Below are 57,671 nucleotides of genomic sequence, written 5' to 3'. Positions count from 1 at the left end.
CAGAACAGGGTACTAAAAAGATCAATCAGATTGAAAAACCATCATTTTTATCATTAAAAGAAAGTATTTTTGTTTTAGCGGTTACATGCGCAAGTATTTTTATAGCTCACTTTGCCGAAGTTCTCTTAGGTATTGAAGACTTTTCTGTCATTTTCATTATTTCAGTTTTAATTGTAGCGACGAAAACTAGAATGCTCGCTGCTGTAGTCGCAGCTTTAATCTGTTTCTTGGCCTATAATTTTTTCTTTATTGCACCACGTTTTACCTTACAAATTTCAGCACACCAAGGCGTGGTCACTGTTGTTGCTTTTTTTGCGGCAGCTTTAATTGCTGGACGGTTGGCCTCTCAATTACGTCAGCAGGTTTTATCCTTAAAAGCTGCAAATGCTTACACTATGGTAATGCAAGACTTAGCACGTAAACTTTCTAGTGCAGTAAATCTTGACGAAGTTATGCAAACAGGACGAATGACTTTAGAAACCCAACTTCAAACTAAGGTGTGGATTTCTATTCAAGATAGAGTCATTTCATCTGATATAGAGTTAAACGATAAAGAAAAAGTCGCGGCAGATTGGTGCTTAAAACATCAACAACCGTGCGGACGTTTTACCGATACTCTGAGTCAGTCCAACTGGTGGTTTTTACCACTTTTAGAACAAAAAAATAGCTTAGGTATAGTGGGAATTTACTTTAATGATGAAGTGGTTTCCTTAAATTTTGAGCAAAAGAAATTGACTGAAAGTGTAATTGAGTACATTGCACAGGCAGTACTTCGTACCCACTTGGTGAATGAGCTTGAACAAGCAAAAGTCACCAGTGAAACAGAGCGCTTACGTTCTGCTTTATTATCTTCGGTATCGCATGATTTGCGCTCGCCACTCGCTTCTATTATTGGGTCAGCAGACACACTTGCGAATTTTAAAGCTGATATGTCCGAACAAGACCAGCAAGATTTACTTGAAACAATTCATTTAGAAGGTGAGCGCTTAGACCGTTATATTCAAAACTTGCTTGATATGACCCGTTTGGGACATGAAGGTCTAACTTTAAAAAGAGATTGGATTGGTGTAGATGAATTAATTGGTTCGGCAACCCGCCGGTTAAAGCGTTATAAACCAGATACGCAAGTGGTAATTCAGTTACCTGAGCAACAGATTAGTTTGTATGTCCACCCAGCACTGGTAGAACAAGCTATTTTTAATGTTTTAGAAAATGCTGCAAACTTTTCACCTCCCGATGAGCCAGTCATGATTCGTGCTCAACTTTTGTCAGAAGATGAAGTAAAAATTGAAATTGAAGATAGAGGTGCGGGAATCCCTGAAGACGAAAGACACCGCATTTTCGATATGTTTTATACTATGGAGCGTGGAGACCGTGGAAAATTCGGTACAGGTTTAGGGCTAACAATTGTAAAAGCGATTATTGGTGCTCATATGGGTACAATAGAAGCATTTTCAGGGCGCCAAAATAAAGGTACTTTAATTCAAATCAAATTACCCATTCATCCAGTAAAAGAATAAGTTGTAAATTCATGATAAGTTCAGAAACATCACCTGTAGAAACACGTATTGTGATTATTGATGATGAGCCTCAAATCCGTAAATTTTTAGGCATTGCTTTAAGAACTCAAAAATACAAAACCACGCTCTGTGAAACGGGTTACAAAGGCCTAGAGGCATTGGCAACCCAAGGGGCTGATTTGGTTATTTTAGATTTAGGTTTACCCGATTTAGACGGAAAAGAAGTGCTTCAAGAATTACGTAGCTGGTCGAATGTTCCCGTTATTGTGTTATCTGTACGTGCTGATGAATATGAAAAAGTTGCCTTGCTAGACGCAGGTGCAAATGACTACATGACCAAACCTTTTAGTGTGCAAGAGCTTTTGGCGCGCATACGTGTCATTTTAAGAAATCAACCGATTCAGCAAGAAGCACATGTATATGACGATGGTTATCTCAAAGTTGATGTTACGCAACGTTTGGTTTGGGTCGAGCAACAGCCAATTACGTTAACTCGAAAAGAGTTTCAACTTTTGACGCTATTAATGCGCTATCAAGGACAGCTTTTAACACAGCCACAGCTCTTAAAAGAACTATGGGGGCCAACCCATCAGGAAGATACGCACTATTTACGTATTTTGGTGGGCAAGTTACGCAGTAAACTGGGAGATAACGCGATTCAGCCACGTTATATTGCTACTGAACCTGGTGTTGGATTGCGTTTTTTAGCTAAGCAGAAAAATCATTAATTAGATACAAAAAAAACCTTAGGGTATTTCTCCCTAAGGTTTTGCAAAGTGGTTTATAGTTTTTTTGCTTTTTTTATCTATATATCCCAATGTTGTTCTGCTTCAGTCATTTGGCTGTAAATATTTTGATATTCAGCCTGCTTAACTGTGTACCAATGTTCGACAAAGTCGGCCCCTAAATATCCTTTTAAAATAAGACTTCCTTTAAATATTTTTAAGGCTTCTGGTTGGTTGTTGGCTAATAAAATATGCTCGTCTTGAAATTTTAAAAGATGTGCAGGTTTTGGTAGCGGTAACTTATGAGATAAGCCATAAGACGCGCCCGCTAAAATAGTCGCTGTTACCAAATAGGGATTACAGTCCGCTCCAGCAACACGATATTCTAAGCGTTGATTTTGTACGTCTGAGCATGGAATTCGGATTGCAACATTTCGGTTGTTAGTATCCCAATTGGCTTCTAATGGCACGTGATGACCAATTTTAAAACGTCTATAAGAATTAATATTAGGCGCTAAAATCGCCATAGATGCAGGCATTAACTCAATGAGTCCGCTAATCGCGCTCAATAATTTGGCTGCAAGCTCACCTTTTTCTTCTTCTGAGCTAAATATATTTTGATGGTATTGATTCAGCATACTCATATGAAAATGCATACCACTACCAGCCTTTGCCAAGTTTGGTTTCGCCATGAAACAAGCGGTTAAGTCATGCTTTCTTGCAACTTGTTTAACAATTCTTTTTAAGGCATTAATTTGATCGCAGAGTTTTAAAATGTCATGGCTGTGTTGAAGGTTTAATTCATATTGTCCAGGGGATGACTCTGCAACAATAGCGGTAATTTCAATTGATTGTAGTAGGGCAGCTTTTTCAACTTCATCCAGAACTTGCTGATAATTATTTGGCGCATCTATATCAAAACATTGGTTTTCTGAACATATCTCGGATTGATGCTGAGGTGAGAAAAGGTAAAACTCTAGCTCGGCAGCCATGACAGGGAAATAATTATTAGCATGTAACTGATTTAATAATTTTTTTAATATATTACGTGGTTCATAGCGACAGTCTGAACCATCTTCTTCTTGCATTGATAGGTAAAGCTGAGCATTTAATTCTGGGGATAAGGCACTGGGTTGCAAGCTGTCTAAAATGGGCAGGCAAAGTCTATCTGGTTCACCAATATATTTTCCCAGACCTGTTTCTTCAATCACTTTTCCATCAAGGCTCATGGCATAAACAGAAAGAGGAAAATAACATCCATTCGATAGAATTTTTAGACTCTTAACGTCAATACGTTTGCCACGAATATGCCCGTTTAAGTCATGTAGACAAATATCAATGTGCTGAGTGTGAGGATATAAACTTAAATATTCATCAACTTCTTTCAAAAAAAGCTCTGAGTTGAACGTATGAATTTGCGTTTGTGGAATAAAATCATCTGATATTTTAAATGCCTTAAAGTGAGGATCTTTTAAGTTTAAATTTGGGTAAATATGAGTACTCATTATAAAAACCTTGGTGGTTATTTAGCTCAAATCCTACCGTAGCCTTTGGCGTTAATCCCGTAAAAAAATAGTAAAATAATAAATAGTTTATTTATAAGTGGATTTAGTTTTTTATATTAATAATCAATAAGTTAATTGTTATTTTTGTGGTAAGGTTTTAAAGTAAAATTAACGTATAAAGGCCATCAAAGAGTTGTCTGATCGTTCATGATTTCGCTTTTAAAATTAAACATAATTAGGAATTGTGATCCTTAAATTTGGTGAGATGGTCAAACTGCTTTAAACTTAAAATCTTATCCAGTTAAACATTTATGTATAAATCTTGAATTGAGCAAGACTTATATAGTGTATGTACTGGAATTTTATTTTTTGCGTTTTTTTTATTTTTATTTTTGAGTTCTCTTAATATGAAAAATATCGGTTTAGCCATTTTAGCAATCAGCCTCTCGGGTTGTGCTGCAATGAGCGTAGAAGAATGTAAGACTGCGAATTGGTCATTAGTGGGTGAGAAAGATGGTTCGAAAGGTTCTTCGCCACGTTTAGATCAATATTACAAAGCATGTGGAAAAGCCAATATTGTTCCAGATCAAAAGTCATATGAACGTGGGTATAAAGAAGGCCTAGGTTATTATTGCCAGCCAGCAAATATTTTTTATAACGCTTTAGAGGGTAACGGTAATATTAATGTATGCCCAGTTGAGCAGCGTAATCGTTTAAGACCTTATTATCGAGCTGCCTCAGATTACTACAATGCAAAAGCTGAATATGAGCGTTATGACGAAAAGTTTAAGCAATATTCTGACAGTGCTTATAACGAAAAATTAAAGCCAGAAGAGCGTGAACGTTATCGTAAGCTTTTAAGAGAATTACAAATTGATCGTGACCGTATTAACAGAAACTATTGGAACTCAATTCGAGATATCGAACGCTTCAAATATGATCATGGATTAAAATAATATTTTAAAAAAGGATTGATCCGAATGGGATCAATCCTTTGTTTTTTTTAAAGATAATAACTCGTTTTTGTCATTAACTTTGAAATAGCAGTCATTGTGATTTTTACTGCATATGGTAATTCAACACCACCTGCTTCAAGTGCAGTATGACGGTGATGCAATTCATCTTCATTCATTTGCTCTAGAATTTTGCGCGAGCGTTCATCTTGAGCTGGTAACTGGTTTAAGTGATCTTGCAAATGTAGACTAACTTGACGTTCAGTTTCAGCAACAAAACCTAAGCTATATTTATCACCTGCAATACCGGCAAGAGCACCCATACCATATGAAAGGCCATACCAAATCGGGTTCAATAAGCTTGTATGACTATTTAGCTCTTTTAAACGGTCTTCACACCAAGCTAAATGGTCTTGTTCTTCAATCGCTGCCTGTTGCATTTCGCGGCGTACATTTGGCAATTTCGCTGTCAATGCTTGCCCATGATAAAGTGCTTGAGCACACACTTCACCACTATGGTTAACACGCATTAAACCTGCAACATGGCGAGCATCTTCTACACCAAGTTTTGCTTCTACTGTTTCAGCTGGATTTTGGCGCTGTGCTGCTGTTGCACCCGGAACAAGACTACGTAATGCTTGATCAAAAGAGTTAATAAGTTGATCAATTCCAGTATAGTGGCGCATAAATTAGTCCTCCAAAGAAAGATGTGCTGTGGCAAGCATTGGTTTTAGTCGGGCAAGAAGCAATATACTAAAGATTGCACTAAGTACAGCTGTAATAATAAATAGTATTTTAATATCAATTTTTAAAACACTTAAGATTAAGATTGAAAAAATTGCAGAAGAAACCATAAAAACGGCATTTAGGATGTTATTCGCTGCAACAACACGTGCACGATGTGAACGTGGTGAATAAGCCTGCATCATGGCATATAGGGGAACAATATAAAAACCGCCACTAATACCCAATAAAGTCACAGCAATCATGACATGGTAGTAAACCCAGCCTTGGGTAAAAACGTCTTTTAAGGTAAGTAATGTCCCGGTTCTTTCTGGTACAAAAGCTAAACTGGCAGCAAGGTAGAGCGCAAAAACAGTAAGGCCAACTGCACCAATCGGCACCATTTTAATGTTGATTTCCGAACCACCAATTTTACGGCAAAGAAGAGAACCCACACCAATACCGACTGAAAAGAAAGTCAGTAACAGGCTAACGACATTTTCTGATGCATGAAGGTTTTGCTGGGTAAGCTGCGGAATTTGAGTTAAATAAGTCGCGCCATAAAACCAGTACCATGAGTTGCCTAGCAAAATTGTGAATACTAACGGTAAGCTTTTAGCATATCTAATGGTCTGGAAACTTGTACGGATAAAATTCCAGTCAATCTTTAAGTCAGGTGCAGCAACTTTTTGTGGCAAAATGAAGCGACTAAATAAATAGCCTATGCAAGCAATAGCCACTACGGTAATACTAATCCACAATAAATTTCCATCTGATGAGGCAATTACGGCACCACCTAAGATCATTCCGAATAAGATCGCCATGGATGTGCCAGATTGAAATAGCGCATTACCCGACATTAATTCGTTCGGTTTTAAGATTTCAGGCAAAATTGCGTATTTAATCGGGCCGAAGAACGTCGAATGCGTACCCATCAAAAATAAAGCAAAAAGAAGTAGCCATAAGTTTCCTAACAGGAAACCCGCGGTACCGATGAGCATAATGATGATTTCTAAAATTTTAATACCACGGACGAGTTGAGATCGTTCGTATTTGTCGGCGATTTGTCCAGCTGTGGCTGAAAAAAAGAAATATGGCAGAATAAATAAGAGAGCTGCCAAATTATTAAGAGTGCTTACAGGAGCAGATTGTTGCTGAATCCATCCATAAGTAATCACTAATAATAAAGCTTGCTTAAAAACATTATCATTTAATGCGCCAAAAAACTGGGTAAAAAACATCGGTACAAACCGACGTGATGTCATCAGGTGCTCATCTTGTTTCATCATGTGCAAACTTCATTGTGTTTTATAAAAAAATGTGACCGAGTGTTAATTTGCATTGAAAACCATGTATGATATTTTTAACGCTTGATTAAATGAAAAATCAATGGTTTTGAGTGAGTTTTACACTCACATTGGTGCGTTTTATTAAAAAATAAGTCTAGAGTTTTCTATGCCTTCTAAAATTAAGTTTAAACAGTCAACTCTCTCTCATTCTATGCATTTAATTTTAAAAATGCAGGGCATTCCTAAACTTATTTGTAGCAGCTTGTTGTTAAGCGTCTGTGTAACGCCAAGTTTTGCTCAAACTTCTGTTGAGAACAGTTCGTCAACTACTTTAAACCAGACAGTATCTGAGGAGTCAACTGAACAGTCAGCTCAGGTTAATGAGCAATATACTGCTCCAGTTATAGATATCGCTACACTTGTAACCCAAGCTCAGCAGCAACAAGATAGCTTGGCTATATTGCAACAACAAGAACAATTTCCAAATCAAATTGATGAATTTAAGCCAATTACTCTTGATAACCTTGAAGATTTACCCGATATGCCTGTTGATCAAAACATGGCAAATGAAATTTATAGGGTAGCGGAAGAAGCAAAGAATGAAGCACAGAACTTTCAAAATGGGACTCAGAAACTCCCCGAAGTTACTGTAAGCGATGCAACTCAATCTGAATTAAATCAAATTAATCAGGCACCTGTAAATATTGATCAGCTTATGCAAGAGATTAAGTCTGACAGTAAGATTGTAGTTGAAGCCAATGAGACTGGGAAAACACTGCCTGAATTGACACCAGAGGTTGAAGAACCACCTGAGCAAGCTGGTTTCTTTAAGCGTATTTTAAATAAGGTACGTCCGCCGCGTGCAATTCCGATGGAACAAGTTCCGCGTATTAGTGCAGAGGTAGTAGGCGCTTCAGATGTGTTGGCTAAAAATATTAAAGGTAAGCTTTCAACATTTACCCAAGAGTCATTTGAAGATTTCAATGCTGCTTTACCTCAACTTAGAACATTAAGTAATCAGGCTGCTCAAGCGGTTGGTTATTATAATGCTGAGTTCCGATTTGAAAAATTAAGTCCGAGTCGCGTTCGTGTTCGAGTGACACCAAATGAACCAGTACGAATTAATGAGCAAAATATTGAGTTTACAGGGCCTGGTGAAAAGCAGCCGCAATTTCAGGTTATTCGTTTAGTTCCCGATCAAGATGTAGGTGATATCTTTAACCACGGTTTATATGAAACTACTAAAACCCGTATTGTTGATGCAGCATCTAATAATGGTTATTTTGATGCTTATTGGCGATTGCATGATGTAAAAGTAAGTCAGCCAGAAAATAAGGCCGATATCAATTTACGCTACGAGACTGGTGAGCGCTATAAATTAGACAAGGTCGAGTTTCGTATGAGTGATCCTTCGAAACCTTTGCCATTAAACCAAAATATCTTAGAAAGTATGGCGCCTTGGAAAGAAGGTGATGACTATGCCTTCTGGCGTGTAAACGTGCTCGCAAATAACCTAACCAACTCACGTTATTTCAATTACACTTTGGTTGATAGCATTAAACCAGACCCAATTGAAAAGCCACTTGAGCTACCACCAGATTTACAAGCTTTGGTGGATGAACAAAATATTGATGTTGATGAGTCTAATTTACTTTCACCAGAACAACGACAACTTGCGAAAGCACGTCAATTAGCGACATCAAATAAAGAAGTTACGCAAAACGTAGTCGATGAAAAACAGTTTGCCGGAACACAAAATGCAAAACAGGCAGAGCCTCAAACTGCGATGTTGCAAAGCGCCGCAGCTCAGCATGATGAACAGGAAACTGAACAGGATCATTTACAAGCTCAAGCACGTGAAACAAAAAGAATTCCAGTTATTGTGACTTTAAATGCTGACAAGCTAAATAGTTTGGAAACTGGTATTGGTTATGGAACCGATACGGGTGCACGTTTACGTAGTCAATATCGCCGTTCTATCGTAAATAAATATGGTCATTCATTTGATGCCAACTTGGAAGTTTCTGAAATTCGTCAATCGATTGATGGTCGATATAGTATTCCCTATAAACATCCGTTAAATGACTATTTCAATATTGTGGGCGGTTATGAGCGTGAAACACGGGATGATATTGGTCCAGATGTAAGCCTGTTAACCGAATCTGCTGTTGTGGGTGGGGAGCGCGTAATCAAACGTCCATTAGGAAATTGGCAGCATACTATTGGTGTTCGTTATCGTTTAGATCGTTTGACCCAAAAAGGTAATGTTGATATTTCTGAATTACCAGATGCGTTTAAAACAGCTGCATCTGAGCAAGAAGCATTATTGTTTAGTTATGAAACATCTAAAACCTCAAGTAATACACGTTTAAACCCAACTAAAGCTTTTAAACAAACTTATAAATTAGAATTAGGCAGCGAGAGTTTACTCTCAGATGCCAATATGGCAATTGCGAGTGCAGGCTGGAGATTTATTTATTCTCTAGGTAAAAATGATGATCACCAATTCGTCGGAAGATCTGACCTCAGCTATATCTTTACAGATGACTTTGACAAAGTTCCATACAATCTTAGATTCTTTACGGGTGGTGACCAAACGATTCGTGGATTTGACTATAAAAGTCTTTCTCCAGAAGTAGATGGATATAAAATTGGGGGTCAGGCTTTAGCTGTAGGCTCTTTAGAATATAACTATCAGTTCAAAGATGGATGGCGAGCAGCCGTTTTCTCTGACTTTGGTAATGCTTACGATAAAGACTTTAATAATCCAGCAGCTTATAGTGTTGGGGTCGGAATTCGCTGGAAATCTCCAATTGGGCCAATCCGTTTAGATGTCGCTTCGGGTATTTCAGATGAGAACCATCCGATTCGTTTACATTTCTTTATAGGCCCACAACTTTAAAAATAAAATTTTATTAGGTTTATTTTATGGCGGAAGTAGAACAGCAGCCCACTTCGGCACCAAGCTCTCCTAAGAAGAAGCGTCGCATTTTGCGTAGCTTCTTACTGACGATATTGATCATATTGTTATTATTGGCTTCTTCGTTAGTCATCATGATGTCAACGGATCGTGGAAGCCGTTTTTTATTAGATCGAGTTTTAGAAGCTCAGAAAATAATTAAATATGAATATGAAGGTGGCAACTTATTGCGGGGCATTATTCTCAAAAATGTGTTGGTGCAATTAAAAGATGTGGATGTTTCATTAGATCGAGCTGATGTAGGCTTAGGATGGCGCTCTTTATTATTAGAAAAAGAAGTGCATTTGAGCCATGCTGATGTACGCAACTTACGTATTATTAATAAAACTCCGCCTTCTGGTAAACCGTTTGAATTTAAACCAATCAAATTACCGTTTGTTCTACGTGTAGATGAAGGTGATGTTGACCATTTAGAGCTTAAATTGTCGAGCTCAGATGTAAGTTTCTATAATGTCCATTTGCAAGATGCGCTCTGGTCAGAGACAAAACTAGAATTTGAAAAATCCAGTATGGATATGGGCTATCTTTCAGTTCACAACGCAACTGGTAAAATGGATTTCAGTGGTAAATATCCATTAGATGCCACAGCAGATTTAAGAATCCCATCTTTAAAAAGTTTAAATATTCAAAATATTAAAGTTGCTGCTCGCGGAAGTTTAGATACTTTAAAAGCTGGAGTTGCAACAACTACTCCTGATTTATTAACAGGTTGGGTAATCTTACATCCTGTTCGTGATGAAGTTCCAATGCAAGGTGAATTATTATTAAAAAACTATCATTTACCTTTGCTACAAGAACAAAAACTCTTTGCAAAAAATGGTGTGATCAAGTTTCAAGGTGATATTAAACAACTTAATTTAGCACTTGATACAGATTTAAAGGGTGAAAACTTACCTGAAGGCCAGTACAACGCTTTAATGAGTACTGATTTAGTTCATCAGCTTAATATTACAGATTTCAACGGCCAAGTTATGAAAGGTGCCGTTAATCTTAAAGGTTTGGTAAATTGGAAAGATAATGTTACTTGGGACATTAAAGGCCGTTTAGATCGTATTAATCCTAAAGACAAAGCAATTCCTCAGGTGGTTCAAGACTTTTTACCACCAAGTTTAGATGCTGCTATTGCTTCAACTGGTTCTTTGGAAAAAGGTACAGAAGTATTTGCTAATGTTGATTTTGACCGTTATGAGTCTTGGAAACTCAAGCTTAATCAAGCACCTGAAAAAAATAACAAACCTCAGCCAATGCTCATGAATGTGGCGTGGGCGAATATAGACCGTGCAATGCCTTATATTGGATGGTTAAGTAGTGACAATGGTCAAGTCGATTTAACATTACGTGATGGTCAACAAGATATTAAGGTTGCTACAAAAGTATATCAGCATGAAAAAACTTTATTGCCAGCAGGACAATATCTAGCCAACCTGAATGTTAAAGATAATATCTTAAATGTTCCTAATTTTAGTTTTGCTGCTGAAAAAGGTAACCTAACAGGTCAGGCCAAAGTTTTATTACCTACTGAAAAACGTCAGCTCGCTTGGAATGCTTTATTAAATGCAAAAGATTTTAATCCGCAAAGTATTCATGCAGCAGCGCCAGTCAATCTACTAAATGGTTCGATTAAGGCAAATGGTTTTGCTAAACCAAACCAGCAAATTATTCAGTTTGAGAAAATTGACTTAACTGGCCGATTAGCTCAAGCAGGTCAAGAAACTGTAAGTTTAGGCGGGAAAAGTACAGCAGCATTATTATTTCATGACGTGAAAGCTGGTGGTGGCTTTAAAGGCTTTGCGGTTAATTATGATGGATCTTTAAAAGCCTTAAAACAGGCAAATGGTTTGTTGAAGTTTTCTATAGCGGGCACGCCAGATTTTATTCGAATTAGCCAGTTACAACACGATGGGGTGGCTGGAAAAATCTATGCTACTGGTTCTGTAAATTTAAAAGACCGTATCGCATGGGATATTAATAGTTCATTAGTGCGCTTTAAACCTCAATATTTTGCCTCAACTGTTAAAGGTGAAATTTCAGGGAATCTGAAAACCCAAGGGGTTTGGTCTGATCACTTGAAGCGAATTAATATCCAGCAATTGAATCTTGCAGGCTTTTTAAATAATAAACCTGTTCGAGGTAAAGGTAATCTATCTCTATTGATGGATTCCAATCAAAATGGCTTTTTACCACAACAGTTTGAAGCAAATAACTTATTTTTAGTGTACGGGCAGAACCAGCTACAGGCTACTGGCAACGCACAAAATCTAAAAATTAAGCTGAATGCACCAGCCCTATACGAGTTATATCCTGGACTGCGTGGTCGAGCTTATGGTGATTTGAATGTTCAATCGCAACCGCGTTTAAAAGCAACAGCAAATATTGCAGTAGATAATTTTGCTTTTAACACATTAGTAAGTGTGAAGAGATTGAGTATTCAGGGTGAACTTCCAACATCGGAAACAACACCAACTCAATTAACCGCAAAATTAGATAATTTGCGTAGTGGAAATAGACAAATTCAATCGGCTGAAGTGAATTTGACAGGAACAAGAAAAGCCCATTTATTGAAAGTGCTCGGCAATAATAGTATTTCCAAGTTCTATGTTCAGCTGGCAGGCGGGTTTAACCAAAATAATGATTGGTTAGGACAAATCCAGAAAGGAAGTTTTGATTCACGACGAATCCGTCTGGCACAAAATCAAAATGCTCCGGTAATTTTTTCTTCGGCGAAATCTGAGCTATATGTGGGTCAACATTGCTGGCAAAGTACCAACAGTCAGCTCTGTTTTGATCAGCCTGTACGGGTGAGTAAAGCGCGAGGTAATATTTCCTTTGTAACTCAAAACATGGATTTAAGCGACTTTGCGGCATTTATGCCAGAAGGTTTGGCAATGACCGGACAATTAAATGGTTACGCTAAGGCATCGTGGGTAAATGGAGGCAATCCAAAACTTGATGCACGTTTAATTACACGTAAAGGTGAAATTGGTTTAGCTGCTGAGGATCCACAAGATCCTGCAACTACTCTGGCTTATGATGAGTTAGGGGTGGTTGCAAAAAGTGTATCAGAGGGTCTGCTATTCCGTGTAGATGTTAAAACACCAGATATTGGTACGGGTTATGCGAACGTTATTATCAACCCATTCCAGCCTTCAATGCCAATGCATGGTGAAGTGGCCTTTAATGATGTCCAATTAAAAGTCTTGAAACCATTTATTCAAGATGTTCGCTCAATGAGTGGGACGTTAGCTTTGGCTGGTAAAGTCAACGGTACATTAACTCAACCTCAGTTTACTGGTGAAATGCGTCTGAAAAATGGTGCAATCAGCATGATTTCTCTGCCAGTAAATTTAACTAATGTTCAGGTGTATTCATCAATTCGTCAGGATATGGCAACAATTGATGGGGCATTTAACAGTGGGCAAGGTGTAGGCTTGCTTAAAGGTAGTTTTGAATGGAAAGATGCGCCGCGCCTTCAATTAAATCTTAAAGGTGATAATTTACTAGTACGCCAAGCGCCATTAATTACTGCAATTGCCAATCCGAATCTGACACTTGATATGTATCCTTTTGATAAGCGTTTAAGCTTAAAAGGATCAGTAGATGTTCCTCGTGCACGTATATCAATGCCAGAAACAACTGCTCCAATCATTAATACGTCATCAGATGTTCGTATCGTACGCCAAGGTCAAGACCCACTTGCAATTTTACGGGCAGCTAAACCTTGGGATATTCGAGCTGACATTGCTGTTAATATTGGAAAACAAGTCATCTTCCAAGGCTTTAATAGTAATATTCCTTTAGTTGGTCGTCTCAACTTAAGCCAACGTGGTTATGAAACTGCGATGAGAGCTAATGGGGCAATTGGTGTCAGCCAAAAAGTGAAAATTGAAGCCTATGGACAAAGTCTAGACTTGAACCGAGCAATTGCCCGTTTTAATGGACCATTGGCTAACCCGACTTTAGATATCGATGCGAACAAAAATGTTCAGGGCAGTATGGTTGGGGTACGTGTTACAGGTACTGCGACATCACCAAACATTCAGGTCTATAACGATGCAGGCTTATCTGAGCAAGAAGCATTAAATGCGCTTGTTACTGGTCGTATTAATGAAGGTTCGAGTGGCTTGAGTAATGCAGAAGGTTTTAAATCTGATGTAAACAACACCATTGCAGCTGCAGGTATTAGTATGGGCTTGGGTGGTACACGTGCTTTAACTAACCAGATTGGACGTACGTTTGGTTTGAGCGGTTTAGCTTTAGATGCACAAGGTACAGGTGATGATACGCAAGTGAGTTTAACGGGTTATATCACACCAGATCTGTTTATTCGCTATGGTGTTGGGGTGTTTACTCCTGTAAATAAACTCACTTTACGTTATCAAATGAATCGACGTTTATACCTAGAAGCAAGTCAGTCTTTAGAAAGAGCGATCGACTTATTCTACAATTGGCGCTTTTAGTTGATTGAAACCAATAATGAATGAATTAAAAGCTCACTATTGTGGGCTTTTAATTTAATAACACCTTCATAACATTTAAAAAAGGTGAGCATTTATCATCTAAAGTATCGTTTATCTTAAATGTAAAGAAACCTTGGATAGGTATTGATTAAAGAAAATTCACTTGAAAATTGTTGTTTTATAAATTAGTTTTCAGAAACATTAAATGAAATTAGATTGATATACCTTGTTGATAAGTGCAAATAAGGTGGGTTTTTTCAAGGATATACTAGTGAATATAGATACTTATGTTGAAATTAAAAATGGCAAGGAAAACGATATAAACGTTAAATATCGTGGCCTAATTCAAAAATTAACAGCAACATTGTCATTGACGCTTTTGTCATTTGGATGGTGCTCCACCGTAAATGCTGCACAACAACAAATTGCTTTAGTAGGAACATGGACATCAATTCCTAATGCACCGCTTGTGCAAAAACCAAAACAAGCTAGTGAAGGCTTATACCAGCTTCAAGTGAATAAAGATGGAACTTTAACTCCTGTTAAAGTGTTGAAAATGAAAAGTCCTTCTTGGATTGTGAAATCGAAAGATAGCCGTTTTGCATATACCACAAATGAAGAAAACGAAGGTGCGGTGACTGCATTATCTATTCAAAACGGAAAGGTGGAAGTGTTGAACACAGTAGATAGTCATGGTGGACATCCAACACATGCAACAATCAGTTTAGATGGTAAATTCCTGTTTGTGTCGAACTATTCAGCGTTCGATAAAGGGCGAGGTGGTGTGGCTGTTTTACCAATTTTGTCAAACGGTCATTTAGGTGAAAAAGTACAAAATATTGTTTTTGAGGAAGGTTCTGGTCACGTCAAGGGCCGCCAAGAAAGTGGACATGCTCATTCCACAACTTTTAGTCCAGATGGTAAGTATTTATATGCCAGCGATCTCGGTAATGACAAAATCTATGCATTTCGTTATAACCCGAACAAGGCTCAGCCACTCGAAGCGGATACCAAGCGCGATGTGACTTTTACTCATGGTTCTGGCCCGCGTCATATGGTCTTTTCACCAAATGGCAAACATGCGTATGTTACCGCAGAAATGCGAAGTGAAATTGTGACATTTAACGTGCAAGATGGTCATTTGAAAAAAGTGGCTGAGCTAAAACTGATCCATGAGGACAAAACACCTGAGTTTAAGAGTGCGAGTGGAATTATCCTTAGCCCAAATGGTAAATATGTGATTGCTGCCAATCGAGGCGCAGACAACAAACTCTTAGTATTTAAAATCAAACAGAATGGATTGCTAGGTAAGCCAGTTGTTTATAAAGCGAATGGTATTGAACCACGTGCTTTCTCATTCGATGCATCTGGTAAATATCTATATGTAACCAATGTTTATAGTAATAATATAAGTTTATTCCGTTTTGATGAAAAAAATGGGACCTTAAAACCAGCTGGTGATGCAGCAAAAATATCAACACCTACGGATATCAAATTCTTTAATTAATCCAAATCATGAAACTGGCATTTCTAATGCTTAATATAAAAGACCGAGATTTTGTTATCTCGGTTTTTTATAGCAGTTTTGGCAAAAACGATGATTTTCCGTATGATATGGACAGCAATAATTAGTGTAGTGAAATGATGAAAAAGATTTTATTGATTGCAATGAGTTTGCTCTTTGTTGGTTGTTCAGAAAAGAAACCATTAACACCAGAAGAGCAGTGGCATGGCTTTTGTACTAGCGTAGGAAATGCTGCAAGAAGTATTGTTTTTGATCGTCAGCAAGCAATTGAAAAAACACAGGCAGTTGAGCATGCAAATAAAATTGAAGATGAGATAACTAAAAAATTCATTCTTAATATTATTGAAAAAGTTTATGCGATTCCAAAAGAAGAACTGACAAAAGATCCTCAAGCAATTCAAGAAAAAGTTAGAAAGCAAATGACGGATGAATGTTTGGCAACACCTCATGACAAAATGCCAAAATATAAATCGTTCTAATTGCGGTTGCGATTATTGAATTTTCATCTAGCAGAAGCTCTTTTTGTTCAAAAAAAGCTCAATTTAGCCCAATATGCTCATTATTTAGACACAGGTATTTAGATACAAAATAATGGGCATCACGGAGAAACACCCCGCGCTCATTAACTTTTACCTTGAACTCTAGTAAACTTTTGTAGTCCATATTACTTGTGAAGCTTTTAAGAAAGCTGGAATTTGCAAGTAATTTTTCAAAAAAAGAGGAATGAACACCGTGCTAGAAGCTTACCGCCAACACGTTGAAGAACGTGCCGCACTCGGAGTCCCACCGAAGCCACTTGATGACGCTCAAACAGCTCAGCTTGTTGAACTATTAAAAAATCCACCAGCAGGCGAAGAAGCGTTCTTGGTAGATTTGCTTGAAAACCGTGTTCCTGCAGGTGTTGACCAAGCAGCTTACGTAAAGGCAGCATTCTTGGCAGCGATTGCAAAAGGCGAAGCAACTTCACCACTCGTTTCTAAAGAACGTGCAGTTTACTTACTTGGCACTATGCTGGGTGGTTATAACGTAGCACCACTTGTTGAACTTCTTGATAATGCCGAACTTGCAGGTTTAGCTGCTGAAGCATTAAAGAAAACACTTCTTGTATTTGATGCATTCCATGACGTAGCAGATAAAGCAAAAGCTGGTAATGAAGCCGCTAAAGCTGTTTTACAATCTTGGGCTGAAGCAGAATGGTTCACCAGCCGTCCTGACGTTCCAGAAGAAATCAAAATCACTGTGTTCAAAGTAACTGGTGAAACAAACACTGATGACTTGTCTCCAGCTCAAGATGCTTGGAGCCGTCCAGACATTCCATTACATGCAAACGCAATGTTGAAAAATGAGCGTGATGGTATCAACCCTGAAAAACCAGGTGAAGTTGGTCCATTAAGCCAAATTAAAGAACTTATCGCGAAAGGCAATCAAGTTGCTTACGTTGGTGACGTTGTTGGTACAGGTTCAAGCCGTAAGTCTGCAACTAACTCTGTACTTTGGTTCTTTGGTGATGAACTTCCACACATTCCTAACAAAAAAGACGGTGGTGTGTGCTTAGGTTCTAAGATTGCTCCAATTTTCTTCAATACAATGGAAGATGCAGGTGCATTACCTGTAGAAATCGACGTTGCTAACATGAACATGGGCGACGAAGTAGTATTGAAAATTGACCATGCTGCTGCAAAAGTAACTGCTTTTAAAGATGGTGCTCAAATCGCAGAAGCTGACCTTAAAACTCCAGTACTTTTAGACGAAGTACGTGCGGGTGGTCGTATTAACTTGATCATTGGTCGTGGTTTAACTGCTAAAGCACGTGAAGAATTAGGTCTTGCACCTTCTACATTATTCCGTACTCCAGTACAACCTGCTGACACTGGCAAAGGCTTTACACAAGCTCAAAAAATGGTTGGCCGCGCATGTGGTTTACCAGAAGGCCAAGGTATCCGTCCAGGAACTTACTGTGAACCTAAGATGACAACTGTTGGTTCTCAAGATACAACAGGTCCAATGACTCGTGACGAGTTAAAAGACTTAGCATGCTTGGGCTTCTCATCTGACTTAGTAATGCAGTCTTTCTGTCACACTGCTGCGTATCCAAAACCAGTTGACGTAACAACTCACCATACATTACCTGACTTCATCATGAACCGTGGTGGTGTATCTTTACGTCCAGGTGACGGTATTATCCACTCTTGGTTAAACCGTATGTTACTTCCAGATACAGTAGGTACTGGTGGTGACTCACATACTCGTTTCCCAATCGGTATTTCATTCCCAGCGGGTTCTGGTCTTGTTGCGTTCGCAGCAGCAACTGGTGTTATGCCACTTGATATGCCTGAGTCTGTACTTGTTAAGTTCAAGGGTAAAATGCAACCTGGTATCACTTTACGTGACCTTGTACATGCAATTCCTTACTACGCAATTCAAGCGGGTGATTTAACTGTAGAGAAGAAAGGTAAGAAAAACATCTTCTCTGGTCGTATCCTTGAGATCGATTTATCAGAAATGGAAAATGACTTGACTGTTGAGCAAGCATTCGAACTTTCTGATGCTTCTGCTGAACGTTCTGCTGCTGGCTGTTCAATCACACTTTCTGAAGAGAAAGTTGCTGAATACTTACGTTCTAACATCACAATGTTGAAGTGGATGATCGCAGAAGGTTATGGCGATGCACGTACACTTGCTCGTCGTGCTGAAAACATGCAGAAGTGGTTAGATAACCCAAGCTTGTTAAAAGCTGATGCTGATGCTGAATACTTAAAAGTTTACGAAATCGATCTAGCTGACATCAAAGAACCAATTCTTTGCTGCCCGAACGATCCAGATGACGCGAAACTTCTTTCTGACGTTCAAGGCGACAAGATTGATGAAGTATTCATCGGTTCTTGTATGACCAACATCGGTCACTTCCGTGCAGCTGGTCAGTTACTTGACAAAGTACCTGGTGGTTCATTATCTACTCGTTTATGGTTGGCTCCACCAACTCGTATGGACGAGCACCAATTAATGGAAGAAGGCTTATATAACATCTATGGCCGTGCTGGTGCACGTACAGAGATGCCGGGCTGTTCATTATGTATGGGTAACCAAGCGCGTGTAGCTCCGAACACAACTTGTGTATCGACTTCTACTCGTAACTTCCCGAACCGTTTAGGTCAAGGTGCAAACGTTTACTTAGCATCTGCTGAGCTTGCATCTGTAGCTGCGGTTCTTGGTAAATTACCAAGCCCAGAAGAATATCAACAGTACGCGTCGCAAATCGACAGCGCTTCTGCTGACATCTACAAATACTTAAATTTCGACAAGATGAGCGAATATACTAAAGAAGCTGATCAAGTTGATACTAAGAAAATCCAAGCTGCTCAATTGACTTAATACGTCAATTTAGTACAAAAAAGGAGCTGATTATTCAGCTCCTTTTTTATTTAAATGAGACTTTATACTTAATAAGACTTGAAAAATAATAAATAGATCAAATTTTATTTAATGAAAGTGTAAAAATAAATATTACTCTAGATATTAAAACGTTTTTTGCTTTAAAATAATTGCACGAACTTAATAATAATTAAAAAAAATACGAGTATTTTATATAGGGAACTTAAGAATGCTAAAGACAATTGTTGAATTTAAATTTGATGATTATCAATTATATGACCAAAAAACATATGCAGATGAAGATGGTATTTTAGTTCAAAAAACTGAAGATATTGCTCAATATATTTTTAGTATATTAAAGAATAGATATCATTTAAATGTAGAGTTATATAGTGAAAGTTGGGGGTGGGAAATTGAGATTCCACTGCCTGAAATAACAATGTACCTTGGAATCAGTGTTTATGAAGAATATAGCAATGGATTCGCAATTTTTATTTCTCCAAATACTCCGATTTTAAGAAAATTTTTATTTAGAAAACTTGATATTACTCATCATATTATGGTGCTGCAAAATTATATAAATATTATCTTAAAATCGCATCCGGGCATCTATGATGTGGTGTGGTGGGAAGAAAATGAATTCCGATGTGTAGCAGCGAATTGAAAAAATTGTGAAGTCTAACTTTTAAATATTGAAGTAAGTGAAACAAAAAATTGTTAGAGACAATATTGGTGAATAGAGGCGATGAGCTTACTATATCTACAATATTAAGTGGTCAGATCAATATGCATAATTCAGCTTGGAAGGGGTTGCGTAAATTTTTTTATAATAATCTTCACAACCATGACTATGAAACGACGGTAAGTAAATGCATTAACTATTTTTTAGTTATTTTAATTATTGGTAACGTTGCTGCTGTTTTATTGGAAACAGTAAATGATTTGTACTCAAGTTATCGTATTTGGTTTGATTACTTTGAGAATATTTCAATCGCAATTTTTAGTATTGAGTATTTATTAAGAGTGTGGAGTGTTGCAGATCGAGATACGACAGAATCCGCATGGAAAACCCGTTTGAATTGGATGAAAAGTGGGGAAGCAATTATTGATTTGATGGCAATTTTGCCAGCTTACCTGAATTTCTTTGTACGAATCGATCTTCGTTTGCTTCGGATTTTACGTTTACTTCGTTTATTAAAATTAACGCGCTATTTCATCTCACTACAGATATTGTTATGTGTGATTAAACGTGAGAAGGGATCTTTTCAAGCGGTTATTTTTATTTTAATTATCATGATTATTATGACTGCTTCTGGAATTTATGTGGTTGAAAACAAGGCTCAGCCAGAAGCTTTTAGTTCAATACCTAAATCTATGTGGTGGGCAGTGGTTACCTTAACTACAGTGGGGTATGGCGATGTCACTCCTGTAACTAGCCTAGGAAAGTTATTGGGGGCGCTCATTACTATTCTGGGTGTGGGTATTGCGGCTTTACCAGCTGGTATTTTGGCGTCTGGACTTGCAAATGAGCTTAATCAACGGAATCAGAGACTAGAGCAAGAGTTTCGTGAGTTACTTCAAGCACGAGGTATTGATATTTTACATGATGAAATTGAAATAGAGCGAGTCCGTCAAAAAGTAGGATTGCCAAAAGAGCAAGCGCATAACTTGATTATTCAAATTATGCGTGAAAAAGTATTAGAGGAAGAAGAGTCGGTCCGAGAGAAAAAATGTTATTGCCCACACTGTGGTGGAAAGCTAACTGATTAGAAGTAATAAGTTAGCCTTTTCTTTAATTAAGCTTTTTTGTTGGCTTTTTCTACTGCAAATGCGATAAGTAAAATAATCAGACCGCCAAGGCTTAAGACAAAACCTACCCAGATTGGTGCGATCCAACCCATTTGGTGACTGAGTACCCAGCCCCCTAAAAATGCACCTAATGCATTGGCCATATTAAAGGCAGAGTGGTTGAGTGAGGCAGCTAATGTTTGGGCATCACCTGCAACATCCATTAGACGGGTTTGTAATGCCCCGCCTAACCCCATTACCGTGAGACCAATTAAGAATAAAGATGCAATGGCAGTATAGATATTACTCATTAAAAAACTAGCGACAACAAAAGCGATGGCTGAGCTAATTAATACACCCACTATAGTTTTGTTGAGGTTCTTATCTGCAAGCCATCCTGCGGCTAAACCACCAATAACCATACCTATACCCCAAATCGCTAAAGCGATAGGAACGATTTGGATATTAACTTGTGTATATTCAGTCAAAATTGGTGAGACATAGCTATAAACAGAAAACATGCCTCCAAAACCGATTGCACCCACTGCTAGTGTTAACCACATGTTGATATTTTTAAGGCCAGCTAACTCAGTTTTTATACTCGCAGTAGCTTGGACTGGAATATTGGGTACAAAGAAGCCAACAGCAATTAAAGTAACGAAAGCAATAGTTGCTGAAAACTCAAATCCTGCTCTCCAACCAAAATTTTGGCCTAACCAAGTTGCTAGAGGAACGCCAATCACAGTTGCCACTGTTAGGCCCATCATCATTTGGGCAACCGCAGAGGCTCTTCTTGCTGGACCTGCTAGTTCGGCTGCAACTAACGCACCGACTCCAAAATATGCTCCGTGTGGTAAGCCTGCAATGAAACGTGAGACTAAAACAGTTTCAGGTGTATGAGCTAAAGCAGTACAAGCATTCGCAACACCATAAAAAAGCATTAAGCCCAGCAATAAGGTTTTCCTTGGTACTTTAGCTCCAAGAATAGCGATGATAGGAGCACCAATAACTACACCCAATGCGTAGGCACTAATAAAGTGGCCAGCTTCAGGTACTGTAATATTTAAATTATTTGCAATTTCCTGAATTAGTCCCATTGCGACGAATTCAGTGGTTCCAATACAAAAACCACCTACAGCGAGTGAGAAAATTGCTAAAAAGAGAGAGTAATGTTGAGGTGTGGAAAGAGGAGATTGCGGGGACGCCATAATAAGTTGTAGGAAGACTCAAAAAGAGAAGTATAAGGGAAAAGAGAACAGAATAATAAAAAACTAAAATATTGAGGGGAAAGTTTGCGTATTTCTTTTTTTGTAAAATTAAATTTATTAATGATAATAAGAATTATTTTTATTTGTGTATACTGTATCCGCTTATATTTTGTCTGAAATTTTTAACTTTGCGTATAACAGGATTTTGTAATAATGAATAGATTTCTAATGGCGTCACTTACATTGATATGTACAACAGGCTTTGCTCACGAACCTTATGTAGCTCCTGTAGCTTATAAGACTGAACAGACTCAAGTACCTGTAATTGCTGGTTATGCTGAAGAAGCATTAAATAGTGAATATGCTTTAAAAGATGCTAAGCTTACTCTAATTACACCTAAAAATGAGTTTAAAACTGTCAACTCAGAAGCTCTGCATAAGTCTGCAACTCTTTTTGATGTAGAATTACCTGAAGAAGGCACATATATTGTTCAAACTCAGGCAAGTTACCCTTTAAAATATGTATATGATCAAAAAGCATGGCATTTATTTTTTGATATGCCAGCTGATAAAGCTCCACCAAAAGCAGAGCGTGAATATTTGATTCCGTCTGACCTTAAAACAAAAACAATTAAAACAGAGCAAGTAACACGAGAGTGGACATTACAAAGTTATCTTTCTAAGGGAAAAGTTTCAGATATCCAGCTCCCGAATACACCGATTAAAGTTAGTTTCTCTGTACATCCTAACCAGATTAAAGCTGCTCAACCTGTAAAATTAACCATAACTGAAAAAGGACAACCTTTAGCTTATGCTGAAGTGAATTTAAGAGAAAAGGGTGCAACTGACAAGCAAGCGCAGCAGTTTAAGGCAGGAAGCAACGGTCAAGTTGAGCTTACGTTTCCAAAAGCTGGAGAGTACGTAGTAGAAGTAACAGCTCCTCTAAATTTGAAATTAAAACCTAAAGATCAGAGCTATACGATTATTAGTTTAAATGTAGCACAATAGTTTTTAGAGTTTTAAAAAAATAGACCTTTATTAGGTCTATTTTTAGTTTTAATCTTCTCACTCATTAAAAAGTTTAATTTCTCTTTAGTTCTGAGGAAAAAAATTCATCGCAAATAAAAATAGTGAAATAAAATTCATGTTGAGACAAACTAACTAATTTTATGTTAAAGTGAATAAAATTCATCAATAAAGATTTATCGAAAGTTTTATGGAAAAGCAAATATGAGCTTTTTCCATTTATAGATAAATCTGTTTTTTAGGCATGGGCCCATGTTAGAAATACGCCACCTTAAAACTTTAGTTGCTTTACGTGAGCATGGTTCATTAGTTTCAGCAGCTAATGACCTTTGTTTAACGCCATCTGCTATTTCCCATCAATTAAAAGAATTAGATCATTGGTATGGGGTAGAAGTTGTTAATCGTCGAAGTAGACCAGTTAGTTTTTCTAATGTTGGACAGCGCTTATTAAAGTTAGCTGATGATGTTTTGCCACAAATCCAGATTACCCACAGTGATATCACGCGTATTGTGCATGGACAGACAGGCAGAATTATTTTTTCATCGGAATGCCATAGTTGTTTTGACTGGTTAATGCCTTTATTAAATCAGTATCGCCAGCAATACCCAGATGTAGATTTAGACTTCGCTTCAGGTTTTGAAGCCAATCCGCATGAACTCTTACAAAATGCAGAATTTGATTTACTAATTACAGCTGACCCAATTGCATTAAAAGGAATTGAGTATTTTCCGATTTTTGAATACGAATCACGGTTAGTCTTATCAAATACGCATCCTTTGGTACGAGCTGAAAATATTACAGTTCAAGAGTTGGCCGAAGAAGTTTTAATTACTTATCCAGTTGATAAGCACCGTTTAGATATTATGTCTAAACTTTTCATCCCTGCGAATATTCAGCCTAAACAAATACGGACAACTGATTTAACCCAAATGCTTATTCAACTCGTTGCAAGTGGACGAGGTATTGCTGCTTTACCTGATTGGGTAGTGAATGAGTATGAACAAAAGGGATGGGTTACTAGTCGTCGTTTAGATTGTGTTTCTCCTACAGGTTTAAGACGAACTTTATATGCGGGCTATCGAACTGAAGAAAAAGAGAAAAGTTATTTTGAAGGCTTTTTAAAGCAGTTAGAAAAGTTCTCTTTAAAGCGAAACGCTTATTATTCTGGCTAAAAAATCATTTAGCCCAAGTGTTAAAAAGGTGCTTTATTGCACCTTTTTTATATCGATTTCTTATTTGCCAATGAATAAAGAGAGTAATCCTGCCGCAATTAGAGGACCGACTGGTACACCACGGAGTAAAGCGACACCAGCAACTGTACCAATCAGTAAACCTGCAACTACGTCAGGTTGGCTCGACATTAGTTTTACGCCGCGACCGCCTAGCCAGGCGACTAACAGGCCAATTGCGATAGCCATAAGGGATTTAAAACTAATAAATGATTTTAAAATACTCTCACCACTGAGTTTCCCACTGGCAATTGGAGTGAGTACGCCAATGGTTAAAATAAGTATGCCTAAATTAAGACCATGTGCTTGAATATAAGGGAAAAATTCATTTAAGGGGGTGATTTTAACGACAATCAGCACACCTGCTGCAATAGTTACAGCTGCATTTTGACTTAATAAGCCGCAGACAAGCAGAACGAGTAGAACAACTAAATTAACATCAAATTGGGCAAGCATGGCGAGCGGGGGCGTTATAAATAAATGGAATTGTATAATATTTAATAGTCCTAATGTTAAAGCTTTAAAAGATACAGCTGATCGATGTTTTTTTTAATAAAAATTGATTGTATATCCCTCAATGATAAGGAGTTTTAATTTTTGGTTACGCTTGAACACAATGTTATATAAATTAACAAGTTAAAAATTATAGTGTTTAAAAATTGTGATATAAAAATAGTCATTACTCATGAGTACAGGATATTTTTATGGACATTATAGATATCAAGATCAAAGATCAGTTTGATAAAATCCATGATGCAAAAGCACAACTAAAGAAAAATTTAGTGGAACATGAAAATGAATCTTTAAAACTAAGCCAACGTATTGAGCATATTATTGTTGATAATGAAATTATTTTGCCTACTACCGAATTATTATTTGAAAGCGAACAGAACGAAAATATTTATCGAGTCGTTGAAGAGTAAGGAGGCTAATTCAAGTAGTGAAAACAGTAGAGAGTAGTGTTTAGTAAAAAATGGAAACTACGTTAAAATAACAGCTTAGTTCTAATGAGAAAACTTCATGCTGCTGGAAAAGATCTTACAATCACAAGGGTTTGGTTCTCGTAAATATTGTCAGCAGTTAATAAAAAATGGATCTGTAAGTATTGATGGAGAGGTTGTAAGTGACCTTAAAAAGCAATTCTCTCCAGAAAATTTAGAATTTTCTCTTTTTGGGGAAACTTATCAATATCGAGAAAAAGTTTACCTTGCTCTAAAAAAACCAAAAGGTTTTGAATGTTCACACCAACCTCATCATCATCAAAGCGTATTTAGCCTTCTACCAGAAATCATGATTCAACGTGGTGTGCAAGCTATTGGTCGTTTAGATCAAGATACAACGGGCTTACTTTTACTTACCGATGATGGTAAATACCTTCAAGCTTTAACTCATCCCCGTAAACATGTGCCAAAGGTTTATCATGTTACGACTATAGATCCAGTTACACCTGAGCAAATTGAAATGCTGAGCCAAGGTGTTAGCCTACATCAAGAAAAAGGTGTTTTCGCTGCAACGAATGTAGCGATATTAGAAACGCATCAATTAACCATGACGATTCATCAAGGTGTTTATCATCAAGTAAAAAGAATGATTGCAGCTGTGGGAAATAAGGTAGAAGCATTACATCGCCATCAAGTAGGGCAATTGGTTTTACCTGAACTTGAAGATGGAGAATGGGTTTATTTATCTGAACAACAAAAACAGCTCGCTCAAAATATCATTTGAGAAAACAATGGAAGGTTTGGAACTCGCTATCTCGAATAAATCCCATTTGTTCATATAAGCGATGAGATTCATGGTTGTTGCTTTGAGTTTCCAAACTAATCCGTAAAGCATTCTCTTGTTTTGCAAATAAGATTGCTGTGTCGATTAGCTGTTTAGCAGAACCTTGACGACGGAAAATAGGCGTAACATAGACATCATCTAAGATATAGTATGTTGAACATGCAACTGAAGAAAAACCTAAATAGAGTAAAATAAAACCCGTAATTTTGTCGTCTTTAATATGAATGAAGAACACACTTTCTCTATTCTCAAAACGTTGTTTAAGGAAGTGAAGTGATTCATTAAAATTAGAAGAGGCCCCATAAAATTGGCGGTATTCATCAAATAAAACGGCGAGTTGCTCTAAATCTTCAAAAGTCGCTCGTCTAACGATCATTTGGCACTCCTTGTAACTTATCATTATGTTTTTACAAAGAGAGCATAACGAAAAAAAGAGCTTTTTGACGTTAAAACTTGTTTATAAATGCAACAGTGTTAAGTTTTGTCGCTTTCACCAAGAAGTGCATTCAATTCTTCAAATAAATCTTCATGGTCATCATCTTCAGCTAAAGTCGATGAATTTTGGTTTAATGACGATGCTTTTGCTTTTCTCAGTTTTAATAATTGCTCCATATTAATATTCTGATTTTCGATAGCAAATGGAATAGATTTAGTTAATACGACCTGTTTAAAAAAAAGTCGTACCGCTTGGGCAGGGGTAATTCCCAATTGCTTAAAAACAGCAAAAGCCTGTTTTTTCTCTTGGGAGTCAAGTCGAACCTGATAAACTTCTGTTTTTCGCATGAATAACAAAACCAAATGATTTTTAATTTTTAGGAATTCATTTTAAACCATCGCAATGTAATTTCAATGTTTTTTGGCATAAAAAATAATCTTTTTGTCATTACGGTTACATTACAATGTCAATTCAAACTCAGAATTGAAAGACATTCCCTCCTTTGTGAGGGGATCTGTAAATGAAATATGCTTAGCCAGAAGCTGTAATGGTTCTGAAAAATCATCTTCAGCTTTGTGCTGAACTACGGGATAAAATGGATCATTTTTAATCGGAATTTCTAAATAATTAAGATGCACGCGAAGTTGATGTTGTTTACCTGTTGTAGGGGTTAAACGATATTTTGCCCAAAACTGATTATGTTCTATAAGCTCAATATAAGTCTGGGTATTGGCTTTGGCATTTTCTATAACGTGCATCGTATAAAAAGGATGACCTTTATCTAAATGCAAATGTAAGGTTTGAGGAAAATTTAAATCTTTTTTATAAGGTGCAACAGCGTGATAAATTTTATTGACTTGGCGCTTTGCAAATAATTGTTGGTATATACCACGCGATTCAACCCGTTTGCAAAATAGAACGACACCAGCAGTTTCACGGTCTAAACGATGTATCGGTGTTAAAAATTCATTGCCTGTTTGTTTTTTTAGCCGCACTAAAAGAGTTTCTTGAACATATTGTCCTGTCGGACTAATTGTTAAAAAATGTGGTTTATCGACTACTAATAAATCATCATTTTCAAATAAAATTTGATGCTCAAAAGGCACATGAGGTTCGTATGCAAGAAAGCGATAATAAAAAATATGGGTGTTGCCGACATACGGACTGGTTAAAGTTAATTTATCCCCATTTGCCGCATATATAAGGCCATCTTGAAATCTTTGCTTCCATTCTTCAGTTTTAATATGTGCAAAGTGGCCACAGAGATACTCATAAATAGTTTGAGTCTGTATTTGCAGAGGAAGATAGACTTTACTCGCACTTACTCCATCAATCATGGGGGGGAGAAATTCGTTCGGACTAGACATAAAAAAGTGTGAATATTTAAGAAAATTGATATAAAAAAAGCCAACTTCTAGGGCTTAAGTAGGCTTTTAAGGCAGGGCAATGTTATCATATCGATTATTTCGAATCATGTTATGTGTGCTATGTCGTATTCATTGAAATTGGTCTTAAATCATGAAGAAGATACTGAGCGTCTAGCTCAAGCTTTGGCGCAGCATGTTCAGTTGGGTGTAATTTATTTAATTGGGGACTTAGGTGCGGGTAAAACCACACTTACGCGTTATTTCTTGCAAGCTTTGGGCCATAAAGGTTCTGTTAAAAGCCCAACTTATACGCTCATTGAGCCATATAAAATTAATGATAAAGAAATTTTTCATTTTGACTTGTATCGTTTAAATGACCCGTATGAACTTGAATTAATGGGAATTCGTGATTATTTAGATATCACAGATGCATTATTTCTATTTGAATGGCCATCTAAAGGTGGCGATGAAATTCCACAAGCAGATATCATCATTGACATTCAAAAGTCAGATGATGAGTTGAGCCGTTTGGTAACGTTAACTTTACCAACAGAAAATTTGTATCAGACTTTGCAGGAACAGCTTCATGACTGATAAAAAGCTAACACAACGTCGTATTCATACATTAGACGCAGCGTTAGCGAACCAGATTGCAGCAGGTGAAGTAATTGAACGACCTTCTTCTGTGGTCAAAGAATTATTAGAAAATTCAATTGATGCTGGCGCAACTGAACTGATTGTAAGGATTGCTCAAGGTGGTTCGACTTTAATCGAAATCATTGATAATGGGCATGGTATTCACCCGGATGATTTAGCACTTGCTGTCATGCGTCATGCTACAAGTAAGATTAAAACTGCTGAGGATTTACATGCTATTGTGAGTTTGGGATTCCGCGGGGAAGCTCTTGCTTCGATTGCTGCTGTCTCAAGATTGACTTTGACTAGTAGCCAAGATGAAAGTGGTATTGGTCATCAAGTTGAAGTAAATGGTACAGCATTTGATCATCAAGAAGTACAAGCTGTTGCTGCTCAAAAGGGCACCCATATTCGTGTTCAGGATTTATTTTTTAATGTTCCTGCGCGCCGTAAATTCTTAAAAAAACCAACTACAGAATTTGGTCATATTGAAGAGATTGTTCGTCGTCTGGCTCTAACACATTTCGATATACGGTTTGTGCTTGAGCACAATGATAATATTAGAATTAATTTACCTATAGCAGATAGTGGGGAACTACGTTTTCAGCGAGTTCAGCAATTATTAGGTTCGCAATTTGTTCAAAATGCATATTGGATTGATGCTGAAAGTATTAGTATGCGTTTATCAGGTTGGCTAGGCCATCCCTCAGATGCACGTGCACAGGCTGATATGCAGTATGTCTATGTAAATGGTCGTATTGTCAAAGATAAAACGATTTCGCATGCGCTACGCATGGCGTATGACGGTATTTTACATGGTCATCAACATTCATCTTATTTACTTTTTTTAGAAGTTGACCCTGAAAATATTGATGTCAATGTTCATCCTACTAAACATGAGATTCGATTTTTAAATCAAAGAGAAGTGCATGAGTTTGTAAGGCATTACGCAAAAGAAACTCTCGCACAATTTCAGACAGCGAGTGCTGATCTAGCTCAAGCGATGAAAGCGGATGCAAGCTCAGATTATTCAGTACAACCTCAGCCCAAATATCAAGAACAATTTTCATTGCACCGCGCAAATGAAACTTTAAATTCAGACAGTGAAGCACGAACCCAGCATGCACCGACAGAATTATTAACTGATTTTAACGCTAGTCGTCCACAAGCTGTTCACTATGCAGATCAAACACCAAAATATAATGGTTCTGCTCAATTAAATAATGCTTTAAAAACTTATTTAGCTCCACTTCGCGACCAACCTGCTAGTTTTTCGGTAAATGAGGATGTTGAGCCAGTTGCTAAAGTAGATGAATTTCCATTAGGTATCGCAATTGCTCAACTGCATGGAATTTATATTTTAGCTCAGAATACAGAAGGGCTTATTATTGTTGATATGCATGCGGCACATGAACGTATTTTATTACAGCAAATGAAAAATGCTTGGGATAAACCTGAATTTTGGACATCTCAGCAACTGCTTATACCTAAGGTGATTTCCATTAGTCGTATGCAAGCTGTTAGGGTCGAAGAATTAAAACCTCAGCTTGAGCGCTTAGGTTTGGAAATTGATTTATATGGTGATGAGCAAGTTATTATTCGCGGTGTGCCAGCCATATTACAAAAAGCTGATTTTGAAAATCTTATTCCAGAACTTTTAAATGATTTAGATCCGAATGATGAAGCACAAGGATTACTTCAAAAAAGAGATGAGTTGTTAGCGGGAATGGCATGTCATGGGGCAGTGCGTGCACATCGACAACTCAGCCTTTCAGAAATGAATGCTTTACTTCGTCAAATGGAACAAACCGAATTTGCGAGCCAATGTAACCATGGGCGGCCAACTTGGCGTGCATTTCCATTATCTCAACTAGATAAATTATTTGCTCGAGGAGAGTAGTTTTACATGTCAAATCAATTGCCCGTCATCAATTTAATGGGACCAACTGCGAGCGGGAAAACCGCTTTGGCATGTGAATTATACGAGCGTGGAAATTTTGAACTAATTTCTGTTGATTCCGCTCTTGTCTATAAAGATATGGATATTGGCACGGCTAAACCAACTCGTGAAGAGCAAGAACTCTATCCTCATCATCTTATTGATATTATTACTCCTCTTGAAGTTTACTCAGCTGCTCAGTTTGTTGATGATTCCTGCAAATTAATTGATGACATGCATTCACGTGGGAAAACTCCTATTTTAGTAGGAGGGACAATGTTATATTTCAAGGCATTGTTAGAAGGATTATCTGGTAATTTACCAAGTGCTGATGCTGAAGTTCGGGCAGCAATTGAACAAAAAGCGTTAAACGAAGGATGGCAAGCGGTTTATGATGAACTGGTTTCTGTAGATCCTGCTGCCGCAATAAAGTTTAATGTAACTGATAAGCAACGAATTATTCGGGCTCTGGAAGTTTATAAAATTACGGGTGAACCAATCACTAAATTGCAGGCAGAACAACCAAAAAACGTACCATATCGATACATATTTCATAACTACGCTTTACTTCCAGATCGGGTAGAATTACATCAACGCATTGAGCAAAGATTAAGCAAAATGTGGGATATCGGTTTTTTGAGTGAAGTTGAAGCTCTAATTGAAAAATACGATTTAGATGAAAATTTACCCTCAATGCGTTCGGTGGGTTATCGACAAGCACTAGAATTTCTATTAAAAAGTGACTTAAGTCTCAAAAGTAAACGTGAAATGGAGGATAAAGCTTTATTTGCAACACGACAACTTGCCAAACGTCAATATACGTGGTTACGTTCTTTGCAAGAAATACACGATTTTAAAACTTACTTGACGATAAAGCAGGCGAAAGAAGACTTGCGAAACTCTTATGGATAAAGCAAAATTTGCACACTGTCTTTTTATAATTTTTAGTTGAAAAATAAAGATAGTTTTTTTGCGCTGATTTAAAAATTTTTTTTGGAGTTAAAAATGTCTAAAGGTCAAACTTTACAAGATCCGTTCTTAAATTCTCTCCGTAAAGAACGTATCCCTGTTTCTATTTTCCTTGTGAACGGTATTAAATTACAGGGTCATATTGAATCTTTTGACCAATATGTTGTTTTATTAAAAAATACTGTAAGTCAAATGGTTTACAAGCACGCGATTTCAACTGTTGTTCCAGCACGTAATCCACGTCCAGCAGGCGCACAAGGTACAGGCTTCCCAGCACAAGGTGGCACTCAAGGCGGTTTTGGTGGTCAAGGTAGCGGCTTTGGCGGCGCTCAAGGTGGCTTCGGTGGCGCTCAAGGCGGCTTCGGTGGCGCTCAAGGTGGCTTCGGTGGTCAAGGTAGTTTCGGTGGTCAAGGCGGTGGCTTCGGTGGTCAAGGTGGCTTCGGTGGTCAAGGTGGCTTCGGCGGCCAAGGCGGTTTCGGCGGTCATCAAGGTGGTTTTGACAACGATTCTAAATTTGAAGATGGTCAAGACGACGAAAATAATCGTTAATTGAAATCTAAAAAAGAAGCCAGTCAGATAATGACTGGTTTTTTTATGTGTATTTAAAAGTTAATCCAAAGCATTTAAACGGTCATGGATAGCGATTTGGCCATGATGACTAATATATTTAAATAGATAGGGCTTTAATTAATGATATTAATATTAGCTGCTGCTTTGAGCAGTGTCTTGGTGTCTATCCTATTAAAAAATTTAAAGAAAAAAGGTTATCCGCCATTACAGATGATTGCATGGAACTATGCAAGTGCTAGTCTTCTTTGCTTTTTGTGGTTTCAGCCCGATATCCAACATGTTTCAATAATGCATACTCCATGGTGGTTAATCCTTGCCTTGGGGGTAATTTTACCTAGTATTTTTTTATGTCTTGCTAAATCACTAGAATATGCAGGAATTGTTAAAACTGAACTTGCACAGCGCCTTTCAGTTGTTCTTTCTTTGCTTGCAGCATATTTCTTTTTTCATGAGCAATTTAATGCATTAAAACTATGGGGAATAGGTTTAGGAATTCTTGCAGTTTTACTTGTTTTATTTGGACAAATGAAGTCTTTTTCCAATCATCAATCTAGAAAAGCAATTCTTGCTTTATTAAGTGTTTGGTGTGGTTATGCGGCAGTAGATATTCTTTTAAAATATACAAGTAGTTTAGGCCTTCAGTTTACACTTACTTTAAATCTTATTTTTATTACAGCTTTTATATTGTCGATTTCATATTTATTACTACAGAAGACTCAAAAGTGGCAGTTTAAAAGTACGATAGCTGGGTTAATATTAGGCATACTCAATTTTTCAAATATTGCTTTATATGTAAAAGCTCATATTCTTTTAAAAGATTCACCTGCAATTGTTTTTGCAAGCATGAATATTCTTGTTGTGTTATTTGGAATTCTAAGCGGAGTGATTTTATATAAAGAAAAATTAAAATGGCCTACTATTTTGGGGATTCTTTTAGGAATAAGCGGAGTAGTGTGTTTAGCTAGCGCAATGGCTTGATAGTTCAAGAGAATAGAATCTCTTGAACTATAGAGGTTTTATTATAAATAGGTAAAAATTACTTCATCTGGCAGTCGTGATTTAGGAAGTTTGGCATTAAAGTCATTTTCACTGCGATAGCCTAAAGAAACGATTACAGAGCTTCGTAAACCTTTTTCAGTTAAACCGAGCTCGGTATTTAGAACTTCTTCATCAAATCCCCCCATCGGAGTTGCATCAATGCCCTCTAAACCGGCAGCAAACAGTAACTGTCCTAAAGCAATGAATGTTTGATTTTCCATCCATCCAAATAAATTTTTCTGCTCATTTCTATAAAATTCGACATAACCATGGCGAGTATCTTTTTGCCCTAATTTTGCTTTTTCATCTTTAAAACGGCCACTTAAATCATCTTGTTCAAGCAATTGATTTAAGTACTCAGATGAAATGTCTGTTTTTGTACAGAATACAAGTGTATGTGATGATTCGAGTACTTTAGGTGCATTGTAAGCATATTTACCTGTTAGTGCTTTTGCGATTCGTTCTTTAGCTGCAAGATTATCTGCCACTACGAAATGCCAAGGCTGAATATTCACTGAGGAAGGGGTAAAACGTAAAATTTCTAATAATTTATTGAGTTTTTCTTGAGGGATTTTCTTTTCAGGATCATATGCTTTTGTTGTGTAGCGACTTTTAACCGTATTTAATAAATCCATACTTTACTCCATATCAATCTTATTGCAATTGAGAGACTTTAATCTTTGGCATCATACGCTATTTTATTCAAAGATATTTGCTCTTTAATTTGATAAAAAATGTATTGCAGTAATATAGAAATTAAATATTTTTTTATAAATATATATTTCTAAATTAGTATGTCCAGTCAATTAACTTTAGCTGTGGAGCATTGTCAGTAGGATCAATTTCCAAAATCTGGGCTTGATGCTCTCTCCAATCGCCAAGTACGATGCGTTGCTTATGTTGTAATTTATGAATTGAAGGGCGGTGTGTATGACCATGAATAAGTGTATCTATATCTGCTAAAGCAGAAATAACAGCTTGTTCATTCACATCCATAATTTCATAGCTTTTTTGCTGTTTATCTGCGGAGCTTCTTTTTCGAAAACCATTAACCAGTTTGGTGCGAAAACTCAGTGGTGTACGGCGTAAAAAAGCGACTAAGAGCGGATTTCTAATAATTTTTTTAAATCTTTGATAGGAAATATCATCTGTACATAGTGCATCACCATGTTCTAGGCGGTACTGATGTCCAGCAATAGTGAGATAATAAATATCGGGTAGTAATACACCATTAAATTTATTGAGGAATACTTGATTTAAAGCAAAATCACGGTTGCCTACTTGAAAGTAAACCCGATTTCCTTTTTTGTTAAAGTCTTTTAATGCTTCAATAATTTCATCGAGCCATGGTGCCGAGTAATCATCGCCAATCCAAGCATTAAACCAGTCACCTAAAATATAAAGCTGTGTTTGTTTATTTTGATAATGCACCAATAAATCTAAAAACCCTCGAACAAGTCGAGGGTGTTCAGGTGACAAGTGTAAATCAGAGATAAACAGATAGGTCACAGCTTATTCCTAAAATTATTCAGAAATAATTTTAGCAGATTCGATTACCACGTTTTCTAAAGGAACGTCAGCGTGGTAACCACGGTTGCCAGTGCGAACGCCTTTGATCGCTTCAACAACATCCATACCTTCAACAACTTTACCAAATACAGCATAACCCCAACCTTGAGCAGTTTTAGAGGTATGGTTTAAGAAAGAGTTGTTTTTTACGTTAATGAAGAACTGTGCAGAAGCAGAGTGAGGTGCTTGAGTACGTGCCATAGCAATCGTACCAACGTCATTGCTTAAACCATTGTCAGCTTCGTTTTCGATAGAATCACGAGTTGCTTTTTCTTTGAAGTTTTCATCCATCCCGCCACCTTGGATCATGAAGCCATCAATGACACGGTGGAAAATAACGCCGTCATAAAAACCGTCACGTACATATTCTAAAAAGTTTGCTACTGTTTTTGGTGCTTTTTCAGTATTTAGTTCAAGAACAATACGACCTTTATTGGTGTTTAATTCGACTTGAGGAAAACTCATTACATTAATCTCCTAAACATGGGCTTATGACCATGGGTTTTTGGTTGAGAGAAGCATAAGCAAACTGTAAACTACAAGGCAAGTAAAAAACGTTAAAATCTTTGTGAAAAATGAAGATAGCGTTTAAATTTTTCGAAATTTATCTACAAAGAAGTGATTGATACACTATGAAGCCTAATGATGTTGTCTCGAACCTGCCAAATAACCCGACACCGAATACTCATGCCTCTGTCGATTCTGCGCAGCAAGAACAACAGGCTGGATTAGATTTTGTTCGCCAAGTCATTACGGATGATTTGGCTACAGGACGTGCAAAACAGATCGTAACGCGTTTTCCACCAGAACCAAATGGTTATTTACATATTGGCCATGTAAAAGCGATTTGCTTGAACTTTGGTGTGGCTGAAGAGTTTAATGGTTTGTGTAATTTGCGTTTTGACGATACAAACCCTGATGCTGAAGAACAAGAGTATGTTGACGGTATTGCTAACGATGTGAAATGGCTTGGTTTTAACTGGAATGGTGAACCACGCTATGCATCGGGTTATTTTGATCAATTATATGCATGGGCAGTTCAACTTATTGAACAAGGCGATGCATATGTAGATTTACAGTCTCCAGAAGAAATTAAGTTAAATCGTGGCAGCTTTGTTGAGCCAGGTAAAAACTCTCCATACCGTGATGCATCTATTGAAGAGAATCTTGCTCGCTTTGAAAAAATGCGTAGCGGTGAGTTTAAAGAGGGTGAAGCAGTTTTACGTGCCAAGATTGATATGGCAAGTAACAATGTACATATGCGTGATCCGATTTTATATCGCGTATTGCATTCAGAGCATCACCAAACTGGCGATAAATGGAAAATCTACCCAATGTATGACTATGCTCATCCATTGTCTGATGCCATTGAAGGAATTACCCATTCGCTTTGTACATTAGAATTCCAAGATCACCGTCCGTTTTATGACTGGATTGTTGAAAAAGTAAAATCTAAAGCTGTTCCACATCAATACGAATCTTCACGTTTAAACGTGGATTACACCATCACATCAAAACGTAAATTACGTAAATTGGTGGAAGGTGCTTATGTAAATGGTTGGGATGATCCACGTATGCCAACCGTAGTTGGTATGCGCCGTCGTGGTTTTACACCAGAAGGCTTACGTGATTTTTGTAAGCGTGTAGGCGTATCAAAAACTGATGGTATTGTTGATGTTGCAATGCTTGAGTTTTGTATTCGCCAATCTTTAGAAAATACTGCTGCACGTGGTATGGCTGTTTTAAGCCCACTTAAAGTGACTTTAACTAACTTACCTGAAGATATGGATCTTACGCATGCTCGCCATCCTAATGTAGATATGGGTGATCGCGTGATTCCTTTAACCAAGGAAATCTATATAGACCGTAAAGACTTTGAGGAAGTACCGCCAAAAGGCTTTAAACGTTTAATTCCTGATGGTGAAGTGCGTTTACGCCATGCTTACGTGATTAAATGTGATGAAGTTATTAAAGATGCAAATGGTGACGTAATTGAGTTGAAATGTTCAATTGACCCTGAAACTCTAGGAAAGAATCCGGAAGGACGTAAAGTAAAAGGGGTGATTCACTGGGTATCTGCAACTAAAGGTATTCCTGCTGAAGTGCGTATTTACGACCGTTTGTTTACTGAAGCCGCACCTGATGCAGATGATGACTTCTTGGCAAATCTTAATCCTGAATCATTGAAAGTGGTACAAGCTGTCATTGAGCCAGCTTTGGCACAAGCGAATCCAGAAGACCGTTTCCAATTTGAGCGTGAAGGTTATTTCGTTGCAGATCAATATGATCATTCACCAGAAAAACCGGTTTTCAACCGTATTCTTGATTTAAAAGATAGCTTCAAGCCTGAGAAAAAGTAAGACGAACAACATGTTGTGAGTAAACAACAGATATAAAAAAGCCCAACTCAGTTGGGCTTTTTTATTTGGATGTCTTCTCATATTTTCTTTTTCTTTATGATTTATATCCTTGGCAAATTAGCTTAGGATGGATTAATCACATAAAAATAAAGAATCAAGATAATAAGGAGAATACATGAAAGCAATAAATAAGTATTAACCGTATTAAAGCTTTTTATAAATTTCCAGATATCCATAGTAAATCAACGTATATTTTGTGTTACAAATTAATAATACACTGAAAACTTTATTAAATGTTTGTTAAGAACGAACATGGCATTCACTTTGTTTGAAAAATAAGCAAACAATAATACCAAATGATAAAATTTAGTATTTGTGCCTATTAAGAACTTTATAATTTATCCACTATATCCAATTCGTTTAAGAAATTTTTGAATAACATCAAAAGCAGCATGTTCGAGGTTTTGAGCATATTGCTGATTTTCTTCGCGCAGTTTCGGAATGGAAATATTAGCATTGCGAAGTTCACATGTATGGCCAATTAACCATTTCTCAAAATTTTCTTCAGTCGTTTCAATATGGAATTGCAAGGCAAGAATATTATTTCCGACTTCAAATGCCTGATTGGTATAAATCTCTGAACTTGCTAATAGCACCGCATTTTCAGGAAGGTCGAAAGTGTCACCATGCCAATGTAGAACATGGACATTATTAAGCAAAGCAGATAATACTTGATTAGGACGTAAACTTAAGCTGAGTGGACCCCAGCCAATTTCTTTTTGATGTCCTGCATATACTTTTGCACCAAGCGCATGAGCAATAAGCTGTGCACCCAAACAAATACCAAGTGTAGGTTTATCTGCTGCTAGACGTTGTTTAAGTAAAGCAATTTCGTCTTTTAAAAATGGATAATCTTCAGTTTCATAAACCCCGATTGGACCACCTAAAATAATAGTTAATCCATCGTGTGCAAAAGCAGCAGTTAAATCATCTACACCCGCCTCAAAATAACGAACGCGAAATCCAAGTTGATAAAAGACATCTTCTAATGAACCTAAGTCTTCGAAAGCAAGATGCTGAATGGCATAAATAGTTTTAGGGAAGGCGTTTGTTGTGTTCATACAAATGATTCATAGAAGATCAATAGGTGGAGTATAGCGATAAATATAAAGAAGAAAATATCTGTATAAATCGTCAATACCTGAAAATTGATATTTTTCGTTAAGATAATATTGTTATACAAGGGATTATCTATTTTTCAATAAATCTCTTTGCATATTCCATTGCTTAAAATAATATCTTTTGAGTTTCTTCAAAATCTATATTTGAAAGTTGATGCTCATCCTTTAGATTAACTCCTGAGAAACCAAGTTGTTTGGATTTTTTCATTAAAGCGATTAAGCGTTGTACTGCAACTGGAATACTTAAACCTGCTGAGCGAACATTAGAAATACAATTACGTTTGGCATCGAGGCAGCCTGAATATGCATTCCATGTGTAGTAAATTCCCATACTATCAGGAGAGCTTAAACCAGGACGCTCACCGATTAGCATCACAAGCATGGATGCTTTAAAGATTTCTGCAACTTCATCGCCTAAAGCAACTCTGCTTCCTGTTGCAAGTACAATTGGGGCAAGGCTCCATTTTTCTTGCTGAATTTGTTCACTTAGCGCTGTAATGAATGGGATGGCATTTGCTTCAATTGCTCTTACTGAGAGTCCATCACCGACCACAATACAAACATCGTATTGTTGAGGGGCTTCTGCATACTTCTTAATTAAGACATCTTTTGATTGATCTGAAAGCTGACGACCTAAATCTGGTCGTTTAAGATAGATTTCCTTATTAGGGGCTTTGCTTTGGACATGAAGACTTTGCAGCTGTCTTTGCGCTAATTGCTCAGATAAATATGAAACATCCATATCTTGATAAACCGCATCTTTTGCTTGTGCATGAGACAACTGGAACTCAAGTAAAGCGCGTGTTGGGATACTACAACCAGCGCGTCCTAATGCAATGCGAGCATCAGTAAATTGTTTAAGTTTTTCCCACTGATCTTGATGGGGACTTGATGGATATTGAATATCACGATTAAGTTTCATGGTGTTCTCCCTAATTCATCAGCAGACGAGAGAATTGATCGGGCATGTGGTCTGCCCAACAGATTTGAGAGTTTTGTTGTTTAAAAATACCTTGCTGTTCAAGCCAAGCTGAAAACTCAGGAGCAGGTTTTAAACCTAGGAGTTGTCTTAAATAGAGGGCATCATGGAACGAGGTCGTTTGATAATTGAGCATGACATCATCTGAACCCGGAATTCCCATAATAAAATTAATGCCCGCGGCGCCAAATAGAGTAAGGAGAACATCCATATCATTTTGGTCAGCATCAGCATGGTTGGTGTAACAAATATCGCAGCCCATCGGCACACCAAGCAACTTACCGCAGAAATGATCTTCTAAGCCTGCACGTATAATTTGTTTGCCGTTAAAGAGGTATTCGGGGCCAATAAAACCGACGACAGTATTCACTAAAAGCGGGTTATATTTACGGGCCACGGCATAGGCACGCGTTTCTAATGTTTGCTGATCAACACCGTGATGTGCATTGCTTGATAAAGCGCTGCCTTGACCAGTTTCAAAGTACATAACATTTTGTCCAATGGTCCCGCGTTTAAGTGCGAGCGTGGCTTCATATCCTTCTTGTAATAAATCGAGTGAAATTCCAAAACCTTCATTAGCCAGCTGTGTACCAGCGATTGATTGAAACATTAAATCAATTGGCACATTTTTTTCAGCGAGTTGAATACCTGAGCTGATATGTGTGAGTACACAAGATTGCGTCGGGATTTGATATTCCTGAATCACATGATCAAGTAACTTCAGTAGCTCTGATAAATTATGCAAGTTATCCGTTGCGGGGTTGATGCCAATCACGGCGTCACCATTACCATACATCAAGCCATCTAAAATACTGGCAGAAATACCAAGAACATCGTCGGTAGGGTGATTAGGTTGTAAACGGGTAGAAAGATGGCCTTTTAAACCGATTGTGTTGCGAAATTGGGTGACTACTTCACATTTGCTGGCGACATAAATCAAATCTTGATTGCGCATAATTTTGCTTACAGCAGCCACCATTTCTGGAGTTAAACCTGATGCTAATGCCTTTAAGCTTTCGGCAGTGGCTTCTTCGCCAAGTAACCAATTTCGAAAATCGCCTACTGTAAAGTGTGAAATAGGGGCGAAGGCAGCCGGATCATGTTCATCAATAATTAAACGGGTAATTTCATCGGTTTCGTAATCGACTACAACTTCATTTAAAAAGGTTTTAAGTGGTACATCGGCCAAAGTCATTTGTGCCGCAACATGTTCGGTTGCGTCTCTGGCGGCTACACCTGCTAACTCATCGCCAGAACGTAACGGCGTTGCTTTTGCCATCAAGGTCTTCAAGTCAGCAAAGTGATACTGTTGATTGGCGACAATATTGCGATAACTCATAGTTGCATCCTTTTTATAGTTCTTGTTCTGCGGCTTTAATATTTGCAAACTCTTCTTCTGGTGTACCTTTCACTAAATGATAACGGCTATAGAATAAAAAGTAAGCAATAAATACGATATAAATAGCGGCAGCAATAAACCAAACTTTCGGATTGACAACGAAGCCTGCGACCACAGCAGCGACTGCTAGAATCAAGGCAATACTTGAAGTAACGACTCCCCCTGGAGTTTTATAAGGACGAGGCATGTCGGGTTTAGATAGGCGTAGTTTGATGTGGGACAAAAGAATCAACACATAAGAAATAGTTGCACCGAACACGGCAATTAAAATCAGTGAATCGCCTTCTTTGGTGAGTGAAAGCAAGAACCCGATAATACCCGGAATAATAATTGCGAGATAAGGGGCTTTATTTTTATTGGTTAAAGAGAGTGAAGTAGGTAAGTAACCAGCACGAGAGAGTGCAAAAATTTGACGCGAATAGGCATAGATAATTGAAAAGAAACTCGCAATTAAACCTGCTAAACCCACAAAGTTAACAAAAGTCGCAAGCCAAGTGTTGGTGCCATAAACTTTAACGAGAGCATCGACGAGGGGAGCGCCTGAGTTTTGCAAAGTACTTGCACCTGCTGCGCCTGCACCCAAGAATAAAATGAGCATAGCAAACGCCGTTAAGATGAGCATTGCACCAATTAAACCGCGAGGGAGAGATTTAGCTGGGTCTTTTGCTTCTTCGGCTGCTAATGGCACACCTTCAACTGCAAGGAAAAACCAGATAGCAAAAGGAACTGCAGCCCAAATACCCAAATAGCCATGAGGTAAAAAAAGACTTGCACCAACACCTGTACCAACTGGGATATCAAACAAATTTTGTGCATTAAAGTGTGGAATCATTGCGACAATAAACACAATAAGGGCAATAGCAGCGACAAGGGTAATTGCGAACATAATTTTTAAGGCTTCGCCGGCACCTTTGAGATGTATGCCCATAAAAATGGCGTAACAGGCGAGGTAAATCATCCAACCATTAATACCAAATAGAGATTCACAATAACCGCCAATAAACACGGCAATCGCCGCAGGTGCAATTGCGTATTCAATTAGAATTGCTGTTCCTGTTAAATAGCCCCCAAAAGGACCAAACGCAGCACGTGCAAAACTATAACCGCCACCTGCTGTCGGCATCATGGTGGACATTTCTGACATGGAAAGACACAGACACAGATACATGATTGCAGCGAGGGCAGTTGCAATAAACATACCACCCCAACCACCTTGAGCAATACCGAAGTTCCAACCTGCAAAATCACCAGATATCACATAAGCCACGCCTAAACCAATCAGGAGTAACCAACCAACGGTACCTTGTTTGAGTTGACGCTGAGCAAAATATTCTGCTGACGAGACTTCTGTCTTTGAGGAAATAACGGAAGCTGTTTCTGGTTGATTCATACAAGACTCCTGCGAGTGGATTTGTATGAATTAATGCAAAAGCAATGCCTAAATGAAGCGCCTCAGGGAGTAGATGGAACTTTTTTGTTCTAAATGATAAAAATTCAATCTTAACAATCGGGAATAAAGAAACCAGTAATCTAAATTACTGGCTTCTTATATAATTAGGCATCTTATTTCTTTGTAGTGTTGATAGCTTGGTATCAACTTGGTGCGAAACTTAGAAGAAGCCCATTGGTTTAGTTGAATAACTCACCAACAAGTTTTTAGTTTGTTGATAGTGATCTAGCATCATCTTATGGTTTTCACGGCCAATACCAGATTTCTTGTAACCACCAAATGCAGCATGTGCAGGGTAGATGTTATAGCAGTTTGTCCAGACACGACCAGCTTCAATAGCACGACCAGCACGGTAAGAAATATGTGCTGAACGTGACCAAACGCCAGCACCTAAACCATACATGGTGTCATTAGCAATTTTGATTGCATCGTCAAAGTCTTTGAACGTTGTCACAGCAAGTACAGGTCCAAAAATTTCCTCTTGGAAAACTTGCATGCCATTGTGACCTTTAAAAATAGTTGGATCGACATAGTAACCATCGCCTACTTCTTTACGACCACTACCGCCTAGTAAGAGTTCTGCACCTTCTTCACGACCCGTGTTAATACAACGTAAGATTTTCTCTTGTTGTTGTAGAGATGCTTGAGCACCAATCATGGTTTCAGTATCAAGAGGATGGCCAGTTTTAATACGTTTTACACGTTCGACAGCCATCTCTAAGAACTGATCAGCAATGCTTTCTTGTACTAAAGCACGAGAAGGGCAAGTACATACTTCACCTTGGTTTAAGGCAAACATGGCAAAACCTTCAAGCGTTTTTTCTAAGAAATCATCTTCTTTATCCATGATATCTTCAAAGAAAAGGTTTGGTGACTTACCGCCAAGTTCTAAGGTGACTGGAATAATATTTTCGGTCGCATATTGCATCACCATTTGTCCAGTTTGAGTTGATCCTGTGAACGCGATTTTAGCAATACGTGGGTTTGTTGCTAAAGGACGGCCGACTTCTGAACCGAAACCATTCACAATATTGAGGACACCCGGCGGTAGAATGTCTTGGATCAGTTCAGCAACCAACAAAATACCCACGGGCGTTTGTTCAGCCGGTTTAATTACCACACAGTTACCTGCTGCTAAAGCAGGTGCAAGTTTCCATGCTGCCATCAAAATCGGGAAGTTCCATGGAATAATTTGACCAACTACACCGAGTGGTTCATGGAAATGATAAGCAATGGTATCTTCATCAATTTCCGAGATGCCGCCTTCTTGAGCACGAATACATCCAGCGAAATAACGGAAATGGTCAATCGCAAGTGGAAGGTCCGCTGCTAAAGTTTCACGGACTGCTTTACCGTTATCCCAAGTTTCTGCAACAGCAAGCATTTCAAGATTTGCTTCTAAACGATCAGCAATTTTTAAAAGGATATTCGAGCGTACTGTTGGTGATGCTTTATTCCATGTTGCTTTTGCTTTGTGCGCTGCATCTAGAGCGAGCTCAATATCTTCAGCACTAGAACGTGGAATACGTGTAAAAGCTTTTCCGTCAACAGGAGATACATTGTCAAAATACGCACCCTTTACAGGTGCCACCCATTCACCGCCAATAAAATTTTCATATTGTGATTTGAATTGAACTTTTGAGCCTGGTTGATTTGGATCGATATAGCGCATATAAATATTCCTTTGCTTTTTAGGACTAAAGACTAACAAGAACCCTGTCAGTAGGTACTTTCGTACTTTGTATAATTAGGATATAAAGAAGAAGGTTGGAGAAAGGTTGGAATAGAAATGTGGATATATAAGGAATTTACAAATGTTCACAAAAAAGGATTTATTGCAGCAACGGACGTTGATTGATCAACTGCGCACGCAAAATAGTCTCTCTCCTCAAAATGCTGCCAAACTCGGCCAAAGTATCGCAAGTTCGTGGGAACGATCAGCTTCTGCTGCGATTCCTAAAGAGCGTTTTGCGGCTCCATTAGTCGAAAAAAAATCTGCTTCACAAAATGCTTTAGATATGGCTTTAAGCCAATGTGCCGACGACTTACGTCATATTGCAGAGCAATCTTCTATGGTGATTGCTGTCGGTGATATTGGCAGTACGATTATCTGGACGGCACCAAGTGCTCAAATGCAAAGTGCTGCTGAGCGTGTACATTTTGTACAAGGTGGTCAGTGGCGTGAAGAATTTGTTGGCACCAATGCCTTGGCTTTATCTTTAAAAACTCAACAATCAAGTTGTGTTTTTTCTAATGAACATTACATGGAGTCAATTCATGATTGGGTGTGTTATGCCGCACCGATTATCGACCCATATTCAAAACAGACGTTAGGCGTCGTTGATCTATCAACCACGTGGAAGAACCATAATAGTTTAGGAATTCTGGCTGCTGAACGTTGTGCATCCATTATTCAGTCTGCTTTGCTAGAGCAGCAGCGTCACCATTTACACATCCGGGCATTTTCGACGCCGCAAGTTAAATTTAACGGTAAAAGCTTGTTATTAACGCCGCGTCAAATTGAAATTTTAACCATCTTGGCCTTATGTCCGCATGGTTTAACTTTAGAGCATCTTTATCAGGCGCTCTATGGCGAACGTAAAGTCAGCATGGGCACACTTAAAGCTGAAATGTCTCAACTAAGAGATATTTTGGGAGGTTTACTTGGTTCACGCCCATATCGTTTGCTGGTGCATGTTGAAGCTGATTTTTTACAAGCTGAACAGGCACTCGATGCAGGATATGCCGCATCTGCTTTGCAGCTTTACACAGGCGTGTTTCTGGCAAAAACTGAAAGTCCATTTTTATGCGCATGGCGCGACTGCCTTGAATCACGTTTAAGCGATGCAATTTTTAAAACCCAAGAAACAGATTTACTGTTAAAGCATTTAGCTCATTTCCCTGAAGCAATCGATGCGGTAGAACGCCTTATGGAGCTATTACCGAGCGAACATCCTGCGCATCAACTGCTGGTGAAATACCTTGACTCACCTAAGCTTAGTTAAGTAATTTTTTGATCCAGCCACTGGAATAATTGTTGATAGACTTGTTCTCGTACTGGCTGGGCCGAAAGGACTAAGTCATGCAACCCATTGTGAATAGAGACTATAGAAACATCGCCTTTAATTTTTTTACCATGTTTTTCAATGTCTTTAACATCTAAAATCACGTCACTTTGAGTTGCATCTGGACCCCATTTGCGCGGGTTTTTAGTTTGATGCGAATGCATAATCAGTGCGGGAACGTTTAGTTTAACCCCGCGATGAATCTCTTTTTGTGCCGTATGAATCGCATGTACAAAACTGAGTTGAACTGTAGGGGCAGAGGTTGGTTTCCAGTCAAGGTTAAACTCCCATTCACCTTTGAGCTGCTTGTGAAGACTGGTGGTATACCATTTGTTTAATTGGCTTGGGAATTTAACTTTTGGTAGATATTTTCCTACTCGACTGAGCATTGGAATACCAAATTTCTTTTCGATTAGACTTAAATTAAAGTCGTAAAACGGACTATTTGCCCATAGCGCTTTAATAAGAGGATGATCTGGATGGTGGGCAGCATAAAGTGTTGCTGTCAAACCACCAGTTGAATGACCTGCGAGTAAAACCTGAGTGTGTTGCTCTTCGCCAATAATCTGTAATGCTTGAGTAATTTCGGAGTCGTATTCATTTAAATCGAGCACATTATAGAAAATTTGATGAGGCAGCTTTGAGCGGCCATATTTTCTTAAATCAAGTGCATAGAAGTCATAACCATGAGCATTAAATTGCTCAGCCATTTCGGTTTGAAAGAAATAGTCTAAAAAACCATGAATATATAGTACGGCTTTTTGAGTAGATTGAGCAGCTTTTTTACGGACTAAGGTGGCTACAACTTTCCCTTCATAATCATCAGGAAAACTAAGTGTGAGCTGTTCGTAACCCGTGCCTAAAATATCTGGAACATAAGTTTGATTAGCTAAAGATGTATTCATTTTTATCGAGCTATTGTAATTAAGACATGCAGAGTATCCTTCAATGAAATGGGCGAATTGTCAATTAGGTTTAGAGAGGGTTGGAGTTTAGGTTCTAAAAAAAGGGAATACCGCTGGAGCTAAGTATTCCCCAAAAAAGTAAGTCAACGGTCGGAGGGATTTGACTTACTAGAGGGATATGCCATTACATCAGTATTAAAGTGCTGCTTTGAAAATCTCCACAACTTGTGCATGATTTGCTTTACGAGGGTTGGTGAGCATACATGCATCTTTTTGAGCATTATCTGCCATCACCGCAAGGTCTTCAATTTTCACACCAAGCTCTGTTAAACCAGATGGAATACCAATTGATGAAGACAGTTTACGAATGGCATCAATTGCAGCATAGGCAGCTTCTGTTACGGTGAGTCCGTGAGTATTTACACCCATTAACTCTGCGATTTTTGCGTAGCGATCTGGGCAAGCAATTAAATTAAATTCACAGACGTGTGGTAACAAGATTGCATTACATACGCCGTGCGGGAGGTTGTAGAAACCGCCTAACTGGTGCGCCATTGCGTGAACATAACCTAAAGATGCGTTGTTAAATGCCATGCCAGCCAAATATTGTGCATAGCTCATTGCATCACGCGCTTCGATGTTTTCGCCATTTGCGACAGCAGGTTGTAACCATTGACTAATCATCGTAATGGCTTTTTCTGCACAAGCATCGGTAATTGGGTTTGCTGCCGTAGAAACATATGCTTCAACTGCATGGGTTAATGCATCCATACCTGTTGCAGCGGTTAAACCAGCAGGTTTTGCAATCATGAGTTTCGGGTCATCGATCGCAATAAGTGGAGTACAACGCCAGTCAACAATCGCCATTTTTACGTGAGTGTCTGTATTGGTAATAATACAAAAACGGGTCATTTCAGATGCAGTACCAGCAGTTGTGTTCACTGCAATTAACGGTGTCATTGGCACTTTACTTTTATCGATGCCTTCGTAGTCACGAATATGACCACCACCCGCAGTGACTAACCCAATCCCTTTTGCACAGTCGTGAGATGAACCACCACCTAGAGAGACAATAAAGTCACAGCCATTTTCATTATAGGCATTTACGCCATTATGAACATTAATATCGGTTGGGTTAGGTTCTGCACCTGGGAATATATGGCTCGCGACGCCTGCTTCTGTTAAATAGTTCGCGATAAGATCTGCAACACCAAATTTAAATAAGCCTTCATCGGTCACAATTAATGCTTTTTTTGCCCCAAGGTTTTGTGCCTTTGTACCAATTTCTTTAGCACATCCTGGTCCAAAGAGTGATACGCATGGAATATAAAAACCGTTTGTTTGATCTGCAATATTTTTAAAAGCCATGGAGTGATTCCTTCTTCCATAAATCCATTGTTTGTTATTAAAGGTGAGCCTCACCATGGCCTTAGTATTGTGATGTGAAGTTTATTTTCCTACCTACCAAAAACCTACCAAATATTATTTTGTTTTTAATTATTGATTTATATGTGCTTTTTAGAAAGTTTGGCACATTCATTTAATTTTTTCGGGAAAATCGTTAAGCTATGGGCTGTTAAAGATGTACATATGAGATTATGAAACAGGAAACTGCGCTTAAACTGCTTAAAGCAGGTGAAAATGTCTTTTTAACCGGTTCGGCTGGTGCAGGGAAAACCTATACACTTAATCAGTACATCCAATACCTCAAAGCACGTAAAGTGCCTGTGGCAATTACGGCATCTACAGGTATTGCAGCAACACATATGAACGGTATGACCATTCATACATGGGCTGGCATTGGCATTAAAGATCTGTTAACTGACGACGATCTAAAACGCATGAAAGAGCGTAAATATCTCAAGGAACACCTTGAAAATGCGCAAGTTCTTGTGATTGATGAAATCTCGATGCTACATGCGAAGCAGCTCAATCTGGTCAATCAGGTTCTAAAATATTTTAAAGAAAGTGATGAAGCATTCGGCGGTATTCAAGTTATTGTGGCTGGAGATTTCTTCCAGTTGCCGCCTGTAGGGCGTAATGGTGAAGCCAACCGTGATAAGTTCTGTTTTATGTCAGATGCATGGGTCGAAGCCAAATTCCGTGTATGTTATTTAACAGAACAGCACCGTCAAGATGATGAAATTCTGAACCAGATTTTAAACGCTATTCGTGCGCAAAATATTCAACCCGATCATTTGCAAGCACTGCGTCAATCACGCTCGCATGATATTGGTGAGACCTTTACTCGTCTTTATACGCACAATATGGATGTCGACAACATCAATTATCAGCATTTAAATGAAATTGATAACGAAGGGCATCAATTCAATGCTGTTTTAGATGGTAATGAAAAGTTATTAGAAACTTTAAAATCTTCAGTTCGTGCGCCAGAAGAGCTAACCCTTAAAAAACATGCCAAAGTTATGTTTGTAAAAAATAACTTTGATATGGGTTATATCAATGGAAGCTTGGGTGAAGTCATCGGCTTTGAAGAAGATGATGAAAATGGCTTACTGCCCAAAGTAAAATTGACCGATGGAACAACCTTGTTGGTTGCTCCTGAAACTTGGTCCGTTGAAAATGAAGCAGGCAAAGTGATTGCAAGTTTTCAGCAAATTCCGCTTCGTTTAGCGTGGGCGATTACTATTCATAAAAGCCAAGGGATGACTTTAGAAGCGGCTGAAATTAACCTCATGAACACCTTTGAAAAAGGTCAGGGTTATGTTGCATTGTCGCGCTTAAAATCTTTAACTGGTCTAAAATTATTAGGGATTAACGAGCAAGCTTTAGAGTTAGATAGTTTAGCTGTAAAAGCGGATCGTCGTTTTCAAGAGCTTTCAAAAGAGGCCGAAGACAACTTTGCAGATGTAGATTTAACGGCTCAGCATAAAGCCTTTATTCGTCACTGTGGTGGCACCTTAAATGAAACCGAGATTTCTCGTAATGAGAAGAAACTCGCAAAAGGTGGAAAGCAAAATTATGCTACGGCAACTTTAGATGAGACACGTGCATTGTTTGAAGAAGGTTACGAGATTGAAGACATCGCGCATGAGCGTGGTCTGACACCAGCAACCATCATTAATCATTTGGCTCGACTTCATAAAGAACAAAAGCTGGATATTTCAGTTGCCCATCCGGGTGAAGAAGTGGTCGAAGAAATCCGAAAAATTTATAAGAAGCTGAAAAAGCGCCAAAATCCAGATCATTTTTCTGATGATGGTTCGATCAAACTAAGACCAATTGTTGAAGCAACCAGTCCTCGAATGGGATATGATCAGGTTCGATTAGCTTTATTATTTATTGAGTAAAGTTTAATTAGCTTAATGACTTATTATATAAATTGAGGTGGCTATGCCGCACGTTGTAGTTGATTATTCAGAAAACTTAACTGGATTAAACGCAAAACAATTACTTGAAGAAATTAATACCACACTGATTGAGACAGAGCTATTTAGTCCAGAAGACATTAAAAGCCGTGCGCGTAAAGATGACGTTTTCCTCATTGGCTTAGGGGCTGATCAAGCTTATATTCATGTAAAAGTTTATATTTTGTCTGGAAGAACTGACGAACAAAAACAGCTAATGGGTGATCAGCTATTAACGGCACTCAGCAATAAAAATTATTTACAACAAGAGTTTAATAAAGAAATTCAATTGTGCGTTGAGCTTATCGATATGCCAAGAGAAGATTACTTTAAGCAAGTTGTATAATTCTAAAAAAGCGCAATTTCAATCAAGAATAGAGATCAGCACTATGTAAAAGTAGTCCGATCTTATTATAGATATCTACTTACTTTTAAAGTGATTCTAGCGTGATACAGGCATAATCTAGGTTATGCCTGTATCTCTAAAAGCCTAATATCTGCATATTGTTCGATCAAGTTGTCATCTAGCATATGGATATAATCCATAAAGATGGTACTAAAACTTCCCATAGTTTGTGCTTGATTTGCAGCAAGTTTACCCGCAATCGCAAAATGAACATGAGCTGAAAGAGCAGCAATCGTTGGCGTCGTCACAGCGCTATATGCTGCGATTAACGCACCTAAAGCGCAGCCTGTTGCTGTGATTTTGGGCTGTAAAGGGCTTCCGCCGTTTACTTGAATCACAGCATCTAATTCTTTAGATAAAATATAATCTGACTCACCTGAAATAGCGATACAGTCCGCATGTGCTAATAGTGCATAGGCTTGTTGATAGGCTTGATCACTACTTAGGGTACTATCGACACCTTTAGATTGAACTTGGTTGCCTGCAAGCGTACTGATTTCTGAAGCATTACCACGAATAACGCTTGGCTTGAACTGTAAAAGCTCGTCTGTCATTTGACTACGCCAAGCTAAAATTGGTCCATAGCCGACTGGATCAAGTACCCACGGAATGTTATGAAGCTGTGCTGCCTTGGCAGAGATTTGCATGGCTTGCATTTGCTCTGAAGTAGGTGTGCCCAAATTAATGCTTAAAGCCGATGAAATTTTGGTAAAACTTTCTGCTTCATAAGGATTATCAATCATGGCAGGTGAAGCACCAGAAGCAAGTAAGACATTGGCTGTATAGTTGGCTGCAACGCTATTGGTAATGCATTGCACAAGAGGCGTTTTTGCCTGCATGTTTTGCCAAGCGTCAATTACCTGCTCAATCAAAGTCGATGCTGATGTCATGTTACTATCCTTATTAAGCCAAAGTGATTGTAGATTTAGTGAGTAAAATAATGATCTTGATGCTTACATCTTTGGCAAATCAAAGAAACATAATCTGCCGCATCATAATCAACACTTAAATCATTTGAACCACAATGCATACAGCGTTTAACTGAATAAAAGTTTAATCGAGGTTCAATTTTCCGCCATGCTTTCCAGACAGGTTGTACAAAGATCTGTTCGTCGTAGCCTAAGAAGCGATTAAGTAAAATATAACTCATTTTACTGTAGGGAATATTGTGAGGGCGAGGCAACATTGAGGTTTCCCACTTTTCAGCTAAGGCTCTCTCACGATATTGCTCTAAGGTTTTCTTTAACAAATTGGTGTTAATAAATTTTTCATTACGCGGCTGTAGGGCTTTTTGTTTATAAAGGTACTCAAGCGCGGTTTGAATTAAATAATAAATTTGACCAATTGCCAATGAATCCATTAAGCGATAGCAAAAAGTTTGGAAATTAGAGCTTCCTGCAATTTGAATGCCCCAAGTTCGGCAATAGAACTGCATAAACTGAATAATCTCTTGATAGAGCACCTGAAAAAGTACGTCTTTTACTTCATCGGCACTACGAAACGGAATACCAAGACTTAAATTTTCATAAAACCAGTAGCGTAGTTGCTGGGCTACACTAAATAAACTTGGGTCACTATAACCATCCAAGCGAATGTTTAAATAAAAGCACTGAGGTTCATCAGCTTGATCTTGGGCGTTTAAAATTCCATCTTTATGGAGTTGCTTAATCAGATAGTTTTGAAAAATCCAGTTTGGTGTAATGGACTGATATTTAATCTGGTCCCAGTGAATGTATTCGTCATGTGCAAGATCATCACGAGCATAGTCATCAAGTAGGCTGAGTAAAAAAAGTTTATGTAAAAAACTGAGCTGTTCCAAACTACGTTGTGGTTGCTCTTTTGACTTGAACTGGCGTTGTTCTTGTAGGCGTGTTTGCTGTAAAAGCTTTTTCCGTTGTTTTGTGCATGTTTCACAATGACAAGTCATTTTCGTATCTTTAAATACACGGTGCTGACAATGACTGCATTCATGAAACTGAATGTCTTGTTCAAATTGCTCGGCATCTACCCAGTACATTGAAGCTTGGCAGAGAGGACAATGGCTACTTTCATCTAGCTGTTTCTGTAGAATTTGTAAGGCCATTTCGCTCCGAATGCATAAATTAGTCAGGATAGAGCTATTATACACAGCCACATTGCCGATAGCTGAGATTGTCTTTTTGTTTGGTGCAAAAATAGAAAACCTAAAATCTTTATTTTGATTTTAGGTTTTCATAACAGACTAAAAGTTAAGATTAAACAGGGCACGGCAAGCTCTCATCATTCTGTCCAAGCTTTTTGGCATTAATAAGTGCCTGCACTTTTTTACTTGGTAATTTTACTTTACCTAAAGCGTCGTAAGTATTGACGATAGAAGTTACCTCCTGAGCAGTCATTGAAATACCTTCTGCAGATAAAAACACCGCAATCACATGGTGATCGAGACCTGCTGCGTTTAGATCATGAATCGCTTTAATATTTTCTAAACGATGAAAATGTGCTTTTAATTCCATACTGACACCTCTTGTTCTAATTGAAATATTTATATTGGTGTATTAATGAAGGCAAGAACCATGCCCAAAATGTAAGCTGACTCTAAAAAATGTTAAAAGCTGAAGTTGTTTTATTTTTATTGTATAGATTGATTATATAAGCAACGATTATCGTAAATTTGGTCTAATCTGTGCTAATAAAAGACGATTCTAATTTGAAATGTATAAATGAAGTCCCATTAATTTTATAAAGGTAAACAAACACGGTATGTATGAATGTGTATGATCAAGTTCATAAAATTCGTACTACGGTTTCCGAAAAGTATATAAGGAATAAAGATGAATATTGCGGCGCAGCCTCCAGTTCAGGCAGATCAAACAGTTTATTTAAAAGATTATCAAAAACCTTCATTCTTGGTTGAATCCATTAATCTTGATATTCAAGTATATGACGATAAAACAATTGTTGATTCAACATTAGTCATGAAGCGTCAAACTGCTGGAGACTTGGTATTATTAGGTCGTGATCTTGAGTTGCAATCTATTCAGCTCAATGGTCAAGATCTTACTCCTGCACAATATTCACTCGATAGTGAACAACTGGTGATCACTGATGCACCAGATGAAGTCATTTTACAAACTCAAGTGATTATTCATCCTGAAACCAACACTCAGCTTGAAGGTTTATATAAAGCAGATGAGTTGTTTGTAACCCAGAATGAACCTGAAGGCTTCCGCAAAATCACGTTCTATCCAGACCGTCCAGATGTACTTTCAGTCTTTACGACACGTGTAGAAGCCGACAAAAAATATCCAGTGTTACTTGCCAATGGTAATTTGCTTGAAACAGGTGAGGTAGGTGAAAACCGCCACTTTGCGATCTGGCAAGACCCGACTAAAAAACCAAGCTACTTGTTTGCTTGTGTTATTGGTGATTTAGCTGTTCTTAAAGACCGCTATACGACGTCTGAAGGGCGCGATGTTGCTTTAGAAATCTATGCAATCGAGAAAGACATTCCAAAATGCCATATCGCAATGGAAGCATTAAAGCATTCAATGCGTTGGGATGAAGAACACTACGGCCGTGCTTATGACCTCGACAACTATATGATTGTTGCTGTTAGCCAGTTCAACATGGGTGCCATGGAAAATAAAGGTTTAAACATCTTTAATACCTCATGCGTACTTGCCGATGAAGAATACACAACTGATGCAGCTATTATGCGAGTACAGTCTGTGATTGCGCATGAATATTTCCATAACTGGACAGGTAACCGTATTACTTGCCGTGACTGGTTCCAGCTGTGCTTAAAAGAAGGTTTAACGGTTTTCCGTGACCAGTCTTTCTCGGAAGATTTACAATCTGCTGCGGTTCAACGTATTGATGACGTTGCCGTACTTAAATCACACCAATTCCCTGAAGATGCTGGGCCATTGTCACATCCACCACGTCCAGATCACTTTGTCGAAATTAATAACTTCTACACAGCGACAGTCTATGAAAAAGGTGCGGAAATTAACCGTATGATGTCGACTTTGTTAGGTAAAGAAAAATACCGTCAAGGAACCGATGAATACTTCCGCCGTCATGATGGACAAGCCGTAACAGTAGAAGACTGGGTTGCTGCATTATCTGCAGGTTCAGGTGTTGATTTATCTGCATTCTTAACTTGGTATAACCAACCAGGTACGCCAAAACTTGAAGCAAAAGGTGAATATGATGCAGCAGCGCAAACTTATCGTTTAAGCTTTAAACAAAGCCTAAAATCGCATCCGAAATATCCAAATTTAAAAGCTGTTCCAATTCCTGTTGCTTTAGCGCTCTTTAGCGCTCAAACAGGCGAGCAATATAGATTGCATAGTGAAAGCCTATTCGTAAATGATGTTAAAGATGGCGTGTACTTGTTTGACCAAGATGAGGCAACTATTGAGTTTACAGGTGTGACTGAGCAACCTGTTGTTTCACTACTACGTAATTTCTCTGCACCTGTAAATCTGGTATTTGATTATAGTGATGAAGAATTAGCATTCTTAATTCAACATGAAACAAACGGTTTCAACCAGTGGCAAGCAACACAAACCTTACTTGAACGTATTTTGCTAGAAGACCATTCTGCAGATGCTTACATTCAAGCTATTCAAAGCACATTGCCTGAGTTGGTTGGCCGCGACCCGCTTTTAGCATCACGTTTGTTTGATGTTCCAAGTGAAGGTTATTTGGGTAGTCGTATTGATCAGAACTATGCACCAGCCGATATTCATGTAAAGCGTGAAGCTTTACTAAATCGTTTAGCACAAGAGCTGGGTTCGTTTTGGAAAGATACCTACCTTACACTTGACCCTGACTTGCAAAAAGAATTCTCTTTAGCCATGGGTGTACGCGCATTAAAAAATATCATGCTGATGATGATGGCTCGTCAGGGTGATCAAAGTGCATTTGAATTAGCACATGTTCAATACCAAAACACAGGCAATATGTCTGAGCGTTTAGGTGCGCTACGTGTATTGGTTTGGCAAAACGCACCTCAAGCTCAAGAGGCACTTGCTGATTTCTATGACCGCTTTAAAGATGAAGCTTTATCTTTAGACCAGTGGTTTATGATTCAGGCTGCAAACCCAAATGCCACAACAGAAACAATCGAGTACTTAACTCAACATCCCGACTATGATTTAACAACTCCAAACCGTATTCGTGCGGTAAGTGGTGGCTTGTCAAATAATCCTGAAAATACTTGGGGCTTTGGTGTAGCTCACTTTATTAACCTTGCAGAATATCTTGACGAGAAAAACCCGATTTTAGGTTCACGCCTATTACAGGTGTTATCTCGCTGGTATACGCTTGCAGAGCCTCAGCGAACACAAGTTCAACAAGCTTTAAAAGCATTGCAGCCTAAAGTGAAATCGAAAAATGTTTCTGAAACTTTAAATAGCATGCTGAGCGTTTAATTATTTAAACTTACTAAATAAAGGTCTCTAAAGAGGCCTTTATTTTTTATATCTCATAGCTCTTCAAGATTTAAAAGAAATAAAACTATTCTTGTTATAGTTCATCTGTAGATCAAGTTTGATCATTTTATTTTTATATAAATTATAATCTTGAATACTTTATTGGAGATAAACTTTTAAGTAATAATATAAAATTACCATTAAAAGTATAGTCAGGAAATAACTAAGTACTTATGTAAATAGAATTTAATTTCATAAAGTTTGATAATTTTTTGACATATTTATTTAAATTTAAATAAATAAATTTTTTTTAAATTTTATTAAAGTTATTTAAATCAAAAACTTAAATTTTGTAATTATTGTTTTTTTGTATCCGTAAGATAGGTTTAGGTAAATTTGTTTTATTGATTAGAAATTAAAATAATAACGTGAACATGCATTTTATTTATTTTTATGTATTATGTTGGAAAGTAGGATAAAAAAATAAGCTTTAAAAGAGCAGTCAAATAAAAATGATTGTAAGAATAAGGGTTAAATTTTTTATATCTATTAATTCGATAATTTAGTTTAAAAGGTTTTGGCCATGAAAAAGACTTTTATTTATTTATCAGCAGTTGTTGCAGGAGTATTTTCTCTCAATGCGGCAAATGCAGCTACAGCAACAGGTACATTAACTGTTAGAGCAACAGTAACCAATAGTTGTGTATTGAATACCTCTGCAACCGGTACGACAACAAATGCCGTTTTAGACTTTGGTACTTTAAGTTCGCTGGCTAGCAATGTCGATGCAGATACCACAACGACAGGTGGTACCTCAATTAAAGTCCTTTGTAATAATACTGTGCCATGGACTTTGTCATTTGATGGTGGTCAGAATGTTTTATCAACTCAACGTCGTATGATCGGTGGGGCGACTAGCGACGAATATATTCCTTACAACCTTTTCTCTGACACAGGGCGTGCCACAGCAATTGGTATTGCAACGACTGCCTACAGTGGAACCGGAACAGGTAATGTTCAAACTGTAAATGTGTATGGTCGTATTCCTGCAGGAACAAGTTTACCAAGTGCTGGTAGCTATGTTGACAGTGTGACTGTCACAGTAACTTATTAATTTGCATAAATTAGAATTACGTTAGCCCTTTTGAAAGGGCTAATACATTAAAAAAGTTATATTTGAGCAAATCATGAAAAAAAATATTTTTATTATTACGGGATTATTCTTATCTTTATCTAGCTCTATTAACGCCGCAACAATCCGTCTTTCACCTGTAAATGTAGAAATATTAAGTAATCAAAATGCTGCTTCAATTAGTTTATATAACCAGTCAAATGAAAGTGCTGATTTACAGGTGCGTGTATTTGAGTGGAGGCAAAATGCTGGACAAGATCAATTAGTCCCTACGGATGAGATTGTAGTTAGTCCACCATTTTTAAAACTACAACCTAATGATTCTTATAACTTGCGTGTAGTTAGGATTAATCCAGAACCTATTTCTGGTGAAAAAACTTATCGTATTATTATTGATGAGTTACCAAAACCAATTGATAGTCGTAAAGCAGCTCAGGGAGTAAATGTATTACTTCGCTCATCATTACCTGTATTTGTAGTGAATAAAGATGCAATTACCAAACTGAGTTGGAAAATTGATGTTAACCAGAACACACCTTCTTTAAATATTAGCAATATAGGTAACCGACATGCGCTGTTAAATAGTCTAACGCTTGTTGATACAACGGCGAATAAAAGTTATCCGATTAAAGTAAATACTGTGAATGGTTATATTCTTGCGGAGAAGTCGAAAAGTTACTCGATTAGTAACTTTACCTACCAACCAAATCATAAATACAGCGTATCTCTAACAGTTAATGGTAAGAAAACCACACTTTAAGAGGCTTATATGAAATACATTATAGGTGTCTTATGTGTTGCGTATTTTCCTACATATTCTTTTGCCGAACAGTTACTAGATCATACCAATACTGCAGTTCCCAGTGTTCCTAAATCTGTAGGTAGCAATAGTGAATATACACAAGTAGGAACGAATGAGCAGGAGCAAGATCTTAATTTCATTCAGCTATTTTTAAATATTTCGATTAACTCAAATGCTTCTGAAGATTTGGTTGCTGTAAAGCAATCTAAGGATGAAAAACTATATATTCGTTCTAGTACCTTAAAAAATTTAAGAATAAAAATAGATGAACATATCCCAGATAACCAGTGGGTGTGTATTGATGATCTAAACGGAATCCAGTTTAAATATCTCGAGAATGAGCAGTCTTTAAACTTAAAAGTTCCACCGAACATGTTAACGGGTTACTCAGTCGACTTAAGTGGTCAGCAGATTACTAGCCCCAATTTGCTAAAGATGAAACCCTTAAATGCAGCCATTCTGAATTACAGTCTGTATAACACCATAACCAATGACGAGAACGTTTTCTCAGGTACGGCTGAGGGGATCTTTAACAGTGCAATTGGTAACTTCTCATCAGGGGTTTTATATAACGGTAGTAGTGAAAATAGTTATAGT

Annotated in this window: 47 protein-coding genes and 1 pseudogene (1 of these 48 running past the window's edge); 27 read left to right on the top strand and 21 right to left on the bottom strand. The window is 37.8% G+C overall.

The genetic code is table 11. The annotated features are described in order from the left end of the window. Both ACXM0J_RS02050 and ACXM0J_RS02045 read left to right on the top strand, forming a co-directional pair. Window positions 1-1,520, top strand: partial view of a sensor histidine kinase gene (locus ACXM0J_RS02050; RefSeq protein WP_086265930.1) — the 3' portion only. The gene continues 1,135 nt to the left of window position 1, outside the view; 1,520 of the gene's 2,655 nt are visible here — the last part of the coding sequence; its start codon lies beyond the left edge, outside the window; the stop codon is at window positions 1,518-1,520. 11 nt (window positions 1,521-1,531) lie between these two features. Further along, window positions 1,532-2,248, top strand: a complete 717-nt coding sequence (locus ACXM0J_RS02045; RefSeq protein WP_086265931.1) for a response regulator — start codon at window positions 1,532-1,534, stop codon at window positions 2,246-2,248. A gap of 77 nt (window positions 2,249-2,325) precedes the next feature. Here ACXM0J_RS02045 and ACXM0J_RS02040 read toward each other — a convergent pair whose 3' ends face one another. Beyond that, a complete protein-coding gene (locus ACXM0J_RS02040; protein WP_086265932.1) occupies window positions 2,326-3,750 on the bottom strand; it encodes a glutamine synthetase family protein in 1,425 nt (474 codons plus the stop codon). Window positions 3,751-4,157: 407 nt separating this feature from the next. Here ACXM0J_RS02040 and ACXM0J_RS02035 point away from each other — a divergent pair, with 407 nt between their 5' ends. After that, window positions 4,158-4,706 (top strand): DUF2799 domain-containing protein, encoded by a 549-nt coding sequence (locus ACXM0J_RS02035; RefSeq protein ID WP_000789248.1) that lies wholly within the window; start codon window positions 4,158-4,160, stop codon window positions 4,704-4,706. A gap of 47 nt (window positions 4,707-4,753) precedes the next feature. On the opposite strand, the gene coq7 is transcribed toward ACXM0J_RS02035, so the two are convergent. Further along, complete coding sequence (gene coq7 / locus ACXM0J_RS02030) at window positions 4,754-5,389, bottom strand: 2-polyprenyl-3-methyl-6-methoxy-1,4-benzoquinone monooxygenase (RefSeq protein ID WP_001216787.1); 636 nt, start codon at window positions 5,387-5,389, stop codon at window positions 4,754-4,756. Between the two features lie 3 nt (window positions 5,390-5,392). After that, window positions 5,393-6,715, bottom strand: a complete 1,323-nt coding sequence (locus tag ACXM0J_RS02025) for an MFS transporter (RefSeq protein WP_086265933.1) — start codon at window positions 6,713-6,715, stop codon at window positions 5,393-5,395. Between the two features lie 166 nt (window positions 6,716-6,881). Between ACXM0J_RS02025 and ACXM0J_RS02020 the strand changes: the two genes are divergently transcribed. From ACXM0J_RS02020 to ACXM0J_RS01990, 7 genes are all read left to right on the top strand, one after another. Next, window positions 6,882-9,617 carry an autotransporter assembly complex protein TamA gene (locus ACXM0J_RS02020; protein ID WP_213034452.1) on the top strand — a complete coding sequence of 912 codons (2,736 nt, stop codon included), beginning with the start codon at window positions 6,882-6,884 and terminating at the stop codon, window positions 9,615-9,617. Window positions 9,618-9,643: 26 nt separating this feature from the next. Continuing rightward, window positions 9,644-14,152: a translocation/assembly module TamB domain-containing protein gene (locus ACXM0J_RS02015; RefSeq protein ID WP_086265934.1), complete on the top strand. Its 4,509-nt coding sequence runs from the start codon at window positions 9,644-9,646 to the stop codon at window positions 14,150-14,152. Between the two features lie 271 nt (window positions 14,153-14,423). After that, window positions 14,424-15,659: a lactonase family protein gene (locus ACXM0J_RS02010; protein ID WP_086265935.1), complete on the top strand. Its 1,236-nt coding sequence runs from the start codon at window positions 14,424-14,426 to the stop codon at window positions 15,657-15,659. Between the two features lie 134 nt (window positions 15,660-15,793). After that, complete coding sequence (locus tag ACXM0J_RS02005; RefSeq protein ID WP_081309626.1) at window positions 15,794-16,156, top strand: hypothetical protein; 363 nt, start codon at window positions 15,794-15,796, stop codon at window positions 16,154-16,156. Between the two features lie 253 nt (window positions 16,157-16,409). Next, complete coding sequence (locus ACXM0J_RS02000; RefSeq protein ID WP_033848021.1) at window positions 16,410-19,049, top strand: bifunctional aconitate hydratase 2/2-methylisocitrate dehydratase; 2,640 nt, start codon at window positions 16,410-16,412, stop codon at window positions 19,047-19,049. 229 nt (window positions 19,050-19,278) lie between these two features. Beyond that, window positions 19,279-19,713 (top strand): hypothetical protein, encoded by a 435-nt coding sequence (locus tag ACXM0J_RS01995; RefSeq protein WP_086265936.1) that lies wholly within the window; start codon window positions 19,279-19,281, stop codon window positions 19,711-19,713. 122 nt (window positions 19,714-19,835) lie between these two features. Continuing rightward, on the top strand, window positions 19,836-20,819 hold the full coding sequence (locus ACXM0J_RS01990) for an ion transporter (protein ID WP_086265937.1): 984 nt from the start codon (window positions 19,836-19,838) through the stop codon (window positions 20,817-20,819). 26 nt (window positions 20,820-20,845) lie between these two features. Here ACXM0J_RS01990 and ACXM0J_RS01985 read toward each other — a convergent pair whose 3' ends face one another. Then, window positions 20,846-22,045, bottom strand: a complete 1,200-nt coding sequence (locus ACXM0J_RS01985; RefSeq protein ID WP_086265938.1) for an MFS transporter — start codon at window positions 22,043-22,045, stop codon at window positions 20,846-20,848. 213 nt (window positions 22,046-22,258) lie between these two features. Between ACXM0J_RS01985 and ACXM0J_RS01980 the strand changes: the two genes are divergently transcribed. Both ACXM0J_RS01980 and ACXM0J_RS01975 read left to right on the top strand, forming a co-directional pair. Then, on the top strand, window positions 22,259-23,053 hold the full coding sequence (locus ACXM0J_RS01980; RefSeq protein ID WP_213034453.1) for a DUF4198 domain-containing protein: 795 nt from the start codon (window positions 22,259-22,261) through the stop codon (window positions 23,051-23,053). Window positions 23,054-23,323: 270 nt separating this feature from the next. Further along, entirely contained in the window at window positions 23,324-24,244 is a 921-nt protein-coding gene (locus tag ACXM0J_RS01975) for a LysR family transcriptional regulator (RefSeq protein ID WP_002122195.1), read from the top strand. Between the two features lie 60 nt (window positions 24,245-24,304). Here ACXM0J_RS01975 and ACXM0J_RS01970 read toward each other — a convergent pair whose 3' ends face one another. Beyond that, complete coding sequence (locus ACXM0J_RS01970) at window positions 24,305-24,757, bottom strand: DUF441 domain-containing protein (RefSeq protein WP_086265940.1); 453 nt, start codon at window positions 24,755-24,757, stop codon at window positions 24,305-24,307. A 248-nt stretch (window positions 24,758-25,005) separates the two neighbouring features. Between ACXM0J_RS01970 and ACXM0J_RS01965 the strand changes: the two genes are divergently transcribed. Continuing rightward, window positions 25,006-25,224, top strand: coding sequence for a hypothetical protein (locus tag ACXM0J_RS01965; protein ID WP_002122273.1), 219 nt, complete (start codon window positions 25,006-25,008; stop codon window positions 25,222-25,224). 97 nt (window positions 25,225-25,321) lie between these two features. Then, entirely contained in the window at window positions 25,322-26,026 is a 705-nt protein-coding gene (locus ACXM0J_RS01960; RefSeq protein WP_087087973.1) for a pseudouridine synthase, read from the top strand. On the opposite strand, the gene ACXM0J_RS01955 is transcribed toward ACXM0J_RS01960, so the two are convergent. From ACXM0J_RS01955 to ACXM0J_RS01945, 3 genes are all read right to left on the bottom strand, one after another. Beyond that, complete coding sequence (locus ACXM0J_RS01955; protein ID WP_086265941.1) at window positions 26,019-26,462, bottom strand: GNAT family N-acetyltransferase; 444 nt, start codon at window positions 26,460-26,462, stop codon at window positions 26,019-26,021. The two genes, ACXM0J_RS01960 and ACXM0J_RS01955, sit on opposite strands and share 8 nt — an antisense overlap. Before the next feature lie 98 nt (window positions 26,463-26,560). Continuing rightward, entirely contained in the window at window positions 26,561-26,869 is a 309-nt protein-coding gene (locus ACXM0J_RS01950) for a type II toxin-antitoxin system RelB/DinJ family antitoxin (protein WP_002122138.1), read from the bottom strand. A gap of 111 nt (window positions 26,870-26,980) precedes the next feature. Next, complete coding sequence (locus ACXM0J_RS01945; protein ID WP_213034454.1) at window positions 26,981-27,889, bottom strand: pseudouridine synthase; 909 nt, start codon at window positions 27,887-27,889, stop codon at window positions 26,981-26,983. 120 nt (window positions 27,890-28,009) lie between these two features. Between ACXM0J_RS01945 and tsaE the strand changes: the two genes are divergently transcribed. The 5 genes from tsaE (at window position 28,010) to ACXM0J_RS01920 (ending at window position 32,981) form a co-directional block, all read left to right on the top strand. Beyond that, a complete protein-coding gene (tsaE, locus tag ACXM0J_RS01940; RefSeq protein WP_086265943.1) occupies window positions 28,010-28,483 on the top strand; it encodes a tRNA (adenosine(37)-N6)-threonylcarbamoyltransferase complex ATPase subunit type 1 TsaE in 474 nt (157 codons plus the stop codon). After that, window positions 28,476-30,425, top strand: a complete 1,950-nt coding sequence (gene mutL / locus ACXM0J_RS01935) for a DNA mismatch repair endonuclease MutL (protein ID WP_086265944.1) — start codon at window positions 28,476-28,478, stop codon at window positions 30,423-30,425. The genes tsaE and mutL overlap by 8 nt, the downstream gene beginning before the upstream one ends. Before the next feature lie 6 nt (window positions 30,426-30,431). Next, window positions 30,432-31,376, top strand: coding sequence for a tRNA (adenosine(37)-N6)-dimethylallyltransferase MiaA (miaA, locus tag ACXM0J_RS01930; RefSeq protein WP_086265945.1), 945 nt, complete (start codon window positions 30,432-30,434; stop codon window positions 31,374-31,376). Window positions 31,377-31,469: 93 nt separating this feature from the next. Continuing rightward, window positions 31,470-31,982: an RNA chaperone Hfq gene (gene hfq / locus ACXM0J_RS01925; RefSeq protein WP_213034455.1), complete on the top strand. Its 513-nt coding sequence runs from the start codon at window positions 31,470-31,472 to the stop codon at window positions 31,980-31,982. A 141-nt stretch (window positions 31,983-32,123) separates the two neighbouring features. Then, window positions 32,124-32,981: a DMT family transporter gene (locus tag ACXM0J_RS01920; protein WP_086265947.1), complete on the top strand. Its 858-nt coding sequence runs from the start codon at window positions 32,124-32,126 to the stop codon at window positions 32,979-32,981. A 41-nt stretch (window positions 32,982-33,022) separates the two neighbouring features. Here ACXM0J_RS01920 and nfsB read toward each other — a convergent pair whose 3' ends face one another. The 3 genes from nfsB to ACXM0J_RS01905 form a co-directional block, all read right to left on the bottom strand. Continuing rightward, complete coding sequence (gene nfsB / locus ACXM0J_RS01915; protein WP_086265948.1) at window positions 33,023-33,676, bottom strand: oxygen-insensitive NAD(P)H nitroreductase; 654 nt, start codon at window positions 33,674-33,676, stop codon at window positions 33,023-33,025. A gap of 154 nt (window positions 33,677-33,830) precedes the next feature. Next, a complete protein-coding gene (locus ACXM0J_RS01910; protein ID WP_086265949.1) occupies window positions 33,831-34,550 on the bottom strand; it encodes a UDP-2,3-diacylglucosamine diphosphatase in 720 nt (239 codons plus the stop codon). Window positions 34,551-34,565: 15 nt separating this feature from the next. After that, window positions 34,566-35,075, bottom strand: coding sequence for a peptidylprolyl isomerase (locus ACXM0J_RS01905; RefSeq protein ID WP_002122280.1), 510 nt, complete (start codon window positions 35,073-35,075; stop codon window positions 34,566-34,568). 167 nt (window positions 35,076-35,242) lie between these two features. Between ACXM0J_RS01905 and ACXM0J_RS01900 the strand changes: the two genes are divergently transcribed. After that, the gene (locus ACXM0J_RS01900; protein ID WP_086265950.1) at window positions 35,243-36,970 is read left to right on the top strand and encodes a glutamine--tRNA ligase/YqeY domain fusion protein; all 1,728 of its coding nucleotides are present in this window, start codon (window positions 35,243-35,245) and stop codon (window positions 36,968-36,970) included. A gap of 398 nt (window positions 36,971-37,368) precedes the next feature. On the opposite strand, the gene ACXM0J_RS01895 is transcribed toward ACXM0J_RS01900, so the two are convergent. The 5 genes from ACXM0J_RS01895 to exaC all read right to left on the bottom strand — a co-directional run bounded on the left by ACXM0J_RS01895 (window position 37,369) and on the right by exaC (window position 43,651). Continuing rightward, window positions 37,369-38,091: a glutamine amidotransferase gene (locus tag ACXM0J_RS01895; protein ID WP_086265951.1), complete on the bottom strand. Its 723-nt coding sequence runs from the start codon at window positions 38,089-38,091 to the stop codon at window positions 37,369-37,371. 166 nt (window positions 38,092-38,257) lie between these two features. Next, entirely contained in the window at window positions 38,258-39,073 is an 816-nt protein-coding gene (eutC, locus tag ACXM0J_RS01890; protein WP_086265952.1) for an ethanolamine ammonia-lyase subunit EutC, read from the bottom strand. 10 nt (window positions 39,074-39,083) lie between these two features. After that, a complete protein-coding gene (locus tag ACXM0J_RS01885; protein WP_086265953.1) occupies window positions 39,084-40,469 on the bottom strand; it encodes an ethanolamine ammonia-lyase subunit EutB in 1,386 nt (461 codons plus the stop codon). A gap of 13 nt (window positions 40,470-40,482) precedes the next feature. After that, entirely contained in the window at window positions 40,483-41,919 is a 1,437-nt protein-coding gene (gene eat, locus ACXM0J_RS01880) for an ethanolamine permease (protein ID WP_086265954.1), read from the bottom strand. A 220-nt stretch (window positions 41,920-42,139) separates the two neighbouring features. Continuing rightward, window positions 42,140-43,651 (bottom strand): acetaldehyde dehydrogenase ExaC, encoded by a 1,512-nt coding sequence (exaC, locus tag ACXM0J_RS01875; RefSeq protein ID WP_004791594.1) that lies wholly within the window; start codon window positions 43,649-43,651, stop codon window positions 42,140-42,142. A gap of 142 nt (window positions 43,652-43,793) precedes the next feature. Here exaC and ACXM0J_RS01870 point away from each other — a divergent pair, with 142 nt between their 5' ends. Further along, window positions 43,794-44,984: a helix-turn-helix domain-containing protein gene (locus tag ACXM0J_RS01870; RefSeq protein ID WP_086265955.1), complete on the top strand. Its 1,191-nt coding sequence runs from the start codon at window positions 43,794-43,796 to the stop codon at window positions 44,982-44,984. Here the strand turns inward: ACXM0J_RS01870 and ACXM0J_RS01865 are convergent. Together ACXM0J_RS01865 and mdh are read right to left on the bottom strand one after the other, a co-directional pair. Further along, window positions 44,981-45,949: an alpha/beta hydrolase gene (locus ACXM0J_RS01865; RefSeq protein WP_086265956.1), complete on the bottom strand. Its 969-nt coding sequence runs from the start codon at window positions 45,947-45,949 to the stop codon at window positions 44,981-44,983. The genes ACXM0J_RS01870 and ACXM0J_RS01865 overlap by 4 nt on opposite strands. Before the next feature lie 195 nt (window positions 45,950-46,144). After that, window positions 46,145-47,317: an iron-dependent methanol dehydrogenase gene (gene mdh, locus ACXM0J_RS01860; protein WP_086265957.1), complete on the bottom strand. Its 1,173-nt coding sequence runs from the start codon at window positions 47,315-47,317 to the stop codon at window positions 46,145-46,147. Between the two features lie 230 nt (window positions 47,318-47,547). On the opposite strand from mdh, the gene ACXM0J_RS01855 reads away from it, so the two are divergent. Further along, a complete protein-coding gene (locus ACXM0J_RS01855; RefSeq protein ID WP_086265958.1) occupies window positions 47,548-49,260 on the top strand; it encodes an AAA family ATPase in 1,713 nt (570 codons plus the stop codon). 43 nt (window positions 49,261-49,303) lie between these two features. After that, entirely contained in the window at window positions 49,304-49,663 is a 360-nt protein-coding gene (locus tag ACXM0J_RS01850) for a 5-carboxymethyl-2-hydroxymuconate Delta-isomerase (protein ID WP_213034456.1), read from the top strand. Between the two features lie 122 nt (window positions 49,664-49,785). On the opposite strand, the gene thiM is transcribed toward ACXM0J_RS01850, so the two are convergent. The 3 genes from thiM to ACXM0J_RS01835 form a co-directional block, all read right to left on the bottom strand. Continuing rightward, on the bottom strand, window positions 49,786-50,613 hold the full coding sequence (thiM, locus tag ACXM0J_RS01845) for a hydroxyethylthiazole kinase (RefSeq protein ID WP_086265960.1): 828 nt from the start codon (window positions 50,611-50,613) through the stop codon (window positions 49,786-49,788). A 35-nt stretch (window positions 50,614-50,648) separates the two neighbouring features. Continuing rightward, complete coding sequence (locus tag ACXM0J_RS01840; protein ID WP_068562747.1) at window positions 50,649-51,806, bottom strand: hypothetical protein; 1,158 nt, start codon at window positions 51,804-51,806, stop codon at window positions 50,649-50,651. A gap of 151 nt (window positions 51,807-51,957) precedes the next feature. Continuing rightward, entirely contained in the window at window positions 51,958-52,215 is a 258-nt protein-coding gene (locus ACXM0J_RS01835) for a hypothetical protein (protein WP_002119338.1), read from the bottom strand. 318 nt (window positions 52,216-52,533) lie between these two features. Between ACXM0J_RS01835 and pepN the strand changes: the two genes are divergently transcribed. The 4 genes and pseudogenes from pepN to ACXM0J_RS01815 all read left to right on the top strand — a co-directional run. Beyond that, window positions 52,534-55,140: an aminopeptidase N gene (gene pepN / locus ACXM0J_RS01830; protein WP_086265961.1), complete on the top strand. Its 2,607-nt coding sequence runs from the start codon at window positions 52,534-52,536 to the stop codon at window positions 55,138-55,140. 583 nt (window positions 55,141-55,723) lie between these two features. Beyond that, the gene (locus ACXM0J_RS01825; RefSeq protein WP_086265962.1) at window positions 55,724-56,254 is read left to right on the top strand and encodes a Csu type fimbrial protein; all 531 of its coding nucleotides are present in this window, start codon (window positions 55,724-55,726) and stop codon (window positions 56,252-56,254) included. A gap of 73 nt (window positions 56,255-56,327) precedes the next feature. Next, window positions 56,328-57,032: a fimbrial biogenesis chaperone gene (locus tag ACXM0J_RS01820; protein ID WP_086265963.1), complete on the top strand. Its 705-nt coding sequence runs from the start codon at window positions 56,328-56,330 to the stop codon at window positions 57,030-57,032. Window positions 57,033-57,041: 9 nt separating this feature from the next. Continuing rightward, window positions 57,042-57,671 (top strand): annotated as a pseudogene (locus ACXM0J_RS01815) (fimbria/pilus outer membrane usher protein); the annotation flags it as partial.

This window comes from Acinetobacter sp. GRABPA_MV_2 (assembly GCF_056725885.1).
Note: the sequence above shows the minus strand (reverse complement) of the source record. Positions and strands in the feature narration are given on the sequence as shown.

Coding starts and splice junctions, on each gene's coding strand:
- ACXM0J_RS02045 (WP_086265931.1), top strand. CDS start 1,532: ATGATAAGTTCAGAAACATCACCTGTAGAAACACGTATTGTGATTATT.
- ACXM0J_RS02040 (WP_086265932.1), bottom strand. CDS start 3,750: ATGAGTACTCATATTTACCCAAATTTAAACTTAAAAGATCCTCACTTT.
- ACXM0J_RS02035 (WP_000789248.1), top strand. CDS start 4,158: ATGAAAAATATCGGTTTAGCCATTTTAGCAATCAGCCTCTCGGGTTGT.
- coq7 (WP_001216787.1), bottom strand. CDS start 5,389: ATGCGCCACTATACTGGAATTGATCAACTTATTAACTCTTTTGATCAA.
- ACXM0J_RS02025 (WP_086265933.1), bottom strand. CDS start 6,715: ATGATGAAACAAGATGAGCACCTGATGACATCACGTCGGTTTGTACCG.
- ACXM0J_RS02020 (WP_213034452.1), top strand. CDS start 6,882: ATGCCTTCTAAAATTAAGTTTAAACAGTCAACTCTCTCTCATTCTATG.
- ACXM0J_RS02015 (WP_086265934.1), top strand. CDS start 9,644: ATGGCGGAAGTAGAACAGCAGCCCACTTCGGCACCAAGCTCTCCTAAG.
- ACXM0J_RS02005 (WP_081309626.1), top strand. CDS start 15,794: ATGATGAAAAAGATTTTATTGATTGCAATGAGTTTGCTCTTTGTTGGT.
- ACXM0J_RS01995 (WP_086265936.1), top strand. CDS start 19,279: ATGCTAAAGACAATTGTTGAATTTAAATTTGATGATTATCAATTATAT.
- ACXM0J_RS01990 (WP_086265937.1), top strand. CDS start 19,836: ATGCATAATTCAGCTTGGAAGGGGTTGCGTAAATTTTTTTATAATAAT.
- ACXM0J_RS01985 (WP_086265938.1), bottom strand. CDS start 22,045: ATGGCGTCCCCGCAATCTCCTCTTTCCACACCTCAACATTACTCTCTC.
- ACXM0J_RS01980 (WP_213034453.1), top strand. CDS start 22,259: ATGAATAGATTTCTAATGGCGTCACTTACATTGATATGTACAACAGGC.
- ACXM0J_RS01975 (WP_002122195.1), top strand. CDS start 23,324: ATGTTAGAAATACGCCACCTTAAAACTTTAGTTGCTTTACGTGAGCAT.
- ACXM0J_RS01970 (WP_086265940.1), bottom strand. CDS start 24,757: ATGCTTGCCCAATTTGATGTTAATTTAGTTGTTCTACTCGTTCTGCTT.
- ACXM0J_RS01965 (WP_002122273.1), top strand. CDS start 25,006: ATGGACATTATAGATATCAAGATCAAAGATCAGTTTGATAAAATCCAT.
- ACXM0J_RS01960 (WP_087087973.1), top strand. CDS start 25,322: ATGCTGCTGGAAAAGATCTTACAATCACAAGGGTTTGGTTCTCGTAAA.
- ACXM0J_RS01955 (WP_086265941.1), bottom strand. CDS start 26,462: ATGATCGTTAGACGAGCGACTTTTGAAGATTTAGAGCAACTCGCCGTT.
- ACXM0J_RS01950 (WP_002122138.1), bottom strand. CDS start 26,869: ATGCGAAAAACAGAAGTTTATCAGGTTCGACTTGACTCCCAAGAGAAA.
- ACXM0J_RS01945 (WP_213034454.1), bottom strand. CDS start 27,889: ATGTCTAGTCCGAACGAATTTCTCCCCCCCATGATTGATGGAGTAAGT.
- tsaE (WP_086265943.1), top strand. CDS start 28,010: ATGTCGTATTCATTGAAATTGGTCTTAAATCATGAAGAAGATACTGAG.
- mutL (WP_086265944.1), top strand. CDS start 28,476: ATGACTGATAAAAAGCTAACACAACGTCGTATTCATACATTAGACGCA.
- miaA (WP_086265945.1), top strand. CDS start 30,432: ATGTCAAATCAATTGCCCGTCATCAATTTAATGGGACCAACTGCGAGC.
- hfq (WP_213034455.1), top strand. CDS start 31,470: ATGTCTAAAGGTCAAACTTTACAAGATCCGTTCTTAAATTCTCTCCGT.
- ACXM0J_RS01920 (WP_086265947.1), top strand. CDS start 32,124: ATGATATTAATATTAGCTGCTGCTTTGAGCAGTGTCTTGGTGTCTATC.
- nfsB (WP_086265948.1), bottom strand. CDS start 33,676: ATGGATTTATTAAATACGGTTAAAAGTCGCTACACAACAAAAGCATAT.
- ACXM0J_RS01905 (WP_002122280.1), bottom strand. CDS start 35,075: ATGAGTTTTCCTCAAGTCGAATTAAACACCAATAAAGGTCGTATTGTT.
- ACXM0J_RS01900 (WP_086265950.1), top strand. CDS start 35,243: ATGAAGCCTAATGATGTTGTCTCGAACCTGCCAAATAACCCGACACCG.
- ACXM0J_RS01895 (WP_086265951.1), bottom strand. CDS start 38,091: ATGAACACAACAAACGCCTTCCCTAAAACTATTTATGCCATTCAGCAT.
- eutC (WP_086265952.1), bottom strand. CDS start 39,073: ATGAAACTTAATCGTGATATTCAATATCCATCAAGTCCCCATCAAGAT.
- ACXM0J_RS01885 (WP_086265953.1), bottom strand. CDS start 40,469: ATGAGTTATCGCAATATTGTCGCCAATCAACAGTATCACTTTGCTGAC.
- eat (WP_086265954.1), bottom strand. CDS start 41,919: ATGAATCAACCAGAAACAGCTTCCGTTATTTCCTCAAAGACAGAAGTC.
- exaC (WP_004791594.1), bottom strand. CDS start 43,651: ATGCGCTATATCGATCCAAATCAACCAGGCTCAAAAGTTCAATTCAAA.
- ACXM0J_RS01870 (WP_086265955.1), top strand. CDS start 43,794: ATGTTCACAAAAAAGGATTTATTGCAGCAACGGACGTTGATTGATCAA.
- ACXM0J_RS01865 (WP_086265956.1), bottom strand. CDS start 45,949: ATGAATACATCTTTAGCTAATCAAACTTATGTTCCAGATATTTTAGGC.
- mdh (WP_086265957.1), bottom strand. CDS start 47,317: ATGGCTTTTAAAAATATTGCAGATCAAACAAACGGTTTTTATATTCCA.
- ACXM0J_RS01855 (WP_086265958.1), top strand. CDS start 47,548: ATGAAACAGGAAACTGCGCTTAAACTGCTTAAAGCAGGTGAAAATGTC.
- ACXM0J_RS01850 (WP_213034456.1), top strand. CDS start 49,304: ATGCCGCACGTTGTAGTTGATTATTCAGAAAACTTAACTGGATTAAAC.
- thiM (WP_086265960.1), bottom strand. CDS start 50,613: ATGACATCAGCATCGACTTTGATTGAGCAGGTAATTGACGCTTGGCAA.
- ACXM0J_RS01840 (WP_068562747.1), bottom strand. CDS start 51,806: ATGGCCTTACAAATTCTACAGAAACAGCTAGATGAAAGTAGCCATTGT.
- ACXM0J_RS01835 (WP_002119338.1), bottom strand. CDS start 52,215: ATGGAATTAAAAGCACATTTTCATCGTTTAGAAAATATTAAAGCGATT.
- pepN (WP_086265961.1), top strand. CDS start 52,534: ATGAATATTGCGGCGCAGCCTCCAGTTCAGGCAGATCAAACAGTTTAT.
- ACXM0J_RS01825 (WP_086265962.1), top strand. CDS start 55,724: ATGAAAAAGACTTTTATTTATTTATCAGCAGTTGTTGCAGGAGTATTT.
- ACXM0J_RS01820 (WP_086265963.1), top strand. CDS start 56,328: ATGAAAAAAAATATTTTTATTATTACGGGATTATTCTTATCTTTATCT.